Source organism: Streptomyces sp. RLA123, from assembly GCF_056270165.1.
Map to the genome: position 1 here is coordinate 7,430,709 of NZ_JBWDOR010000003.1, position 57,671 is coordinate 7,488,379.

38 protein-coding genes and 1 pseudogene (2 of these 39 cut by a window edge) are annotated in these 57,671 nt (G+C 69.6%); 21 read left to right on the forward strand and 18 right to left on the reverse strand.

The window, feature by feature from the left end:
* The 3 genes from RV983_RS34215 to RV983_RS34225 all read right to left on the reverse strand — a co-directional run.
* A protein-coding gene (locus tag RV983_RS34215; RefSeq protein ID WP_475989591.1) for a hypothetical protein crosses the window boundary here: on the reverse strand, positions 1-370 show its 5' portion. The gene continues 320 nt to the left of window position 1, outside the view; only the first 370 of its 690 coding nucleotides appear in the window; the start codon lies at positions 368-370; its stop codon lies beyond the left edge, outside the window.
* Entirely contained in the window at positions 370-678 is a 309-nt protein-coding gene (locus tag RV983_RS34220) for a DUF6112 family protein (protein ID WP_475989592.1), read from the reverse strand. The genes RV983_RS34215 and RV983_RS34220 overlap by 1 nt, the downstream gene beginning before the upstream one ends.
* A gap of 87 nt (positions 679-765) precedes the next feature.
* Complete coding sequence (locus tag RV983_RS34225) at positions 766-1,911, reverse strand: C40 family peptidase (RefSeq protein WP_475989593.1); 1,146 nt, start codon at positions 1,909-1,911, stop codon at positions 766-768.
* A gap of 567 nt (positions 1,912-2,478) precedes the next feature.
* On the opposite strand from RV983_RS34225, the gene RV983_RS34230 reads away from it, so the two are divergent.
* From RV983_RS34230 to RV983_RS34270, 9 genes and pseudogenes are all read left to right on the forward strand, one after another.
* The gene (locus tag RV983_RS34230; RefSeq protein ID WP_475989594.1) at positions 2,479-3,225 is read left to right on the forward strand and encodes a DNA-methyltransferase; all 747 of its coding nucleotides are present in this window, start codon (positions 2,479-2,481) and stop codon (positions 3,223-3,225) included.
* A 615-nt stretch (positions 3,226-3,840) separates the two neighbouring features.
* Entirely contained in the window at positions 3,841-5,868 is a 2,028-nt protein-coding gene (locus tag RV983_RS34235) for a hypothetical protein (RefSeq protein WP_475989595.1), read from the forward strand.
* Between the two features lie 104 nt (positions 5,869-5,972).
* Entirely contained in the window at positions 5,973-6,842 is an 870-nt protein-coding gene (locus tag RV983_RS34240) for a hypothetical protein (protein ID WP_475989596.1), read from the forward strand.
* Positions 6,839-12,307 (forward strand): DEAD/DEAH box helicase, encoded by a 5,469-nt coding sequence (locus tag RV983_RS34245; RefSeq protein WP_475989597.1) that lies wholly within the window; start codon positions 6,839-6,841, stop codon positions 12,305-12,307. The genes RV983_RS34240 and RV983_RS34245 overlap by 4 nt, the downstream gene beginning before the upstream one ends.
* Positions 12,308-12,660: 353 nt before the next feature.
* On the forward strand, positions 12,661-14,070 hold the full coding sequence (locus tag RV983_RS34250) for a hypothetical protein (protein WP_475989598.1): 1,410 nt from the start codon (positions 12,661-12,663) through the stop codon (positions 14,068-14,070).
* A gap of 286 nt (positions 14,071-14,356) precedes the next feature.
* Positions 14,357-15,301, forward strand: coding sequence for a hypothetical protein (locus tag RV983_RS34255; RefSeq protein ID WP_475989599.1), 945 nt, complete (start codon positions 14,357-14,359; stop codon positions 15,299-15,301).
* Positions 15,286-17,007 carry an Hsp70 family protein gene (locus RV983_RS34260; protein ID WP_475989600.1) on the forward strand — a complete coding sequence of 574 codons (1,722 nt, stop codon included), beginning with the start codon at positions 15,286-15,288 and terminating at the stop codon, positions 17,005-17,007. Before RV983_RS34255 ends, RV983_RS34260 begins: the two co-directional genes overlap by 16 nt.
* A gap of 236 nt (positions 17,008-17,243) precedes the next feature.
* On the forward strand, positions 17,244-18,476 hold the full coding sequence (locus RV983_RS34265; RefSeq protein WP_475989601.1) for an IS256 family transposase: 1,233 nt from the start codon (positions 17,244-17,246) through the stop codon (positions 18,474-18,476).
* A gap of 623 nt (positions 18,477-19,099) precedes the next feature.
* Positions 19,100-19,243: pseudogene (locus RV983_RS34270) on the forward strand (IS5/IS1182 family transposase); the annotation flags it as partial.
* A gap of 21 nt (positions 19,244-19,264) precedes the next feature.
* Here RV983_RS34270 and RV983_RS34275 read toward each other — a convergent pair.
* The 4 genes from RV983_RS34275 to RV983_RS34290 all read right to left on the reverse strand — a co-directional run bounded on the left by RV983_RS34275 (position 19,265) and on the right by RV983_RS34290 (position 26,136).
* A complete protein-coding gene (locus tag RV983_RS34275; RefSeq protein ID WP_475989602.1) occupies positions 19,265-22,255 on the reverse strand; it encodes a Z1 domain-containing protein in 2,991 nt (996 codons plus the stop codon).
* Between the two features lie 64 nt (positions 22,256-22,319).
* On the reverse strand, positions 22,320-23,864 hold the full coding sequence (locus tag RV983_RS34280; RefSeq protein ID WP_475989603.1) for an ATP-binding protein: 1,545 nt from the start codon (positions 23,862-23,864) through the stop codon (positions 22,320-22,322).
* Positions 23,865-23,990: 126 nt separating this feature from the next.
* The gene (locus tag RV983_RS34285; protein ID WP_475989604.1) at positions 23,991-24,629 is read right to left on the reverse strand and encodes a DUF6308 family protein; all 639 of its coding nucleotides are present in this window, start codon (positions 24,627-24,629) and stop codon (positions 23,991-23,993) included.
* Positions 24,630-24,945: 316 nt separating this feature from the next.
* The gene (locus RV983_RS34290; RefSeq protein WP_475989605.1) at positions 24,946-26,136 is read right to left on the reverse strand and encodes a restriction endonuclease; all 1,191 of its coding nucleotides are present in this window, start codon (positions 26,134-26,136) and stop codon (positions 24,946-24,948) included.
* Between the two features lie 584 nt (positions 26,137-26,720).
* Between RV983_RS34290 and dcm the strand changes: the two genes are divergently transcribed.
* On the forward strand, positions 26,721-27,992 hold the full coding sequence (gene dcm, locus RV983_RS34295) for a DNA (cytosine-5-)-methyltransferase (RefSeq protein WP_475989606.1): 1,272 nt from the start codon (positions 26,721-26,723) through the stop codon (positions 27,990-27,992).
* A gap of 52 nt (positions 27,993-28,044) precedes the next feature.
* Here the strand turns inward: dcm and RV983_RS34300 are convergent, their stop codons facing one another.
* Positions 28,045-28,536 carry a very short patch repair endonuclease gene (locus tag RV983_RS34300; RefSeq protein WP_475989607.1) on the reverse strand — a complete coding sequence of 164 codons (492 nt, stop codon included), beginning with the start codon at positions 28,534-28,536 and terminating at the stop codon, positions 28,045-28,047.
* A complete protein-coding gene (locus tag RV983_RS34305) occupies positions 28,533-29,486 on the reverse strand; it encodes a NaeI family type II restriction endonuclease (RefSeq protein ID WP_475989608.1) in 954 nt (317 codons plus the stop codon). The genes RV983_RS34300 and RV983_RS34305 overlap by 4 nt, the downstream gene beginning before the upstream one ends.
* 72 nt (positions 29,487-29,558) lie before the next feature.
* Here RV983_RS34305 and RV983_RS34310 point away from each other — a divergent pair, with 72 nt between their 5' ends.
* Entirely contained in the window at positions 29,559-29,747 is a 189-nt protein-coding gene (locus RV983_RS34310) for a hypothetical protein (RefSeq protein ID WP_475989609.1), read from the forward strand.
* 673 nt (positions 29,748-30,420) lie between these two features.
* Here RV983_RS34310 and RV983_RS34315 read toward each other — a convergent pair.
* The 3 genes from RV983_RS34315 to RV983_RS34325 all read right to left on the reverse strand — a co-directional run bounded on the left by RV983_RS34315 (position 30,421) and on the right by RV983_RS34325 (position 34,480).
* The gene (locus tag RV983_RS34315; RefSeq protein WP_475989610.1) at positions 30,421-32,295 is read right to left on the reverse strand and encodes a DEAD/DEAH box helicase; all 1,875 of its coding nucleotides are present in this window, start codon (positions 32,293-32,295) and stop codon (positions 30,421-30,423) included.
* The gene (locus tag RV983_RS34320; protein WP_475989611.1) at positions 32,292-33,707 is read right to left on the reverse strand and encodes a ParB N-terminal domain-containing protein; all 1,416 of its coding nucleotides are present in this window, start codon (positions 33,705-33,707) and stop codon (positions 32,292-32,294) included. Before RV983_RS34320 ends, RV983_RS34315 begins: the two co-directional genes overlap by 4 nt.
* Before the next feature lie 101 nt (positions 33,708-33,808).
* A complete protein-coding gene (locus tag RV983_RS34325) occupies positions 33,809-34,480 on the reverse strand; it encodes a hypothetical protein (protein WP_475989612.1) in 672 nt (223 codons plus the stop codon).
* Between the two features lie 277 nt (positions 34,481-34,757).
* Between RV983_RS34325 and RV983_RS34330 the strand changes: the two genes are divergently transcribed.
* Positions 34,758-35,489 carry a hypothetical protein gene (locus RV983_RS34330; RefSeq protein WP_475989613.1) on the forward strand — a complete coding sequence of 244 codons (732 nt, stop codon included), beginning with the start codon at positions 34,758-34,760 and terminating at the stop codon, positions 35,487-35,489.
* A 316-nt stretch (positions 35,490-35,805) separates the two neighbouring features.
* On the opposite strand, the gene RV983_RS34335 is transcribed toward RV983_RS34330, so the two are convergent.
* On the reverse strand, positions 35,806-36,786 hold the full coding sequence (locus tag RV983_RS34335) for a pirin family protein (RefSeq protein ID WP_475989614.1): 981 nt from the start codon (positions 36,784-36,786) through the stop codon (positions 35,806-35,808).
* Positions 36,787-36,877: 91 nt separating this feature from the next.
* On the opposite strand from RV983_RS34335, the gene RV983_RS34340 reads away from it, so the two are divergent.
* Positions 36,878-37,366: a carboxymuconolactone decarboxylase family protein gene (locus RV983_RS34340; protein WP_475989615.1), complete on the forward strand. Its 489-nt coding sequence runs from the start codon at positions 36,878-36,880 to the stop codon at positions 37,364-37,366.
* A gap of 55 nt (positions 37,367-37,421) precedes the next feature.
* Positions 37,422-38,045: a TetR/AcrR family transcriptional regulator gene (locus tag RV983_RS34345; protein ID WP_475989616.1), complete on the forward strand. Its 624-nt coding sequence runs from the start codon at positions 37,422-37,424 to the stop codon at positions 38,043-38,045.
* 37 nt (positions 38,046-38,082) lie between these two features.
* Here RV983_RS34345 and RV983_RS34350 read toward each other — a convergent pair whose 3' ends face one another.
* Positions 38,083-39,987: a hypothetical protein gene (locus RV983_RS34350; RefSeq protein WP_475989617.1), complete on the reverse strand. Its 1,905-nt coding sequence runs from the start codon at positions 39,985-39,987 to the stop codon at positions 38,083-38,085.
* A 390-nt stretch (positions 39,988-40,377) separates the two neighbouring features.
* Between RV983_RS34350 and RV983_RS34355 the strand changes: the two genes are divergently transcribed.
* Positions 40,378-40,839, forward strand: a complete 462-nt coding sequence (locus RV983_RS34355) for a GNAT family N-acetyltransferase (protein WP_475989618.1) — start codon at positions 40,378-40,380, stop codon at positions 40,837-40,839.
* A gap of 163 nt (positions 40,840-41,002) precedes the next feature.
* Here RV983_RS34355 and RV983_RS34360 read toward each other — a convergent pair whose 3' ends face one another.
* On the reverse strand, positions 41,003-44,770 hold the full coding sequence (locus tag RV983_RS34360; protein WP_475989619.1) for a S8 family serine peptidase: 3,768 nt from the start codon (positions 44,768-44,770) through the stop codon (positions 41,003-41,005).
* A gap of 676 nt (positions 44,771-45,446) precedes the next feature.
* On the opposite strand from RV983_RS34360, the gene RV983_RS34365 reads away from it, so the two are divergent.
* The gene (locus tag RV983_RS34365) at positions 45,447-46,112 is read left to right on the forward strand and encodes a maleylpyruvate isomerase family mycothiol-dependent enzyme (protein ID WP_475989620.1); all 666 of its coding nucleotides are present in this window, start codon (positions 45,447-45,449) and stop codon (positions 46,110-46,112) included.
* A gap of 42 nt (positions 46,113-46,154) precedes the next feature.
* Here the strand turns inward: RV983_RS34365 and RV983_RS34370 are convergent, their stop codons facing one another.
* A complete protein-coding gene (locus RV983_RS34370; protein WP_475989621.1) occupies positions 46,155-46,916 on the reverse strand; it encodes a polysaccharide lyase family 7 protein in 762 nt (253 codons plus the stop codon).
* A gap of 161 nt (positions 46,917-47,077) precedes the next feature.
* Between RV983_RS34370 and RV983_RS34375 the strand changes: the two genes are divergently transcribed.
* Both RV983_RS34375 and RV983_RS34380 read left to right on the forward strand, forming a co-directional pair.
* On the forward strand, positions 47,078-47,584 hold the full coding sequence (locus RV983_RS34375) for a molybdenum cofactor biosysynthesis protein (protein ID WP_475989622.1): 507 nt from the start codon (positions 47,078-47,080) through the stop codon (positions 47,582-47,584).
* Positions 47,585-47,669: 85 nt separating this feature from the next.
* A complete protein-coding gene (locus RV983_RS34380; RefSeq protein ID WP_475989623.1) occupies positions 47,670-48,698 on the forward strand; it encodes an LLM class flavin-dependent oxidoreductase in 1,029 nt (342 codons plus the stop codon).
* A 61-nt stretch (positions 48,699-48,759) separates the two neighbouring features.
* On the opposite strand, the gene RV983_RS34385 is transcribed toward RV983_RS34380, so the two are convergent.
* Positions 48,760-49,914, reverse strand: coding sequence for a lectin (locus RV983_RS34385; protein WP_475989624.1), 1,155 nt, complete (start codon positions 49,912-49,914; stop codon positions 48,760-48,762).
* A 254-nt stretch (positions 49,915-50,168) separates the two neighbouring features.
* Complete coding sequence (locus RV983_RS34390) at positions 50,169-54,131, reverse strand: S8 family serine peptidase (RefSeq protein WP_475989625.1); 3,963 nt, start codon at positions 54,129-54,131, stop codon at positions 50,169-50,171.
* Between the two features lie 239 nt (positions 54,132-54,370).
* On the opposite strand from RV983_RS34390, the gene RV983_RS34395 reads away from it, so the two are divergent.
* From RV983_RS34395 to RV983_RS34405, 3 genes are all read left to right on the forward strand, one after another.
* Positions 54,371-55,453, forward strand: coding sequence for a helix-turn-helix transcriptional regulator (locus RV983_RS34395; RefSeq protein ID WP_475989626.1), 1,083 nt, complete (start codon positions 54,371-54,373; stop codon positions 55,451-55,453).
* A gap of 124 nt (positions 55,454-55,577) precedes the next feature.
* Positions 55,578-56,642: a lipoate--protein ligase family protein gene (locus RV983_RS34400; RefSeq protein WP_475989627.1), complete on the forward strand. Its 1,065-nt coding sequence runs from the start codon at positions 55,578-55,580 to the stop codon at positions 56,640-56,642.
* A 140-nt stretch (positions 56,643-56,782) separates the two neighbouring features.
* Positions 56,783-57,671, forward strand: the 5' portion of a protein-coding gene (locus RV983_RS34405) for an ABC transporter ATP-binding protein (RefSeq protein WP_475989628.1). Its footprint extends 794 nt past the window's final position; the window shows 889 of its 1,683 coding nt (coding positions 1-889); it begins with the start codon at positions 56,783-56,785; its stop codon lies off the right edge, out of view.

The following is a 57,671-nucleotide window of genomic DNA, read 5'->3' on the forward strand; positions in this document are numbered from 1 at the left end:
TCGTCTCGCTGGTCATCCACCCGTGCAGGGCGACCATCCACTCGGGCTGGGAGTAGGCACGGGTGTCGTAGGACCACAGTGCTGCGGCCGCCGCCTTCCCGAAGGCGATCGGGTCGTGCGTCGACGGGGGACCGGGAAGGACGCCGCGGCTCCCGCGCGAGGGTGACGAAGCGGAGGCAGCAGCGGTCGGGGAGGAGGGATAAGCCGCGCTCGCCTGCGATGCTGTTGCCTTGGAGGCGGACCTGCTGTCGCGGGTGAGGTAGGCGGCCAGGCCGGCGAGGGTGACGAGCACCACCAGGACGGCGGTGCCGAGCAGCACCCGGCGGCGCACGCGGGATCCGCCGCCAGGGTTCGTGGAACGGGGCAACATCAGTGGACCTGGCTCCCCAGCGTGCTGAAGAATGCCACCACACCGTTCGCGGCACCCAGCAGAAGGGCCGCGCCAGCGCTGACCAGCACGCCCTTCTTGCCGTTGGCCTCGGCCTGGTGGCCGCCGGAGTGGTGGCCCCAGGCCCACACGCCCGCGCTGACGGCGAGCGCACCGACCACGGCGATGATCCCGAAGAGGTTGATCGAGCCCATCACCTGTTTGAGGACCGCGAGACCCGGCAGACCACCTTCGTTCGGCTTGATCCCGGGGTCGTAGGCGAGCTGGACGAGCTTGTCGGCCAAATACATGATTGTGAACTCCAGTTCGATTCAGTGCACGCCAAAGCCCGAGGAGGCGAAGCGTCAGTGCAGGAAGGGGGGGAGAGAAACGCCGGGTCAGACGACTCGGCGGGCCGCGAGAATCCGCGGCTTCCAGGACGCGAGCGTCGCCAGGCGAACCACGTCGCCGGTGTGCGGGGCGTTCACGATCAAGCCCTGGCCGACGACCATCCCGACATGTTCCGGGACTTCGGCAGTCCCCTCGGTGAAGACGAGGTCACCGGGTCGGAGAGCGCCGACCGGTACCGGCTTGCCGTCCTTGACCTGCGTGTACGTCGTCCGCGTGAGGGCGACCCTCGCGGCCTTGTACGACTGCTGCATCAGGGAAGAGCAGTCGCAGCGCCCCATGGGATCGAGCCCGTGGGAGTCGGTGCAGCTCCCGCCCCACTGGTACGGGGTGCCGAGCTGGCCGAGCGCCCAGCGGATCGCCGTCTGGACCTTTGGCGGAGCATCGGCCGGAATCTGGTATCCGGCCGGTACCGCACCGGGCGGGATGGCCCCGAAGCCGGTGCCGTCCCCGCCGGCCGTACAGCTGCCCGCGGGACTCGGCGGAGCACCGGCCGTGCTGCCCGAGCCGGACGGCGAGGAACTGGGCGACGTGCCGCCGGCCCTCGACAACAGCGGCTCAGTCGCCTGCTGCAGGGCGGTGGCCAGAGGCTCCCACTTCGCGTAACCGTCGGGGACCCCGGACTTCTGCACCGCCTGGGCGGCCTGGGCGACAGACAGGGACTGCCAGCCCGGGACCCTCTCCAGCGCCTCGTAGAACATCGTCGAGGCGTGCACCGGGTCGAGGATCTCGTTCGCGGTGCCCCATCCCTGCGACGGTCGCTGCTGGAACAAGCCCAATGAATCGCGGTCGCCGTAGGTCAGATTCCGCAGGCGGCTCTCCTGCAGGGCCGTCGCCAGAGCCACGATCTGGCCCCGGGCTGGGATGTTCATCGCGACGCCGGTGGCCTGGATGGTCTTGGCGTTGGGGATCTGCTCGGCTGGGTCGTCCAGGCCCGGCACAGAGACCGTGCCCTTGACGCCGCCGTCCAGGATCGCCTTCACCTGAGCGGCAACGGCTGAGGTAACCACAGCCTGTGGGCCGCCGGTCGAGCAGGAGGCCGAGGCACTCCCGGCCGCGATACCGAGGATCGGAACGGCCAGCAGCAGCGGACCGGAGGCGAAGAGACAGATGACCGCTCCGGTGACCTTCATCATCGCCACCGCCGTTCGCGGGGGCGGACAGCCCAGCCGGGCAACGGTGTTGGGTCAGGGCGTGGGCGTATTCGGGCGTGCTGCATCGCAGCGGCTCCTCGCGGTTCGTAGGAGGCGCGGTGCCGACTTCTCGTGCAAAGCCGCCGACACCGCGCCGATGTAAATCCGCCTCCCAGGGCGGGCCCGGGCCAGGGGAGTTGGTAGCTCCCGGACGCCGGGTTCAGGCCATGCGCGGCAGCCGACCGCGCTCGTAATCTCAGGCGGTGCACTGGGTCTCCTCACGGCTTCGGGAACGGGGGGTCAACGTGCCTGCCGGTCCAACTCTTTGGACGCGGGAGCACAGGTCAGCAGAGGTGGGGCCGGGCTCCGCCTCGGTGATGTGGCGAGACAGTAGACCGGGTATCCGGCCGCACCAAACGGCTGCCGAATCCGGGCCGAGCGCGACACGGGCTCGCTAGGTGCGGCCGGAAATCGCGGTTAACCTCCGGCGCAACCCAGCTCTGGCCGTCTGTTGTTGACCGCCGTCGGGAGCGGGCCCAGTCCCGTCGTGCCCTGAAAGAGGCCCCGCACATGAGTTACACGCTGTACCGAGGTGACGCCCTCACCGTGCTGAAGACCCTCCCGGACGAGAGCGTCAACGCCGTCATCACCGACCCGCCGTACAACTCCGGCGGACGCACCAGCTCGGACCGCACCGGCCGCACCGCCCGCGCCAAGTACGTAACGGCCGGATCAGCGCATGACCTGCAGAACTTCCCCGGCGAGAACCGCGACCAGAGGAGCTATCGAAGCTGGCTGACTGCCCTGCTCACCGAGGCCTACCGGGCCTCGACGGAGCACTCCGTCGCCATGGTCTTCTCCGACTGGCGCCAGGAACCGACCACGTCCGACGCCTTGCAGATGGCGGGCTGGACCTGGAGCGGCACGATCCCCTGGATCAAGCCCGCGAGCCGGCCCCGCAAGGGCGGGTTCAAGCAGTCGGCCGAGTTCATCATCTGGGGCGTTAAGGGCAGCCTCGACAAGGACCGGGACCTTTACCTGCCAGGCCACTTCACCGCCTCCCAGCCCCGCAAGGACAGGGTGCACATCACCCAGAAGCCGGTCGAGATCATGCAGCAGCTCGTGCGGATCTGCCCCGAAGGCGGCACTGTCCTCGACCCGTTCACGGGCAGTGGCTCCACGGGCGTCGCCGCACTACGCGAAGGCCGGCAGTTCGTGGGAGTCGAGTTGTCTTCCCACTATGCCGACGTCGCCGAGCAAAGGCTCCGATCGGTGTTCACCCAGGATGACTTCGGCCTCGCAGGACCGGAGGCGTGAGCGTGAGAGCGGCCAGGGCTGGGCCGACGGACCGCAGATGCAGAGGGCGGCTGGAGCATCGAGAAACCGATGTGCCAGCCGCCCTTCCTCTTGCGTCAGCCGCCTCGAACGCCTGCAGGATCAGCGGTCCCGTCTACTCCAAGTCGGGCGCCGGGGCGATCCGGAGCTCTGAGTCGCCCGTCCCGAGGTGGCCAATGTCGAACGTGTTTGTCACGGCTGGGTGAGTCGGCCGCAGCAGCACGACCGATCGTGATGTGGTCCGCGCCGTCCAGAGTTGGGCAGAGCCCCGCGGTGTCCATAGCCAGAGCTGACACTTCGCCATGTGTGTATTTTGTGAAAGTATGCAGGGCTTGCTCATGAGTCCCGGTGTCGCCCATCCGGGCGCTCCCGACCGGGGCTGGGTCAAGTGCCGATGGGGGTGAGCGTGCTACGTGAGCAAAGCAGCGGTAACAGCGGCTCCCAGCCGCTGTTATATCTGTCCTGACTTGCGGAACCATTCGCTGTCAGTGGTAGCTCGTACTGTGGCAGTGCCTGGCGTGCGCAAGCCGACCAGACGATAAGGCCGTTTGCGGTGGGGGGATGAGTACGGGTGGCTGGACGACAATGAGGCGGGGTGTGGACTTCACGGCATATGCTGACTGGCAGAAGGTTCTGGAGGGGGAGTTCTTCGGACCGGAGACGGACGGGCATCCTGTCGTCCTGTACGTCGACGACAAAGAGGCCGAAGTGCTACGGGGGCGCGCCGGGTTGGTGGTGCCGCTCCCTGACGCTGTGCGCAGCCTGCTTCTCCGGCACGAGGGTCGCCCCTATGCCGCCATCGAGGAGTACGCGACCGACCGCGCATCGGGCTGGGCGGTCCCTGCTCTCCTCCCGCTCCTTGCCTGCTCGGTTATCGCGGCTACCCGCATGGCGAACGACGGGTACCGCCGTGCGAACAATTACCACGACCACTTCTCCGAGCTGCTCACCGACCAGGCAGACGTCCTCAACTCGTCGCACTACAAGCCTGTCGCCGCGATGTGGCAGCAGCTGGCTACGTGGCAGCACGAGTCGGACACGTTCAAGGGCCTTTGCACGATTCCCTCTCCCGCCGATATACCGCACCATCAGGCACGCATCGGCTTCGCTCTCTCGCAGGCGGTCGTCCGTGGCACGGACCGACAGCTGCTGCCGCAGTACTTCGAGGTCATGCGCAACCGCAACCCCGCGGCGTGGCCCCTGCCCGGTGAAGTACTGGCGAACGGTGTCGAGCTCTGGGACCACGCGCGGCAGTTCTCCCCTGCCTTCCAGAAAGCACTGCACCACAGGGATCTGCGGCCCCTGGTCGCGCGCCTGCTGGGAGGACTCGCAAACGTATGGGACGGCTCGCCGGACTATGTGCCGAGTGGAACACCGCGGGGCCAGCTCCTTGTCCGCTACGAGAACCGCCGCCTGGGCTGGCTCGCGAAGTTCGGCCACCCGGGCGCTGCGCAGTACCGGCTGAGCTCTGGAGTTGTGTTGAGGCAGCTCGGCGACACCGAATACTACTCGGTGGACGGGCTGGAGCTTCCGTCCGACCGTGCGCTGCGCAGCGGTATCCAGATGCTGGGGGACGGCGTAGCCGTCAGCCGTGCAGCGTCGTCGCTTGTACTGCTGCGCCAGAACGAGTCCCTGGACTGCATGACGAGCGTGGACCGCTTCGTGCCCGGCGAGCAGCACATGATCTTCGCTGCTCCCGATGCTGTTGACGATGTGGAGAAGATCCTCCGCAAGGCTGCTTCGCCTGGAAGCAGCCGAGAGGCCGGACGGCTGACGTGGATGCCGCAGGGGTGGGCGCTCCACCGCAACGTCGTTTTCGATGACGCGATAACGCTGCGGCGGGCAATCCGTGATGTGCAGGGCGCGGTTCTCGCGGTGCAGCCGCCTCCTCAGTATCAGGCGTACTTGGAGGGCGGGCTGCGGCTGGCCCCCACGCTGTCGAAGAACCTCTACCTCGCTGGTGGCGGCGAGCCCGAACTTGTTCTTCCTGATGGTGCGTCCGGTCAAGCGGCGCTCGACGGAAAGCCTCAGGATCCGCCGTTCCGCCCCAGGGGCCTGCCCATTCCGCTCTGGCCGTGCGGCCTCGAGCACGGCGCGCATGTTCTGGAGGTGGAGGACCAGATCCTCACCTTCCGGACGTCCGACCGGGCACCCGACCTTCCCGAGGCGCAGGAGTCCTTCGGCTTCCCCACGGACGGCACGCGCGCTGAGGCCTTCGCGTCAGCGCCGACCTCCGGGGACCTGATTCGCGGAGCCGCGGCGGGCGGCGCAGGCGAACGTGCCGTGCCGCGGGTGCTGCTGTGCCGCAAGGGCGCGGAGGAGACGCTGTTCGTCTCGTCGGATGGGCGGGTGTGGCGTATCGAGGAGCCGGATACCCCGGCGTGGTGGCAGCGCCTGGAGCAGGCGCCGTCGGGATACCGCTTCGAAGTCGACCTGCGGGTCGGCGGCTGGCTCCTTCAGCTGCGGCAGGGCAAGTGGCAGGCGGAGGCGGCCCAGCCCGAGGCCCCGTCGTTCACGCCTGGGCCGCAGCACCGCAACTGGGCAGAAGCCGTCCTGGAAGCTGGTGGAGCCGGAAGTGGACCGCTTTGGGAGGCCTTCGTCGACAAGGCCAGGGAGGTCGCTTAGTGAACAGGATCGGGAACCTTCTGCTCCGCTGGGCCAGCGAGCTCGGCAGCGGGACAGTTGCGGACCTCCGGGCCGGCATCGTCCGGACGGCGCGGGTGCATGGCATGCGCCCGGCCGAAGGCGCAGACGGCCGGTGGCTGCGGGACGTCTCAGCCCTCGGCTACCTCGACGTCGACTGGCGAGCGGGGCGCTGGTCGGTGGCGCCGCCGGTCCTCACGCGCGTGCCCTTCTCCAACGGGCTCGCCGTCATCACAGGACGCCGTACAGCGGCCTTTGAGGAGGCTCTCGCAGCGGCGGTCGACGAGTGGGCCGAGCTGCACCGCACACGCAACGAGACGATGCCGCGGGACCTCGACGTCCCGGACACGCTCTACCTCGAGTACAACGAGGTCGAGGAGCTGCCCGAAGACGCGGAGCGGCTCGGCTGCACCTATGTGCCGTGCGCTGCACTGCAGTTGTTCTCCGTGCTGCCGGACATCGCGGAGGGAGCCCTCGCCGCGCCTCCCGCCCCGGGGAACATTCACACCGTGGAGCGCTATGACCCGGACATGCGGGAGTACATCCCTGTTGTGGACTACCGGGAGGACGGCCTTTACCGATGGCGCAGCGCTGACTGGGCGCGGCTCGTCCAAGTCCGCCGCGGCAGCAACTGGTTTAGAGTCGACCACGAATACGGTGTCTACCTGGAGCACGCCCGTCTCGGGGCGAGCGTGATGCGGTGGATGGCTGAGGGCGGGACGGGACGCGAACGGCTCGGCCGCCTGGCCGTCGATTGGGGCGCACCGCTCCCGCCGCTGCACGCACGCGCCGCGGTCCTGTGCACCGGCCTGCAGCCGCGTTTCAGCGAGGTGGCCGAGACCGCCCGCTACGACAATGTCCCGCTGGCCGCCGCGCAGCGGCTTGCGCAGTCCTTGAAGCAGGAACTTGGGATCGAGAAGCCCGCGGGGGCGGCTGGGGAGAAGACCGCACGATGACAGCGGGCACCAATGGCGAGACGGCCGCGCAGCGGGGAGCTGACATCCCCGGCACCTTCAAGGCGCTGCGCGAGACACTCATGCGCTATTACGACACGCCTTTCAGCGTCGACGACCGCTCCGTGATGCGTGAGCGCCGGAAGCTCCTCGACGCGGACGGCGGCGCCTGGCGCGAGCCTCTTCTCGAGCTCCGGCCGCAGTACCAGTCCTCGGGCCGGTCTCTTGCCGAGTCCTTCAAGGCCGCCGGTGCCCACAGGGATGCCGCGGAGTTCTCCACCTTCGTCCTCCCCGACGGTGTCGAGCAGCTTTACCGCCACCAGCACGAGGCACTGGTCACCGCCTGCGGCGAGCGGCGAGACTTTGTGGTGACTGCCGGCACCGGTTCCGGCAAGACCGAGGCGTTCATGCTGCCCATCATCGCCGACCTGGTTGCGGAGTCCGCGGAGTGGGTTGGGCAGGGCAGCGCCCAGGCGAAGTGGTGGCGGGGAAGCAGCGAGTACACGCCGAGTCGGCGCGGCGAGTCCGGGCACCCGGCCGCCATGAGGGCGCTGATCCTCTACCCGACCAACGCCCTTGCCGACGACCAGCTGGCGCGTCTGCGCCACGCCCTCGACAGCAACCGCGCCCGCCAGTGGTTCGACGCCCGCCGCAATGGCCACCGCTTCTACTTCGGCCGCTACACCGGCGCGACCCCGGTGCCCGGCAGCCAGGACTCCCGCCCTGCACTCGACCAGCTGCGCGAGTACATGAAGAGCTTGAGCGAGCGCGAGCAGCGGATGGGTGAGGACGTCCACGACTTCATCCCGCGGACTGGCGGGGCGGAGATGCACGCCCGCTGGGACATGCAGCACGCGGCGCCGGACATCCTCGTCACCAACTACTCGATGCTCAACATCATGCTCCTGCGCCAGCAGGAAAACGCGATCTTCGATGACACACGCCGATGGCTGCACGACACCCCAGGCGCGCGGTTCACCCTCGTCCTGGACGAACTTCACATGTACCGCGGCACCGCGGGCACCGAAGTGGCGTATCTTCTGCGCAAGCTGCGCCACCGGCTCGGGTTGGACAAGGCGCCGGAGAAGCTCCGCGTCCTCGCCGCCTCTGCCTCCCTCGATGCTGACCGGGATGCTGACTTCGTCGAGTCCTTCTTCGCGCTCCCGAAGGGTCGCCACAAGGTCATTCCGGGCTACCTGCAGCTTCCGGCGTCCCGTCCGACGGATCTGACGGCGCGTGCGGCGGACCTGGCCGCGTGGGCCGAGGGCGACCTGGACGCGGAGCAAGCCGACCGCTTGCTGAAGGACGGGGCGGCCGATGCCCTCGCCACCGCTCTTGCCCCCGGAGGAAATCCGCAGGCACTGAACCTCTCCGGGGCGGCAGAAAAGCTGTTCCCGGCGGTCGAGGAAGAAGAGGAGCGGAGCAAGGCGCTGCACGGGCTGCTCCGCGCCGTCTCTGCCTCAGACCTGGACGGGCTGCCGAAACTGCGCGCGCACCTCTTCTTCCGCAACATCGACGGCATCTGGGCCTGCTCCGACCCAGAGTGCCCCGATGTGCCGGACGCCGACCAGAAGGACCCCGACCGCCGCGTCGGACGGCTCTATGCCAACCCCACCCCCAGGTGCTCATGCGGTGCCCGGGTCCTCGAACTGCTCTACTGCCAGAACTGCGGCGACCTCATGCTGGGCGGCTACGCCAACCCCGAGGGCCTCGGAAGGAAGCTCTTCCGCGGCTCCCTGCACGCGGACTTCCCCGACTTCGATCTGCTGCCCGACGACGCCGACGGCGCCCCCAACGCCAATAACTACGTCGTGTACTGGCCGCGGCCATCGTCGCTGGGCACCGACAGCGCGCAGTGGACGGCGTCGGAGTCCGGGAAGGCCAGGGCCGTCTTCGAATTCCGGTCCAGCAAGTACCAGCCGGGAACCGGACGGCTTGCCAATGCCAAGGTCGGCTACACCGGCTGGTCCTTCCACGTCGTCCCCGACAAGGCGCCCGACGGCGGCAAGCCTGTGGATCTGCGCGGTCTGCGCGCTTTCCCGACGCGCTGTCCCGCGTGCGGCGACGACTGGGAGACCAAGCGGGCCCGCGATGCTAAGGGCGTATTCAAGCCCATCGGCCTGGAGAACCCGAAGCGCCTGCGCAGCGCACCCGTGCGGCGCATGCGCACCGGTTTCGACAAGCTCAACCAGGTCCTCACTACGGAGGCGCTGGGCCAGCTGCCCGATACCGAGCGCAAGATCATCGCGTTCTCCGACAGCCGTGACGATGCCGCGGAACTCGCCAGCGGCCTCTCACTGCGTCACTACCAGGACTTGCTCCGGCTCATGGCAGCCGACGTAGTGGAGGCACAGGGAAGCCCGTTCGCCGATCTCCAGCTGGTGAAGTCGTTCTACGCCAGGGAGCAGAATGTGGACAGGCAGGAGGCGCAGGCTGCGCACGCCCGCCTTCAGAGCCGCTATCCGCGTGATCTAGCCGACCTCAAGGCAATCCTCACCGACGATCTCGGCGCGGACCCGTCGAAGCAGCCTGAGCTCGAAGCAGTCCTGGGGCGGCTCCCGTCCCTGCAGGACCTCCGCTACGACCTCCGCGGCCGCCTCCTCGACCTCGGCGCCAACCCCGGTGGGCCCGCGGCGTCCCTCCAGGACAATGGCGCGGGCGCGCGGTGGACGAGTCTGTTCGACTGGGACGGGGACCGCGGCCGCAGGGCCGGCCTGACCGGCCAGCTGGAGGAGTTCCTCGGGAGGCTCGACGACAACCTGGGCCGCGAGTTCCTCGTGGGACTTTTCTCCGGCGCAGGGCGCGACTTTGAATCCCTTGGACTCGGCTGGCTGTGCCTCTCCGACGACCGCGACCCCGTCGAGCTGACCGCCGACTCGGCGAAGGCTGTCGCCCGCGGCAGCCTTCGCATCCTCGGACTGCTGCGCCGCTTCGCCGAGCACCGAGGCGGGCTCGTCAATCCGCCGGCCCTGCTCAAGCGCTACTGGGAGGAAGTCGCGTCCCGCACAGGAAGCGACTTCGGGGCCGTCAAGGACGACGTGCTGCAAATCTGGGGCAAGGCCGTCTCCGACTACACCATCGACCCTTCCAAGGTCTCCCTCCGGCAGGGCGGCGGCCAGGTGTGGATCTGCGGCGGCTGCCGCCGCCCGCATCTCCACCCCGGGGCCGGGATCTGCACCAAATGCCGCTCGGAACTCCCCACGGCGCCGCAGAAGTTCACCGGCACACTCAACGACGACTACTACGCATGGAAGGCGCAGACCCGCACCGGCGGCTTCCCCCTGCGCGCAGCCGAGCTGACCGGCCAGACCGACCGCATCGAGGCCCAGTCCCGCCAGGCGCGCTTCCAAGACGTTTTCCTCGGCGAAGACGACGTCGAGGCAACTGACAGCATCGACGTCCTCTCCGTGACGACGACCATGGAGGCCGGTGTCGACGTCGGCTCCCTCAACACCGTGATGCTGGCGAACATGCCGCCGACCCGCTTCAACTACCAGCAGCGCGTCGGCCGCGCCGGCCGCCGCGGCAGCCCCACGGCCATCGCCCTGACGGTGTGCCGAGGCCGCAGCCACGACGACCACTACTTCTCCCACCCCGAGGAGATCACCAACGCGCCCACCCCGAAGCCGTACCTCGCGCTTGGCATGCCCGGCATCTTCAAGCGGGTGCTGCTCGGCGAGGTACTGCGGCAGGCCTTCGCGTCGATCGACGTGGACAAGAAGGACGACCTGACGCGGAACGTCCACGGTCAGTTCGGACTCGCGCACGAGTGGGGCAGGTACAGCGCCAAAGTTCGGCACTGGGTCGCGAAGTACCCCGCCAAGATCATCTCCGCGGCCAGCGCCTTGCAGGCTGCCACTCCGGACGACGTGGCGAACATCGACGCCGTCGAATGCGTCAACGAACTCCTGGCGGACGTCGACCGTGTCGCAACCGCCGAGACCGGCCACACCGACCTGAGCCAACGGCTCGCCGAAGCCGGCCTCCTCCCCATGTTCGGATTCCCCACGCGCGTCCGCTACCTCTACACCGAGCGGCCCAAGCGGAACTACCCCTGGCCCCCGGCAGGCGCGATCGACCGCGACCTCGCCTTGGCCCTGAGCAAGTTCGCACCAGGCGCGGAGACGCCCCGAGACGGCCGCCTCTACCAGTCCATGGGCGTCGTTTCCTTCAAGCCCGGTGGCGGCCGCCCCGGCAGCCGACCGTGGGCTGAAGACAACCCCTTCGGTCCCGAGCAGTACGTCGTGATGTGCCGCCGCTGCGCCCACATCCAGCCCGTCAAGGGCGAGGACAACGGGGGCGGCACGTGCCCCGCCTGCGGTGCCGACGGCTTCACGCCTATCCCGATGCGCGAGCCGAAGGGCTTCCGTGCCGGAGAGCCGCGCGACTACGACGGCACGCGTGAGTGGGGGCAGGGCGGAGCCAGCGCACGCACCGCAGCCGACCTCGAAAAGGAGGCACCCCGAGTAGGGCGGGCTGCCGACGACTGGCTCATCGCCCACTGCGGTAGCGGCAACCGCTACTCGGTCAACAGCAACAACGGCCGCCTGCACCGATTCAAGAAGTCGCACAGCGACTGGGGAGGTTACTTCTGGGTCTCGAACCCGCGTGCTGAAGCGGACCTGGAGACAGCCCTGGGCGCCACCGAGCACACCGACATGCTCTTCATCGGAGCCAAGAAGGCCATCGACCCGAAGCGGGGCCTGCGCTTCGACCTGGCAGCCACTCCGCAGCTCGGCGGCTTTGCCGACACCTACCACGGCCGCCGCGCCGCCTGGTACTCCTTGTCGGCCCTCCTGCGGAAGGCCGCCGCACCATACCTGGACGTGCAGCCTGAGGAGCTCCTGTCAGGTATTCACGGCTCCTCGCTTGCGGCCTCGCCCGTCATGGCCTACCTGGCCGACAGCCTGGAGAACGGCGCGGGCTTCAGCACCCATCTCGGGGGCGCAGACCAAATCGACCACTTCCTGGACTACGTCGCCGGCTACCTGCCTGAACTCGACTCGCGCGAAGGTCACGCAGAGTTCTGCGCGGGCTCCTGCTACAAGTGCCTGCGCGACTACTCGAACATGCGGATCCACCCGCTGCTCGACTGGCGGCTCGCCGAAGACCTTCTCACTGTCCTGCAAGGCCACCCGCTCGGTGTCGACCTCGCCCGCCATGAGCGGCTGCTGCGCCGCTGGGCTGACGACAGCAGCGACCTCGACGCCAGCTACGTCGAGACCTCTGCTGGCCCCCTGGTCGTAGCGGAGTCGGAGTTTGAAGAAAAGCCCTTCGCCGTAATCGTCAAGCACCCCCTCGAATCGGCAGACGAGGATGCCATGGCGCCCCGCCTCCAGGAGTACGCGGACTGCGTGGAGAACGAAGGGATCGCGGACGGCATCGCCTTTGTCGACGCGTTCTGCCTCGACCGCACGCCTGCGGCGGTGACCGGCAGCCTCAAGCGCTTCGCTGAGGGGGATGAGTGACGACGGGAATGTCCTCACCCGCCCCGGGAAGCGCCGCAGGGCGGCCGTCCCGTGAAGAGCTCATCGCACGGGAACGGCAGCGCCGGATAGACCTGGCAGCCCAGCGGGCAGCCGAGAATCGCTCCCAGACGGGTGCTGGTCTGGCAGCCAGCCCGGCTGCGCGGATACCGGAAGGGGCGGTCCCGAAGCCCAGCGGCGCTCCCGCCGCGGTGCAGCACAGCGCCGTCCCCCAGGGCTTCGCCAGCGTGGAGTCTTGGAAGGCAGCTGCAGCTGCGGTTCAGGCGGTTGCTGAAGCCGCCGGCTGCCCTTCCCCTCAGCTCGAGCACCGGGTGGAGACCGTCAGTGCCGAGGAGATGACCAGGCAGGTCCTGTCCACCGTGCCCCTGCTGCCGCCCGTCACGGCTGTCGAGGCGCTCGTCACCGCCCGAGAGGTGCTGCCGGAGGTCCTGACCTCGCTGCTCGCCCAGCGAGCCCGCACCCTTCTCGACCGGCAGCCCTTCCTTCTGCCTGCGCGAGGCGTGGAAGAGGGTCACGGTGACTGGAGTGCCGCGGCCGACTCGACTTGGCAGCTCTACACCGACTACGAGCGGCTCAGTCAGCATGGCGCCCTCCCAGCCGAGGCGCAGGAGCAGCTCCTCGTCCGACTGCCCCTGCCGGTGGTCGACGACCTCATCGACACCGGAGGCATCACCAGCAAGGCCGTGCCGCACGACGGGCCGCGGTCCCTCTACCTCCAGGCTCGGCTGACGCCCGCCCGAGTGGACGACGCGGGACTGGACGCCCTGGGCTGGGACAGCGAGAAAGAGCGCAGGGCGTTCTGGCTGAGGCTCGCCCGAGGAGACATCGCGGTCCTTGACGAGCCGGGCTTCCGCGGTACGGACGAGCGCGCACTCGCTGCAGAGCTGCGCCAGATCGGTGCGTCAGGAGTGATCCCCGACGACTTTGCCGGGCGGGAGTGGCTGTGGTGTGCTTTGGAGAGGCTGGCCCCCCAGGCCCAAGTCGACCTTCGGCGCAGCAAGAGGTTCACGGGATGGTTCATGGTGCGGCGCCTCCACCGCACTCTGCTTGCTGCACACCGCGCTGAGCTCCAGCAGACCGGTAAGGCAGGCGCGCTCCTCCGGCGGGCTTGGGAAGAAGCCACTGCCCTCGAGCGCGTGTGGAGTGTGGCCAGCTGGGAAGCCAAGAATGTCCTGGCGTACCTCCTAGTGATCAACGGCGAAGGCGGCCCCCGCTACGACGAGGCCCTTGAAACGCTGAGTCCCGCGCACGTCCGGGGCGTGCGGGAGGATGCGCTCTCCAGCAGTGGCCGGGCTAACCTCGAGAGTAACCGTGCTGTCCTCCGGCAGCTCCAGCAGCGCTGGGAAGACGACCATGTCCTGAATCCGTACGTCGTTCTCGGTGTACGCGACCATGCGCCGGAAGCGGTGTGGAAGGGGCAGTGGCGGAAACTTAGAGCCGAGCTCGATGAGGACGGCGAGGCTGCGGTCAACCAGGCCAAGGACGCCATCCAGGCCCAGGAACGGGGCCATGCCGCCGTTCCCGTTTTCACGCTTGCTCTGATGCCGCAAAAATGGGCTGCGCCGGAGGCAGGTACCTCGCGCGGCATCCATGGTGCCGAACCGATGCCGCGGCACACCCAGTCGCCGACCCCGGACGAGCGGGACTTCGCGCGCACGGAGGCGGCCCGCGACATCGTCCGGGCGGCTTGCCGGGCTGCCGGTATCCCGATGGCTGCAGGAAGCAGCCCGCTCCCGTTCGACTAGCAAGTGAAGGAAGACGCATATGGGTTCCCCCAGCGGCAAAGGCGCGAGGGCGCGGGCATACGGCAAGGGCCAGGATGGTTCTCCCGGCGGTACGAACGGTAAGGCCAAAGGTCGTCGCGCACGCGAGAAGGCCAGATCTCAGGGCGCACGTCCCAACGAGTCGGCGCGGCCGCAAGGAGAGGGTGGCGCCCGACGATCTGGCGGGGTCGACCGTATCGGTGCCGGCCATCCGCGAGTGGGGCCAGGAACTTTCGACGCGGAGGCCCTCCTCTCCTCTGTCCTGGCCGTGGTTGAAGTGCGGCTTGAAGAGGGGTTCCGCGTACTGGAGGAGGCGCTGGCGGGCATCGGTGACCCTGCGTCAACGGCGGAGACTGCGCGGACGGCAGGACGCCAGATCGCTGATGCGGTGCGCGCCGGGGTCGTGGAAGGGATGAGGGTCCGTGACCGGCACCTTGCGCAGTTGGCTGTCATCGACCGCGCGGCAGCCCAGGCCGAGAACTTGAAGAACCTCCAGGGGCGGATCGGCAGCGAACTGGAGCTCGTCGGCCTCCGCCGCATCTCCGATCTTTCGGACCTGTCAGCATTCAATCTTGTGGAAGCGACCGGTTCGCAGGTTGCGGCGCTTCCGGAAGGCGATGCGTACGAACTAGTCAGCCCTGCCTATATGGATGCCCATACTGGACGGACCGTGGAACGCGGATGGATCCGTCGCTCCCCGCGGGGACAGACCGAGGAGCCTGGAGGAAAGCGCCACGGCAGGAGCTCGCGCCCGCACCGCGAGGGTAACGAGGCCCCGCTCGAGGATAGTTCGGGCCCGCTGCTCTCGCCCACTTCAGCCGATCGGGAGGCAGGGACGGCCCGGGCACTTGAGAGCCGCGAACAAGGTCTCGCGGAAGACAAGTCCCTTCCACTGGTACAGGACGAGGACGCGCCAGTAGCAGAGTCGCGCCACGGCAATCACTCTGGACCGCAGGTTTCGGACACCAGCGCATCCGACCCCAGGAGCCAGCACGTGGCGGAGAAAGGCGAAGCGAAGCCCGCATGCGCCGCAGCTTGGGACGAAGACCAAGAAAGCCGAGGAAGCGGGACAGGTCTCCACGGTGAAAGCCCACGTAGAGTGCGCGCACCAGGCGCCATCGGCGACGTGCGCCTATCGGGTGCCGCCTATTCCCGGAAGCTCCTTGCCAAACCGCAGGAAAAGAACGATGAGGCACCGTGGAGGACGAGTTGACGTTCGGTATTGACTTCGGCACCAGCAACTCCGTGGTCGCCTGGTCCGACGGCGAGCGCACGGAGACCGTGCCTGTGGACAGCGGCAACGTTCCCGCGCAGTGGCGCCAACCGGAGTTCGAAGAGCTCTTCCCCTCGGTGCTTTCCGTTCGGGAACCGCAGCGCACGCTGTGCTTCGGGTGGGAGGCCAAGACCACGCGGGGAGAGCCGGTCGATGCAGTCAAGCGCATGCTGGGGACCCGGTCGGCGGCCACGGAGCAGAGCATCGCCGGAGCCCCCGCACTCGAGGAGCACCATGTGTGGCTCGGCGGGGAGCCGTTCCGGAGCACCGCAGCCGCGTCATCCCTGTTCTCGCGCATGAAGGCGGCGGCGGAGCAGAGCTTCTTCGACCTCTCGGAAGCGGTAGTCACCGTGCCGGCCAACGCGACGGGCGGCGCGCGCTACCGGACGCGTGCCGCGGCGCGGCTGGCCGGTATCAAGGTCCGCGCCCTGCTCAACGAGCCGACCGCGGCTGCCATCTCGTACCTCGACACTGTCGCCATCGATACCGCGGGTAAGTTCCTGGTCTTCGACTGGGGCGGCGGCACCATCGACGTGACCGTCCTCAAGTACGAGGACGGGTACCTCGAGGAGCTCTCGTCCCGCGGCATCGCTGCCCTCGGCGGTCTGGAGTTCGACGAGGCCCTGGCCAGAATCGTCCTTGAGAAGCTCGGCCACATACCCGAGAAGTTGAGCGTCTGGGAGCGCAACCGCTGGCGCAGGGACGTCGAGCTCGCCAAGGTCGCCTTCTCCCGTACGGACATCACGTCGGTCCCCATCGATATCCCGTCGGCCGGAGCGTCCTTGACAGTGTCGCGCGAGGAGTACATCACTGCCGTGGCACCTCTGATCGAGAAGGCCATGGAGCCGCTGCAGCAGTGCCTCAAGGACGCCGGCATCAGCCCAGACGGCATCGACACCGTACTGATGATCGGCGGCACTTCACAGATTCCGGAGGCCAGGCAAGCCGTGGCAAGCATTCTGGGAGCCGACAAGATCATGCCTCCGGAGATCTGCCACCCGATGACTGCCGTCGCGCGCGGTGCCGCTATCTACTCGGCAGCCCTGGACGACCCCGAACGCCGGAATCACTTCAGCCTAGTGACCAACTACGACCTGGGGGCCGCGTTCGCCGCAGGGCCACGCAAGGGTTTCCAGCCCATCATCCGCCGAAACCGTACACTTATCGCAAAGGGGCAGAAGCGCTTCTCCCCATCCCGGCCGAACGCTGCATCAGTACAAGTCGAGATCATTGAAGGCGAGGCCGGCTACCCCGCGGACAGTGACCGCTCATTCCCACTCGGCCGTCTCGACGTCCGCCTTCCCAAGCCCGAACGGGACCCGGAGGACAACGCGGTACTCGTACAGTTCCGCTACGACCACAGCGGCATCCTCGCCGTGAAGGTCACCCACGAGGCTACGCAGAAACCCCTTGCAGAAGGCGAGATCGACTCCTTTGGCGCCGACGGCACACCCCTCCAATCCGGTCTCGACAGTGAACTCGCCCGCCTGATGGACCATATGGATTCACCCTTTACAGGCACGCCGCACGAGCCAGCGACCACTCATCCCACAGGCATTGTCCTGGGCATCGGGGCTGACACAGCCCTGGCGCCGGGGCCCGACGCTGATCTCTCGGTGAATGGGGTTGCGCAGCAGAGACTGTGACGACGCAGGACGCGCTGCCGTCGCGGAAGCCGATGGCGGTCTCTGCCAATCGGCGGCGCGGAAGCGCTAGGCGTCACGTGCCCCAGGGTGCCTCTGCCGGAGTCAAGCCGAGCAATGCTCAGGACTTGTGGATCAGCTCCTCTGGAGGACGCGCGAAGGGCATACCTTCCCGAGTGAGTGATCGTCAAGTCACCGAGTAGGCCCGCGCTGCGAACGCGGGTCGGGAGGGCACGCCCGTGCTCAGCGTAGTCAATGAAGACGGCACCACCGAGGCCGGTTCCCTGATCGACGAGATCGTCCGCGAGGGTGCTCGGCGGATGCTGGCCGCCGCTCTGGAGGCGGAGGTAGACCAGTACATAGCCGAGCTCGCCGGGCAGCGTGACGAGGCCGGTCGCCGCCTGGTGGTCCGCAACGGCCGGCACCGGCCGCGGACCGTTACCACGGCTGCTGGGCCGGTCGAGGTGGCCGCCCCGCGCGTGAACGACAAGCGGGTCGACGAGACGACGGGTGAACGTCAGCGGTTCTCCTCGAAGATCCTGGCGCCGTGGTGCCGGAAGTCCCCGAAGATCAGCGAGGTGCTGCCGCTGCTCTATCTCCACGGCCTGTCGTCGGGCGACTTCGTGCCCGCGATGGAACAGTTCCTGGGCTCCTCGGCCGGGCTGTCGCCGGCCACGGTGACCCGGCTGACGCAGCAGTGGACCGCCGACCACGCCGCCTTCCAGCGCCGTGACCTGGCCGAATCCGACTACGTCTACGTCTGGGCCGACGGCGTCCATCCCAAGATCCGCTTGTCCCAGACGCACTCCTGCCTCCTGGTCCTGATGGGCGTCCGCGTCGACGGCACCAAGGAACTCATCGCGATCACCGAGGGCCTGCGCGAGTCGGCCGAGTCCTGGGCGGACCTGCTGCGCGACTGCCGACGTCGCGGGATGCGCGACCCGATGCTCGTGGTCGGCGACGGCGCGATGGGATTGTGGAGGGCGCTGGCAGAAGTGTTTCCGCAGGCCAGGCACCAGAGGTGTTGGGTTCACAAAACAAGGAACGTCTCGAACGCGCTGCCGAAGTCCGCGCAGCCCGGCGCGAAGAAGGCTTTGCAGGAGATCTACAACGCCGAGGACCGTGCGCACGCCGAGAAGGCGTACGGCGCGAAGTTCCCCAAGGCCGTCAAGAAGATCACCGGCGAGGTCGACGAGCTGCTGGCGTTCTACGACTTCCCCGCCGAGCACTGGGTCCATCTCAGGACGACGAATCCGATCGAGTCGACCTTCTCCACCGTGAAGCTACGGACCAAGGTCACCCGCGGCGCCGGCAGCCCGGCCGCAGCCCTCGCGATGGTGTTCAAACTCGTTGAGTCCGCCCAGGCCCGCTGGCGAGCGGTCACCGCACCCCACCTCGTCGCCCTCGTCCGAGCCGGCGCCCGCTTCGAGAACGGTCACCTCGTCGAACGAGACGACACCCTCGCCGCGTGATCCACCTCAACTTACTCGAGTCAAGCCCCGGATTCCCGCTGCGAAGAAGGCGGGCTCCAGCAGGAACCCGAGCGCTGCTGCCTGCCCCAACTGTCTGTCTCCGGCCTGGCGTTCCCTGGATGTCTTGCACACCACGAAGACGACCGCCCGCCTGATCACCGGACCGCTGCGTCGGCACTACGCCTTGGTTTTCGCGGGGGAACCCAGCCGCTGGCCCGCGCCGCCTCCCAGGCCCGGCTGACCGGAAGGGACGCCGCATGGGCACACCGCGGATGAGGACGACCGCGGGCACCGCTGCACCGAACGCCCACGATCCGCACCCCACCCGCTGACGGCGAGCGTGGAGATCCGGCCGCTGGAGCGGCGCTTGGCCGGCTGTGAGGGGGCGGGAGGCCTCTTGGAGCGGTTGCCAGGTGCTGGGGCGCGGCAGACGCCCGAGCGGCGGCTGACCCACCGCGGCACGCCGAGGAAATGGCGCGGATCGCGGCCCGGGAGATGTGTTCGAACAGTGGGTGCAGGATACGCAACACCCGACAGCGTGCGCAGGCAGGGTTGGCAGCTGCTGCCAGATGTGTACCCCGAAGTCTATCTTCGGCACCTGGCGCACGGCGCGTACGGCACTTGCCCACGCGAAGATCCGGGCAATCGGCGAGCAGGCCACGGCCGCCCTCAAGTCCTGGCGCCTGCTTTGGAAGTTGCGCTGCTCCACCACCCGGATCACCGCACTCGTACAAGCCGTCCTCACACTCCCACTCGCCTCAGCCTGAAGTTGGAAAGAGCTCAATGTGTCACTGCGCAGGCGCCTCGACGATCGCGGCGTCGAGGTGGCTGGAGTCTTTCGCCTGGAAGCGGACGAGACGGCGGGACGAGTCGTTGGCTGCCTTCGGCGGGATCAATGTGAAGGCCATAACCAGCTTGGCCGGATCGGCCTTCTTGTCCCGCGAGACCGCGGCCTCGACGTCTGCGATGCCCATCCCTTCCACGACCGGGTAGAGCAGGACGACGCCGGTGTTCCGTCCGACAGGAGCCCCCGGAGCGGACATCGAGGCCGGACTGGCAGCCGCATCGATCAGCCATTGGGCTGCCGCGCGGTGCTCGAGGCCTGCGATCCGCCCGAAGGAGGGCTTGTCAGGCTGGCGACTCCGCCGTACGAGCGAGAGCGGCACCGAGTCCAGCACGTACGCCTCGACCCGGTCCTTGCCTGCAAGCTGCGGAGCGATCAGCAGCCAGTCGTCGACCTTCGCGAGGGTGCCGTCCAGCTGTGCCAGGTAGCTCAGGTGCGGCTGGAAGATGCCGTCCCGCTCCCACTCGAGCTGGCTGAGCACCGAGATCAGCTCGGGGTGGCCGACCCGGGCCGTCAGTGCCGAGAAGGCCGTGCCCGGTGCGCCGTCAGCCTTCGGCGGGCTGGTGAAGGAGGCAGGCTGCGCTGACAGGGCGCCGAGCAGAGGGCGCCACCGCTCAGTGTTCCGCCGCAGGGCCTCGGGGTCCATCGGGTAGGCGGCGGGCTCGATGGGCCTGCCCGGGGAGCGCACCTCGACGAGCTCTGCGTTGAACATCTTGTTCCGCGCGGAGGGCATGACCCAGGAGAGGTGCTGGGCGACCAGCGGCGGGACCTGGGCGGGCGTGAGCTGGGGCTTGCCGTCGACCGTCACCGCGTACTGTGCCAGCTGCTGCCGGAAGAGCTCCTCATCTCGGCAGACCGCCTCGAACGCCTCGTAGAGGTCAGCCGATGCCGTCTTCGTCAGCGGCTCCTCCCGCCCGATGTACAGGCGTACGAGATCGCGGTAGCCCGGCCGGAAGCCGAACCAGCGGCCCATTTGCATCAGGGTGTCCGCCTGGCGGGTCGTCCGGCGGTAGTAGGTGGTAGTCAGCCCCTCGACGGTGAATCCACGGGACAGCTTGGTACCGCCGACCAGGATCTTCCAGATGTTCGGCGTGCGGTCGAAGTCGAGGTCGAGCTGCTGGAAGTACTTGTCGGAGTCGCCATTGACGATGATGACGGGGTTGCCGCCCTTACCGATCAGCTGGCGGGCACGGCTGACGTACTGACGCAGTTCCTCATAGGAGGCGGGGTTGGGAAGGTCTGCGGCGCGGGCCTGGGAGACCGGGGCGAAGTCGGCGGCCCAGAGGGCAGCAAGGCGGTTGTGCCCGTCCGCGGAGGCGTAGCCGGCCTGGTGCCACATGGTGTTGATGCGCAGCGCAAGGGCGGCGTGGTCATCCATTTTCACGGACTCGTGGACCAGCATCGTGTGGTGGCGGAACGGCTTTTGGGATACCCCGCGGTCTGCACGGTAGAGCTTCAGGGCGCCGCTGAGCACGAAGGCGTCCATCGCCTCCTGCAGGCGATCACTGCTTCCGTTGGAGATGCCCCGCACATGCGCCTCCTCCTGCGAGTTGGCGACCGTGCGCTCCCCGGGCTCCAATGCGGAGTCAAGGTCGTGGAAGTCCTGGACTCCCATATAGCCCTCGGGGCGCGGTAGGGAGATGAGGAAGTCGCTTGGGAAGATGTCCTCGGCGTCCCCGGGGTCGACGAAGACGTTTGCGAACGGCGTCGCTGTGTAGCCGACGTACTGGGCGCGGGGGAGCAGACTCAGTAGCTGCGAGAGGAGGCCGTTGATGGCGGTGCGCTCCGTGGCGTCCTTCTCCCACTTCTTCGGGTCGGAGGTGTTCACGGAGGCCTGGTCGGACTCGTCGTCGATGATCAGGGCAGGCAGCTCGCCGAGGATGCCGTGGATCTGCTTGAGGTCCTTGACCAGCTTCGTCAGCACAGCCTTGTTCTTCTTCACAACCATCACGCGCGCCGCAGCCCAGTGCAGGTTAGCCGGGTCGTACAGCGGTAGCGTCGGGGTGCGCTTCTCGAACTCCAGCGCCTTGATGCCCTGTGCAAGGCTCATGTAATCCTTGTCGCGCGTAGTGAGCCGCTCGATGTCGAAGGCCTGCAGGGCCGAGGGGCGTCCTCCGTGGCACACGAACTCGTCCCAGTCCGCGTCATCGCCTACGTAGTCGATGCCGACGAGGGTGTCCGGATCAGCGGGGTCGGCGCCGCGCAGGATGTTCTCCTGGCCGATCAGCTCCATGTCGAGGCGGCGCTGCGTCTGGGTGCGCAGGAGGTTGAGCGTGCCGCCGAGGACGATGACCAGGCGGTAGCCAGCATCGAGTGCTTTTGCCGTGACGCCGGTGAAGTTCGCCGTCTTTCCGGACTGCACGTAACCGACGACCAGGCCTTTCGCCTGACGGCGGGCTGCCTGCTCGGGATCGGTGAGGCGCTCGACAACCGCGCGGCTGGCCTCGTGCAGGCTCGCGATGGCCGCCTCGGACCAGCCCTTGCTGCGGAGCTTGGCCTCGTAGGCCCGCCAGTAGAAGGAGCGGGCCGCCGCGCGCTCGGGGGTGTACCAAGGGATGTGCTCGCGGGCGATGACAGTGGCACCCGCCATCTTGGCGACCGGCACGGCCGTATCGAGGGCCTTGCGCACAGCGTCCCCGAACTGGAGGCGGTCGTAGACCGCGGCGCGGCGCTCATCGGTTCTCGCCCCTGTGTCCGTCGCCCAGTCGGCGTCCTCCACGAAGTCCCAGTTCGTGAGGGCCTTGGCCCAGGCTGCGGCCAGCGCTCCGCCTCCTGCCTCGCCCTCAGCAAGCCGGGAGCAGAACGCCTCCTCGCTGAGGTCGGCGTGGGGGAGGTCCTCATCGGCGAGGGCCGCGGCCAGCTTGTCGAAGGGCCGGGGTTTCACCTCCATGGCGGCCAATGCAGAGGTGTGGATTTCCAGAAGCGCGTCGCTCACTGCGGTTCTCTTCTCGGGGAGGGGTCGGCCTGCCCACGGGAGGGGGCGGCCGGATCGCGGTGTGTCAGGAGGAGTTGCGCAGGCGGCGCTCGCGCTGGGCGTGCACCGACGCCAGCAGGATGCTGTTCCAGTACTCGATACGGTCGGCCCGCTTCTTCTCCCAGCGGCCGAGTCCGAAGCAGTCCTGGAGCAGCAGGTACATCAGCGTCTTGGTGACGGGCGCATCGTTGGAGCCGCCGCGCCTGCCGTCGTTGAAGTCCTCCCTGAACGCCTTGTTGAGGAGGATTGCGTGGTTGTCCCGGTCAAGGTCGAAGAACTGGTCTTCGGGCAGCGCCGCCCACTCCATGCTGATGGGCTCCTCGCCGCCCTTGAGCGGGAGCTCCTCGGCTACCGACCGCTTGACCTTCGGGTCGAAGCCCTTGCCAGGGGCGATGACCGATGGCCGCTCGACGGCAGAGCGCGAGGCGCCCTCCCGGTATGCAGCCTCAGCGTCCGCGAGGTAGGTGCCGAATACGGTGCCTGCGGCATCGGCCGCCTTTTCCACGCCACGGGTGAAGGCCGGCGTGACCTGGACCCCGTCCTTCTTCACGGCGAGGCTGAAAACCTTGTCTCCGTCGGCGGGGAGGTCCACCGCGATGCGTGCCAGCGCCAGGTGCCCCTCGGGGCTCCTCAGGTTGTTCCAGCCGCCGGCCTGTACGAGCCGGTCGTTGTGGTAGAAGTAGAAGCCCTGCCGCTCGTTGAGCGGCCCGATCTGGCGGAAGCCGGCCTGCTTCGACTTGGCGGGCCAGATGTGCGCCTCCAGCCGGACGTCGCCCGCGCCTTCGACTGGCGCGGTGAACGTCTTCGGGTAGCCGGCCTTGCCCGGCACCTTGTAGCCGAACGGGTCCAGTGGATCCACGCTGATGTGGTCCGTCTCCTCGCCGGTCTCCACGTCCCATACAGCGATGTCCAGCCTGAGCCCGCTGCTGAGGAATCGGTGCAGATAGAGGCCGAGGTGGATCTCCAGCCGGGATATCGCCTCCGACAGGAACTGCTCGCTCTGGCCGGTGGCGACAGTCTCGAAGGCACGGACCCGGTCCCAGCGCACGATCGTGCCGTGCCATTCGATCAGCCCGTCGTACACGTCGATCTGCTGCTGTGCGAACTCGGGGTCGACTGTGTCGCAGCGGAAGCTGTCCTCGATGCCTTCCGCGGTGAGTTTGCGACCCGCTGCAGGGCTGCGCTTGGTGCGGCTGATGACTGTGAGGGAGCGGGCGTGCGACAGGGAGGCGGCCTTGAGCCCGGTGCCGTACATCCCTAGTGCACGGCCTCCGTAGTTGCGGCGGCGGCCGACGGTCATCGCGCTGTCGAGGCCTGCGTGGTCCATGCCCTGGCCGTTGTCGAGCACCAGCAGCGAGACGATGCGGTCGGCGTCGCGCAGGAAGTGCACCACGACTGAATCAGCGCCGGCATCGATCGAATTGTCGACGAGGTCCGCTACGGCGGTCTCGAAGCTATACCCCTGGTTCGTCAGAGCCTTGGCGTATCCGGCATCCGGTGGGAGGCGGGTGCTGTCGGTGGTGGGCACGTCGTACTGCCAGCTGGCAGTGAGTGAGGCAGAGTGGGACATGAGTGAGCGGGTCCTCGTTCGAGCATAGAAGTGCTGTTGATCGGATAGCCCTGAGCCGCCGGAGCCTCTGCCGCCGCCGCGTCGCGTGGCCGAGGCAGAGGCTTCAGCGGACCGTGCAGGGGCTGGCTATTGCTTCCGGCCGAGGTTCCACGCAACGACATCGAGGATGCGCAGCAGCGGGACGCTGTCCGGGGCCTCGGTGCGCAAGGCCTGCCACACATCCAGCTGGCCATCGAGGTCGGCGGCGATGCATGCGGCGAGCGAGGAGAAGAACTCCGCGTCAGGCCGCGTGGGGTCGGGCTGCATCGGGAAGTGGTCGTCGGTGCTCCAGTAGCAGGCCTTGACCTGGCTGTCGAAGAGCGGGATGAACAGCGGCCGCTTCCGATGGAGGACCTTGGTCAGCATGGTCAGCTGCACGCCGGGGACCTTGCCAGGGGCGTCCAGGACTGCGATCAGCGGCTCGAGCAGCTTCTTGTGGCTGTCGTCCGCTACTGCCTCTTGGAGGGTGAGCCCGAGCGGGATGGCTGCGAGGCCGTCCTGGAGGGCGGCCCTGACGGCTTGAAGCGAGAACACCCCGCGAATCGAGGGGCCTGCGTTCAGGAGGAGAGGGGCGAGGAGGTCGCCATCGTTCAGCTCGTTCGGGCCGCTGCCCGTTGCCATCTGGTCGTACACCGGGTAGGCGTACGGCTTGTTCCTCGTCGCAGACGGGTCCCGGTTCGCGGCCTCGTCGAAGTACGAGCGTATCCACCCTGCGGCCGTGTCCAACCCGACACTGCGACCGCCTACGCTCAGTTTGCTGGTCAAAGCCCCCCCTGTCCGTCCCGCCCGGAAGGGGGGATCGGTGCGACTTCAAAGTCAACTCAGTGTTCTGGGAGATTGGTCAAACGAGTTTCCCTGGTGGCCAATTATGCAGCGTGGCCAGACGCCGAGCGCCGTTAACTCCGGATTTCTCTCACTACTTTTCACCCCTCACAGGTACAGGGGACGCGAGTACCCAGAGGGTAGGAGAGGCCGTGGACGTCAGCCGGTGGCCACAGCGCCTGCTGATTGGCCATGCCATGCGCGCGGGTGCCGCAGCCTCTCAGCTGAACGACGCCTGGAGCCACGACCGCACCGATTCGGGTGAGGCGTATCCCCGAGACCGGAGCAGGGCCACGATGTCCTTCCCGCACATCAGCACCACAGGGTGCCGGTCCTCGCGTACCTCCTGGTAGACCTGCCGATTGAAGAACGAAGTGGTGACGAAGACCCCGAACTGGCGGTTCTTCAGCCTGGAGATCAGGCGGGACATCTCCCGCACCCCTACGGAGTTGCCCGGGCCATAACACTTTGCTTCCAGGGCGAATTCAACGGCCACTGGGTCGGACTGGGGTCCCAGAAGGTATTCGCCTACGGCATCCCGGCCGCCGTCGCGGCTGGGGGGCGTGAGCTCCGTGTGTCCTGTCGCCGGCGCCTGCATGCGCCATAGCTCCAGGGCGCAGGCCTCGAAATCGTGGTAGCGCCCGTTGAAGAAGCCGGTGACCTCCTGCAGGATTGCCTGGCCCGCGGCGTCTGGCGCCTGCTCCGCCGGAGTGCGGATGATGGTGGTGGCTGGAGCCGCAAGCGCGGTATACCTGCGGCCCGCAACCCAGTCCTGCCAGGGCTGCGGCGCCCCGGCGCCAGCGGGCTCGCCCTTGAGCAGCCCGTTGATCCAGTCGCGCTTTATGGTCCCGATGTCAAGGACGGTGAAGACGGCCCGGTAGTTCTGGAACCGGTGGCCCCCGGTGCTCCGCCAGATTGCCACCAGGTCCTCGTCTGCGGCGACGCCTTCGGCGCCCGGGGCCAGGAGGCCTCGGAAGCGCACATCGCGGCCCCTGGGACCGTCCTTCTCGAAAAGCAGGAACGGAGGGACAGCGGCGCGGTCCTCGGCAGTCCCGTGGGCCGACGCAAAAACGTCCCGCAGCAGCTGATTGCCGCGACGGCTCGTGTCGTGGAGCTCGTGCCCGGGTCGGCGGTTGTCTCCGTAGTAGACGAACCGCCCCGTCTGGATGTCCAGCTCGTCCGGCCAGTCGGGGTTCGTGCCTGTCGTGTAAAGGATCGCCAGTCTCACCGCGCGCTGCTGCGGCGACCCGGCGTACCGGAAGCCGCCCTGGTTGCCCACCCCCTGGAAGATCTTGCTGATGGGATCGTCGGCGGTGTTCCCCGCTGATCCGCCGGCGTACACGGCATCGACTGTCAGGTCGGCATCGGCCAGTGCAGAGAACGACACAGCGGCCGAGGAGGGTTCGATCACGCCCGGAGGATAAGCGGTGGGTATGACAACAGCGGCGGGTGGCTTCGCCCGGAGGCCCGGCTGGAGGCGGAGCCGAGGCTCCGCAAAGGCCGCCGTCGGCCACGAGGGCAGGCGAGGCCCCGCCCGCGGCGGTTCTGTCGTGGGCGGCAGCGAGTGTGTTGCCGTTCTGCCGGAGATCCTTTGCGAGCTGGTCTGGCGCTGGGTGCGGGAAGGCCGGCGCGGGTGCGGCAGGCTCCCCCGGAAGCGGGGCACCCTGCCCGACCGGTAGGCGCCCTGCGGGGAGCGCGGCGGCTTCATTGCAGGTCGGAGCGGCTGAGAAGCGCCCTCCCCTGTGCCGCACACCGCCGCGATAGACGCTTCTTCCCCAGCTGCACCTCCACCTGCAATTACACTGGCGTCCCGGAGTCCGCGTTCGCGGTGAGCTGTACTTCGCCGACTCGCTGGACTGTCCGGAGAGAAGCTGGGAATGTTCGTCCGCAAAGAAGGGGTCGCTAGCGCGTTCGAATAAAGTCGGATGCGCGGAGTGAGCGCGAGGGGCCGAACGCGGCCTGGCGGCCCAGCGGTGTGCACGTGATGGAGGGCGAATGTCGGAGCTTCGTGTGGTCGAGATCTGTGCTGGAGCGGGAGGACAGGCCCTAGGCCTGGAGCGCGCGGGCTTCGAGCACGAGCTGGCGGTGGAACTCGACCCCAATGCGGTGGCCACGCTGCAGCACAACCGGAAGGACTGGCGGGTCGAGCTAGGCGACGTAGCCAGCCGGGATGTCTGGCGCCCCGAGGAGCACAAGGGCATCGACCTGCTGGCAGGCGGAGTGCCCTGCCCGCCCTTTACCATCGCCGGCAAGCAACTGGGGGCCACTGACGAGCGCGACCTGTTCGCCTGGGCCGTCCGCCTAGTGGAGACCGTTCAGCCGAAGGCCCTCATGCTGGAGAACGTGCGCGGCCTCAGCGCCAACCGCTTCGCGGCGTACCGCCAGCATGTGCTCGACGAGCTGCGGCGCCACGGCTACGTCGCCACGTGGCGGCTGCTCCACGCCGCAGACTTCGGCGTCCCGCAGCTGCGGCCCCGCTTCGTCCTGGTCGCACTGCAACGTGAGTTCGCCGAGTACTTCACCTGGCCGGAGCCGCTCGAAGGGCCCGCGCCGACCGTGGGCGAGACCCTGGCGGGCCTCATGGGCTCCAATGGCTGGGAGGGTGCGGAGGCCTGGGCCAAGGGCGCCGACACCATCGCCCCCACGATCGTCGGAGGCTCAAAGAAGCATGGTGGCGCCGACCTCGGCCCCACCAGGGCGAAAACCGCCTGGGCGAAACTTGGCGTGGACGCCATGGGCGTAGACAACGCACCGCCCGAGGCGGGTTGGACGGTACCGCACGGCAAGCCGGGTCCGAAGCTGACCTGCGAGATGGTCGCCCGCATCCAGGGTTGGAAGGAGGGGGACTGGGTCTTTACCGGGGGCAAGACCACCCGGTACCGGCAGATCGGCAACGCCTTTCCGCCCCCTGTGGCCGAGGCAGTGGGCCGGTCGATCCATCGCGCTCTCAAGCAGCAGGGCGGGCGGGTCGAGCTGGTGGAGGCCACTGAGGTGATCCAAGACCCGGTCTACAAGCTCCTGCGCGGCGCCACCCGCCCGGTCGGCATGGAGCAGATCATCACCAAGCTCCAGAAGGACGGGGTGCAGCTGACCGAGCCAGAGGTGGAGCGACACCTGGCCCATCTCGAACGGGACTTCGTGATCGAGCGGGCGAAGCGGTCGGGTGGCGCCTACGCCTACACCCTCGGCGAGTTCAAGGCATTCGTCGGGCAAGCAGGCCACGAGCGGCACGAGCTGTTCGCGGTGAACAAGGCCAAGATCAGTTAGGCGGTGCCGGGCTGGGGCGCAGGCGAAACGCCGCCCCTGGCCCGGACGCCGCTTACGAAGGGCTCCGATACATGCGCGCCGCTTTCCGCCCCCTCACCGCCGCGACGACGGCCTCCGCACACTCGCCGACCGGCTGGTGCTCCCAGAAGCGCAGTACCAGCCACCCGGCGTCCGCCAGGCGGGCATCCGTCTCACGGTCACGGCGCATGTTGCCGGCGATCTTCTCCCGCCAGTAGTCGGGATTGGTCTTCGGAGGAACGAAGTGCTGATCGCAGCCATGCCAGAAACACCCGTCGACGAACACTGCCACCCGTACCGGCCGGAAGACCATGTCGGCTGTCCTGCGCATGCCCGGAATCGGCTTGGCCGCGACCCGGTAGCGCAGGCCGGCCGCGTGGACCATCGAGCGGAGCGCCAGTTCCGGGGCGGTGTCCCGCGCCCGGTTTCCCAACATGCTGCGCCGGTTTGCGGCCGACGAAGCCCATGAACCCTCGGGCGCTTTCCACGTCTCGGGAGAATCGGCATCCTGGGAGTTTTTACTCATATTTCGGGCAGTTTCGGAACGGTCTCTTCAGGGTCCGATGGCAGGGCGACAGTCCAATGCTCTCCGCTCAATTCAAGGTACGGCGCGTTGCCGTGGTGCGGCTGCAGACGGGCGAGCCGCACACTCACCGAGTCGCCTGACTGCGGAACGGGCAGATCGAGCATGCGAGCTATGCGCGCATGGCTCGCATAATGGCCGAGGATGACGATGCCGCGGGGCTGGAGCCGCGAGCGCGAGCCGCCGTTATAGCGGACCCGCTTCATATAATCCTCCTGCATGGCCACGGTGGCGACCACGGTCCGGCTGACCCGCTGAGCCTGGGCGCGCAGGAAGAGCTCGTCGACGCGGCGCTGGCCGGACTTGTGGGCGAAGACCGCTGCCACGTCCTCCGGCGAGAGCCGGAGCAGCATGTTCTCCTTCAGGGGGGCGTCGTAGAAGAGCCAGCGGATGGCGGCCCGGCCAGCGCTGCTCAGGGTCTTCTTTGCGTCACGGTTGCCGCCGCTGTTCAGCAGATCGGGGCGGGCGCGCACCAAGCCCGCGCACCATACCGAGCCGGCGTCACTGGCCCAGACGACGAGAAGCAGGTGGCCGAGGGCCTCCGGGGGGATCATCCAGGCGCCGCGGGTCTGGGAGAACTTGCAGTCCACATCGATGCCTGCAATGCGGTAGTCCATCTTCAGACCGTCATCGAAGCCGAACTCGCGCTGCAAGTTGATCTCGATCAGCGTCCCCGCGTGGGCCTTCTCGGTCTTGTACAGCTGATCCCAGCGGAAGCGGCCGGTGTGCTGGCCGTCGAGGAGCATGTCGATGCTCCTCCGGATAGCACCCGCGAAGCGCGCTCCGTCCGGGTCCTGCCCCAGGATGGCTGCAGTTACGGCCTCCAGATCCTCATCTCGCACCGGCTGCTGCCCCCAGAGGGGTGCCTGTACCGCCTCAACACCTTCATCCACGGACGGGACCCTATCCGTCTAGTAGGCCGCTGGGGGAGCGGGAATCACGGCCGGCGTGGAAGACTCGGTGCCATGATCCGCGAACCCGCCGAGACGGCCATCGACGCAGACGGCCGAGTCGCCTTGCCCTTGGGCCTGCTGGCCGAAGCGGGCCTCGACACAGGGACCAGGGTCCTCGCCTTCAGCGACGGCGATGGCCGTATCGTGCTTCAGCGCGAGGCTGACGCGCTGGAGCGGCTCCTCCGAGAGGGCATGCTCTGATCTCCAGTCCCGGCAGGGGATCAGCTGTCCCTGCCCGTCACTCCTCGCGCGCGGCGGAGGGATACCTGAAGGTAGGCGGTGTCCATACTGGCGGCGATGGCTCGTTTCCCTTCCGGATGCGGCGCGTCGTCCTGCAGCACCTGCCCGAGCGTGAAGCGTCGATATGCGGTGCGCGGGTCCCCGGAGGCCCGGTTGCGGGCTCCAGGGGTGCCGCCCGCTGCCTCAGGACCGTCGATGCACCGGCGCAGCCGCTGCCTGTCAGTGTCCTCTGGCACCCTGGCATGTATGCGCGCCCCCAGAATCCCGTGCCCGACTTGCGGCCGCACCGTAGCGCTCGTCCCGACGCGCCGAGTCGGCTACGGCGTCGTCCACGACCACAAGAAGAACCGGCGCTCACTCAGCCTGTGCGAAGGGAGCATGCTGCAGAGGGCACTGTCCGAAGCGTTCGCCTGGCAGGACGCACTGCCTGGAGTGATTGAGCCCGCAGAGGCTGCTGCAACCCTGTTCTGAGGTACGAGTGGCCGAGACGAATTGGTTCAGCCGTAGGCGGTGCCGTTTCATCTCGGCCCCGACGCAAACCGCCACCGCCGCAGCCCGGGGCACCGGCCCAAGGCCTCATGGGGAGACGCGGTCTCCCGTTCTCCCCAGGAGCCGACTGGCACCGGAGGCGCCGTCACGGCCGCGGGTCTTGGGCCCCGCCCCGTGGGTGCTCGTCGAGCGGGGCCGGGGACTCGAGGTGGCGCAGGAATTCGCGGATGTCTGACAGGTCCAGGCCTGCGCTGCTGACGGGCTCCTCGACAAGGTCGGCGAGCTGGCGCACCTCCGGGTCGTCCAGGATGCTGCCCATAAACTCCAGCTTCGCTTCGAGACGCAGCTGGACCACCTCGTCGAGGGTGCCTTCCGCGACGAGGACGGTGACCCTGGTCTCCGTTCCGGGGGCGAGGCCCAAGCGGTGGATACGGTCGAGGCTTTGCAGGAATCGGCCAGCCATGAAGTCGCGGTCGACGTAGACCGCGTCGTGGCAGACCTGGTGCAGGCTGATGCCCTCGCCGAGGGTAGCCGGGTTGGATAGGAGCACCATGCAGTCGGAGTCCTCCCGGAACCGTCGGATCTCCTCGTCCCGGTCGGCCGTGCCGCCGTGGACGACGGCCGGGGAGTAGGGGGAGAGGAACTCGGCCAGGGTGGTGATGTTGCGTACGAAGGTCGTCCACACGATCGTCTTGCGGCCCGCTGCCGCGTTGGCGGCGACGATCCGGACGGCCTCCTGGAACTTGGGGGAGAGCTCGTAGCGGGGCAGGTCGCGCAGCAGCTCGTAGAGAGATCCGCCCGGGTCGGCCTCTAGCGGCGGCACCCGGTAGGCGAGCGGCTCGTACCGGCTGCTGCCCTCGACCAGGAGCGCCGGGCTTGTTGCGGCCATGAGCAGGCGCAGTGCTGCCCGCCCGAGGACTTCGATGTCGCCGCGGGACGCCTCGGCCCGTGCGGAGAAGTTGCCCTTGAGGGCCTCATACACCTCCCGGTGGATCGGCGGAAGGCTGACGTACCGGACCTTCGGCTCGAACGGGGGCAGGCCCAGTTCGCGCTTGGTGGTGCGGGTGAACAGCGGCCGCAGCACGGTGCTGGCGTAGGCGAGGTCGCCGCCGCGTACGGCGTCGGAGACGACGCGCTTGCCGCGACCGGGCCAGACGAAGGACAGCAGGTTCTCCAGGTCCCGAGCCCCGTTGGGGGCCGGAGTGCCGGTGAGGATGAGCCGCCGGGCGGCAGTAGGCCCGAGTGCGAGACAGGCGGAGCCGTAGGTCCCGTTGGCGCCGAGCTTCATGCGGTGGGCCTCGTCGAGCACCAGCATCGACGGGGCGGCGCCGAGCCAGGACGTGAGCCCGGGTACGGCCCGCGACAGGCGCTCGTAGTTGACCAGCAGGACCTCGGCGCCGTAGTCGGGGGCGCGGCCCATGACGGCGGTGCGCGGCGGCGTGCGGAAGCAGAGCTGACTTTCGGTCAGCCAGGCCTCGTAGGCGGACTTGGGCCCGACAACTAGGAGCCGCTTGGCCAGGCCCTGTGCGCGCATGGCGGCGTAGACGGCTAGTGAGACCCGGGTCTTGCCGGCCCCGGGCACACTGAAGTTCGCGCCGTGCCCGAGCGACAGCAGCTGTGCGGCGTCGCGGAGCTGGAACGGGGTGAGTTCCCCAGTCCAGCCGTCGCCGAGGAGACCCAGAACGTCGTCCGGCGAGACCGCGTCCTGGCCGACGTCCGCGCCGCTGCGGAGGGTCTGCTCAGCCCGTTCGGCGTCGTCGAGGACGCCGGTGACAAGCCGGACGAGCGCGTCCTCCCACTCGACGCCGTCATGGCGCCATGAGCCGAGCTCGATCAGGCGGTCGAGAAAGTCATCAAGATCGAACTCCCCTACCAGCGGGCCGCGTTGGCCGCCTGGACCGATGCGCGCGGCGAGGTCCGCGAAGTCCTGCTCGAATCCGGGGGTGGTGCGCAGGACCACGCGGGTCCGCGAGACGTCGAATGCGATCCGTAGCGACGATCCAGCCTGGGCCTGTGTCACTGCTGCCTTCCCACAGCACTGTTGAGCCAGACCTGGCCCGCGCCCGGGAGCGGGACGCTCTTGTCGGCCTCGACGGCAACGCGCTCCATGATGGTGCGCAGCTGCAGCAGGGCGTCGTCGAACGCCCCTTCGTCCAGGCTCCCGTTACCGCGGGCGATGACGAGGTCGGTGACGCACTGCTCCAGGTCCTTACAGGCGTCGGCGACGCGGTCGGGGGCGGCGAGGCGCTTCTTGCGGTACCGGAAGTCCTTGCCGGCGAACTCCAACGCTTCATTGAAGGCATCGCGGGTGCGGTCGAAGACCGCTGCTGCCGCTGTCTGTTCCTCGGGGGTTGCGGCGGCATCGGCCGCCTTGACGGCCTTGGCCTGCAGGAGGGAATCTGTGAGCGCCTTGGCGGCGGCGACGCTCGCGCCGGCAGCCTGGACGGTGCGGCCGAGGCCGGGGATGGCCACCGACGGGGCTGGCTGGGCGGGGGCGGCCCTGAGGTCTGCGGGCAACCGCTGGTCCAGGAAGCGCTCCTGGAAGTCGGGCTGGATGAACCGGACGTCCGTCTTGGCGAAATCGAGCACGATAGCCGCGAGTCGGCCCTCCTTCAGCAGGTCCGCACGCTCCCGGTTGCGCGCAGACTCCGTGTTGTAGGCGCGGTAGAGCTCGAAGAACCGCTCTTTGGCCTCTTCGAAGTCCATGAGCCGCAGTGAGGCGGTTCCGGTGGCGCTACGGCTGATGAGGTCCCGAAGCTGGGCCAGGATCCACAGGTCGCGGTCGCAGGCCGGCGTCGTGGTGTGGAAGTTCCGGGCGATCTCCGCCAGCGGCTTGCCGAGCGCCACCTGCTCCTCTAGGGCGAGCAGGTGGTTGATGTAGGAGTAGTCTCGCCGAGTGTCCGGGCGCAGCTGGAGGGAGAGTTCGACGGCGTGGACATCGCTCCACTCGCAGCTCTCGGGCAGGACGCCGACCCGCATGCTGGTCCGCCCGAGCTCCTTGAGGGCGGCACGGCGGGTGTTGCCGTTGACGAGGATGCCCTCGCGGGTGATCAGCCCGGGTTCGTTCTGCTGGTACTCACGCAGGTTTTCCGTCAGGTCCTCGAAGGCCTTGTCGGTCCTGGAGGGGTCGGCCGGCAGTGCCTTCAGCAGGTGGTGGAGGTAGTCCTGGCTCTCCGAGCTCCAGGGGTCCTCGGCCAGAGCCTGGTCCCGTGCCGGATCGTAGGCGCGCTGGGCGCGGATGCGGTGCGTGCCGGGGTTGTAGCGCAGGACCTCGACTGGCATGTCGATGACCTCGACGTGGGCGGGCTTTCCGCGCCACTCGATTGTCAGCGTCTCCGGGACCCCGCTCCCGTTGCGCAGTTCCTTCAGCCGGTGAGCCACGAGCTCGCGGTTGCCGGCGGCCTCGCGGGGCTGGCCGAAGTCGATCGGCATGTGTGTGCTCCTTCGTATGAGTGAAAGCGGTGGAGAAACTGCTAGGGCCGCGGCGGGGTCGGCGCAGGGGTTCCGGCGCCGACCCCGCCACGGGGAGTGGACTACAGGAGCAAGTCGCGGACCTCGGCGCGCGCCGCCGCCGGCAGGGTGCGGTAGACACCCCAGAGCTTGTCGACCTCGTTGAAGCCGCGGGCGTCCTGCTCCATCCAGGCGGACAGCATCTTGCGCTCGTAGGCCGACAGCTGTGCCAGCGCTGACGCGAAGGCGCCCAGATCGACGCCGGCATCGCGCCCGCCGACGCGGCACCGGTTGCACTCGGTCACCAGCTGCACCTCGATGCCGCCGCCGGGCAGGGTGACCGGGCGCCGCGCGATGTCCAGGTGGGAGGTGGCGCCGTGGCCGTCGGCGTACGCCTCGCCGTTGCCGATGCCGCAGGTACGGCACAAGTAGTTGTCCTTCAGGAGCACGGCGCGGCGCTGTACCGCCCCCACGGACTCAGTAGCCTTGCGGCTTGCCATGCCGGGCTCCCACACCGGTACGCCCTGCCGCACGAACCGGTGCTCGCTGGGGTCGAGGGCCGGGTCCTCCCGGTTGGTGTCGATCTGCCACTCGTGGTCGCGCAGTTCCCGCATGCGGCGGTCGACCTGGCTGACCCCCTCGAACGCGGTCCGCAGCTGTTCCTTGGTGAACACGCTGCCGGTTCCGACCTCCTGCACCAGCCACAGCGCAACGCGCTTCTTGGTGCCGAGTCCCTCGTCCGTCCAGGACGGCATTGCCACCATTCTCCTCGGATCCCCTCTCGTGAACAGCGCAGTGACGGCCCCTGTGGGCCGTCAGCGGGCCGGTTCCGCCTGCTCCTCAAGCCAAGCGCACGCCCCAGAGGCACGGGAAGGCTTCTCTGTCCCTCGGTGTCCCTCCTCGCCCCGGTGTCCCGGAGTGTCCCTACCGCGCCACAGGACCGCCTCAACTGTCACAGGTATCCGCCAAGATGAGATGACACCGCGTCAATCACTTACCTCTGGGGAGTTTCCTTTGCCTCCACGCGGGCAGATGAAGGCCCTTCCGCCCTCCCTTCCCCCGACACAGCGCGCACTCGCCCAGGCGGTACGCACTCTGCTGCACGCGACGGGCGGGTCGCTGCGCAGCGTCGCATGTCAGATCCACAGCTCCCGATCCGTCCTCAACCGCCTCGCGGCGGGGGAGTTTCTGTTCCCCGACGCGGAGACGGTTTTCAAGCTCCACCGACTTGCGGAGCACAAGGCCCGCACCGGGGTAGTGGCCATCGGAGACCTGCAGAGCCTCCTGCAGCGGCTCTCGGCCGAGCGTGAGTCCGCTGCCGCCGACAACGGCAGCGCCGAAGCTGCCGGGCCGGCCGCGGACATCGTTGCGAGCACGCGCGGTGGGGCACCGGCGCCCCTGGTGGACGGGACCGGCGTGTCGTCCGCTGCGCCGGTCACGCGTACCGAGGGGGACCGGCGCAACGGCTCGGTCGCGGACCTGCAATGGCCGGTGGACGAGTTGGCGCTACACCTGGACAGCGGCCGGTACGAGCACGCTGTAGGCATGCTGGCCTACGCCGGCGACGAGGCGCCTGCGGTGGAGTCCGCCGCCGCGATTCAGGCGTGCCGCAGCCGGGGCCTCACGGAGGCTGCGGACGCCCTCCTCCGGAAGGTTGGGAGCCGGCCCAAGGGGGTCGTCCTCGCAGTGGTCGGCCACCTAATGGACGCCGACAACCTCGCGGATGCCCGGGCACTGATCAGCTGCAGCGCCCTGTCGGCGTAAGCGCCCCCGGTCGTACCCGCTTCGCTGCTCGCCGTCCTGGAGTTGGTGCGCGGCCCTTTTCACCGACGGTCGGCAAGTCAACTGATCAAGAAAAGATTTACTGACATTGCATCAGGACAGTCAGCAAAAGGTCAGCATCGATCCGATCGGACCCTGACACACACGTCCGAACAATGAGACTCAGCGAGACGTCGCGGGCCGCTCTCCAGATGGCCGACGTGACCATGAACCGCCCCCGTCCAAGGAGCGGGACAGGGCATCCAAACGATCCGGATCAGTGATGACGCGCGCGCCTCTCACGGGACGTTTTCACAGGTCAGCGCGCCCGTCCGCGGGGCTTCAGAGGGACTGAGGGGAGCTCCGGGGCGGGGAGGCGGTCTCCGTCGTACCCGTGCACCTGACCGAATCGCGAGGAGCCTTTCTCCCAGTCTTCTCGCGCCTGTACGATCTCCTCACTGGATCGGCCGATGAAGTTCCACCACATCACGATCTGCTCCTCGAACGGCGTCCCGCCGAGCAGGACCGTCCGGGCGGGGGTGTCGCCGGTGTTGGCGAGCGTGAGCGTCGCGTGCCCGGGCTCGAGGTAGCCGAGTTCGGCCGGGCGCAGCGCCGTCCCGGCCATTCGCACCTCGCCGTGGTCCACGAGCACCCCGTGCTCGAAGGCGGGGTCGACGGCGAGGGTGACGGTCGTGTGCGGCCGGAGCGTGAGTTCGGCGCCGAGCAGCGGGGTGTGGGTGGGAACGGGCGAGGTGTCGCCGGCCAGGGAGCCGAGGAAGACCCTCACCTCGCCGCCGTCGAGGGCGACGGGACGCGGGACGTGGTGCTGGAAGGCGCTGGGTGCGTTCCGGTGGGCCTCGGGCAGCGCCACCCACAGCTGGACGCCGTGCAGGACGGTGGTCCCCGGCGTGGAGACCTCGGAGTGGCAGATCCCGTACCCGCCGGTCATCAGATTGAGCTCGCCCGGGCGCACGTAAGCGAGCGTGCCCAGGCTGTCCCGGTGCTCGATCTCGCCGCTGAAGAGCCAGCTCACCGTCTGCAGACCAGTGTGGGGGTGCGGTGCCACGTCCATGCCGCCGCTGTCGGCGACGTTGTCGGGACCGTAGTGGTCGGCGAAGCACCAGGCGCCGATCAGCGACCGGGCCCGCTGCGGAAGCGTCCGGCGCACGGTCATCGCGCGCGGGCCGCCGAGGGGGACGTCCCTGGGGGTGAAGACGTCGACCGGCGAGGCGGGCCGGCCGTTCCCCTCCGCGCCGGGCTCACCGTGCGGCGCGCTGGGGTCGACCTCGGTGGTGCTCATCGTGTGACGCCCCTCTCAGCGTTAAGTTCCGCGTTCAACTATCATCCTCGATCGTAGGGGACAACGCACACGGCGCGCCGAAGGAGCCCAGGTGAGCGAGGTGACGCAGGCCACGACGAGCCGGCGGATATTCATCGACAAGCAGACACCGCGGTCCTACCGCGCCATACGTGACGCCGCCGACACGATCCGGGAGGCCGCGGCGGACGCCGGGCTCGAGCGCGCTCTCGTGGAATTGGTCAATCTGCGCGTCTCCCAGATCAACGCCTGCGCCTACTGCCTGCACGTCCACACCAGGGCCGCACTGCGCGCCGGCGAGGACCCGCAGCGGCTGGGCGTGCTGCCCGCCTGGCGGGACACGGAGGTCTTCACCCCCCGCGAGCGCGCCGCGCTCGCGCTGGCCGAGGCGACCACCACCCCTGCGGACACCGCCGTCGCGGACGAGGCCTACGCCGGCGCCCGCGAGGTACTGACCGACGACGAGATCTCCGCGGTGATCTGGGTGGCCATCACCATCAACGCGTTCAACCGCGTGTCCATCATGAGCAAGCACCCGGTCAGGGCCCTGCCCGCGCAGTGAACCCCGGCCGAGGATTGGACTGGCGTGTCCAAAAACCCGGGCGGAGAATGACGCCATGACGTCACGACTCACGGCCAAGGGCGCCGCCACCCGGCAGCGGATCATCGAGGGTGCGGCAACGGTGATCCGCGAGCGGGGCCTCGGCGACACGACCCTCGACGACATCCGGGGCCGCACCGCCACGAGCAAGAGCCAGCTCTTCCACTACTTCCCCGGCGGCAGGGAGGACCTGCTGCTCGCGGTGGCCTCCCACGAGGCGGCGCGGGTGCTGTCCGACCAGCAGCCGCACCTGGGCGACCTCGGTTCGTGGCAGGCCTGGCAGCGGTGGCGTGACGCCGTCGTCGAGCGCTACCGCGAGCAGGGTCCGCGCTGCCCGCTGGGAGTGCTCACGTCCGAACTGAGCCGCACCACGCCGGGCGCCCAGGCCGTGACCCGCGAACTGCTCGCGGCCTGGCAGGCCGACATCACCGCCGGCATCCGGAGCATGCAGGACCAGGGCGAGATCCCGGCCTCGCTGGATGCCGACAGGGCGGGCGCGGCCCTGCTCGCCGGCGTCCAGGGCGGGGTCGCCATCCTCATGGCGACCGGTTCGCTCACGCACCTGGAGGCCGCGCTCGACATGGGCATCGCGCAGCTCCGGACGGCACCGTCGGCGTCCCCTGTCCCGTGCGGGACGTGATACCTCGCGGTTCTTGAGCAGCCCTCGTTGCGGTGCCCTACGGGGCGGGATAGTCCGTCACGTACACCGGCGAACCGATCCTCGTCGTGTCCGCCGGACCGCCCACGCCGTTGACGACGTGGTCGAGCGTTCCGGCGGCGAGGTTGACGGTCATGATGTGGTGCAGCCTGACCCCCGGCTTCTGGGGGACCTCGAAGCCGTTCTCGGTGTGGATGGCCGGGTTGTTCTGGTTGAAGACGTAGGCGCCGCCGCCGTACAGGCGGTGCGTCGTCACGCCGTCGTCGACCTTGTAGGCCGCCCAGCCCTCGACAGGGCCGTTCATCCAGTCGGCCTGCGTCGGCGGGTCGTACGGCAACTCGTTCTGGTAGAGGATCGTCGTACCGTCGTTGCCGTTCCAGACCGTGTTGTACTGCTGGAAGTGCTCGACGAACAGGCCCGTCGCGGTCACGTGGTCACCGTTGACGACGACGCCGTTGCGGCCGGTATTGGTGTTCCAGCGTTCGGTGTCGGTCAGGCCGTCCACTCCGTGGTCCGCCCGCCACACCCAGGTGTGGTCGATGATCACGTCGTCGCTGTTGACCTGGAGCGCGACGTCGGCCTTGCCGACGTGCGGTCCGCCGACGCGGAAGTACACGTCGGACAGGGTCGTGGGGTCGTCCGGCGAGCTCTTGTGGTTGTTGCCGGGCTTCTTGCCCACCTGGAGGAGAACCGGCGACTCCTTCGGGCCCGCGTCGATCGTGAGACCGGCGATGACGGTTCCGGGGACGTCGGAGACCTCGATCGGGGTCGAGCCGTTGACGGCGGTGAGCGTCGCGTGCCCGATACCGAGGACCACCGTGTCGGCGCGCTTGATCCTGATGGTCGAGGCGATGTCGTACACGCCGGGTGTGAGCAGCAGGTTCCTGCCCTGCGACAGCGCCTTGTTCATGTCGTGCACCGAGTCCGACGGGGTCGCGACGAAGAAGTCGCCGATCGGTATGGTGCGGCCCGGTGTGATGCCGTCGGCCCACGAGACGCCCCGGCTGTTCCGCTGGGCGGACGGCACGCGGACGTTGTACGTCCCGTCCGTCCCGACGAACAGGTACGGCTTCTCGCGGCTCACCGGAGTGGTGTCGAGCGTGGTGTAGGGCGGGTTCGGGAACCCGGTTTCGGCCGGGGCGCCGACGACACCCGAGAAGACCTGGTTCCACACGCCGTTGGACCAGCCGGCGACCTCGGAGTTGCGGGTGAGCCACTGCTGCTGCGATCCGCTGGTGACGGAGGGCAGCTTGGAATCTGCGATGAAGCCGCCGCTGGCGTACTGCGGACCGGCGCTGCAGTAGTCCATCAGCGAGAGGTTGCCACCGCTGATGTCCAGACGGCGCATGGACACGGCCTGGGAGACCGCCCAGAAGTCGGCCGATGCCTGGCAGCCGCCCTGGCCGGCCGCGTTGATCTTGATCGACAGATTGGACAGGGTCCGCCAGAAGTTCACCAGCGCGAGGCAGTTGCTCGTCCCGCCGCCCTCCAGGCAGCGGTTGTAGACCTCGACCTTGCCGTTGATGACCACATCGGTGGGTGAGGCACCCAGGCCGGCGATCTCGGTGTAGTAGCCGACCTTGACCTGGAGCGGGTGCTGCGCGGTGCCGTACGTGCCGGGTTTGAAGAGGTACGCGTGGCGCGTCGTGCCCATCTCGTTGTCGACCTGCGCCGCGTTCGCGGCGTCGAGGGTCGCCTGGATGTCGCCAACGGGCATGCTCGGATCGAAGACGGTGACGTTCGCCCCGAGGGCCGTGGCGCCGGCGTCCGCCGCGCCGGGGCCCGGCGGGTCGGCACTGGCGGCCGTTCCCGTCGTCATCACGCACGTGGCCAGTACGGCGGCGAGCGCGAGAACCCGGCCGAAACGTCGGCGGGCCGGGCGCTGGTACGGGTGACCCGCTCTGCCAGGAGGCAGGGTCGTCATGGAGTTCGTCCTTTCCGTTGGGCGCGGAGCGAGGTGGTAGGAACGGACGGCCGATATGGGGCCGTTGGTGCACGGGGCGTGCCTCCCGGGATGCGAGAGCGCTCTCTTGGCGGGGACGACTGACCCCCTGTCATCGCGATCCGCCTCCTCGTGGGAGCCCGACCGGACACCGCGGGCCCGGGGACCCCGGACCGCCCCGCTTGCGGCAAGCCAAGCGTGCTTGAAGTTTCTACTGGGCGAATCGGTCCTCGCGCTACGTTCGTGCAGCCCAAGGTTCGTACCAATTACGGGCGTTCGGCAGTCGCCGGCAACGCCGCGCCGCGTGACGCGCCCCCAGGGGGAGGGGGTGGCCAGGATGACGTCACGACCGGTGCGTGCCACCCTCGTCGTGTGGAAGGTGTCCTGATCCGCCCCGCCCGGCCGGCGGAACTGCCGCTCCGCGACGCGCTGGTCCTGCGGTCGAAGGCGCACTGGACGGGCGGCCGTGCGGAGGACGTTCCGGCCCTGACGCCGAAGCTCACGGTGGCCGACATCACGACCCGGCACGCCACGGTCGCCGAGAGGGGCGGCGACCCCGTCGGCTTCTACACCCTAAACGAGCACGCGGACTACCTCGGGATCGGCCTGTTCTTCGTCGACCGGCCCTTCATCGGCACCGGTGTCGGGCGCCTGCTCTGGGGCGACCTGGTCCGGCGGGCCGCCGCGCAGGGCGCACGCGTGCTCGGCGTCGGCGCGGAGCCCCGCGCCGAGGGCTTCTACCAGCGGATGGGCATGGTCGCCCGGCACGGGTTCGAGCACAACGGCGAGCGCCTGATCTGGATGACGGCCGATGTCGCCGCGATCGTGCACTGACCGGCACGCCGCCGCGCGACGTGACGCGTTCGTCGACACGCCGCGGAGGCGGACCGGCGCGCCCGTGACGGTCCCGCCCCGCTGCCGGGAACGGAAGCGGGGCGGGACCGCTGGATGCGGCCCCACCCCGGGATCGGTCAGCCAGGGCTGATCCGATGCGGACTCACCTCAGGCCGAAGGCCCGGCTGATCCGCTGCGTGACGGTGTCGCCCTTGCTGTCGGCGGCGCTGGTGCGCAGGGTCACGAACTGCGCCTTGGCGGGAGCGTTGAGGTGCGTGCTCCAGCCGGCCGAGGTGCGGGTGAGAGCTGCGTGCTTCCAGGTGGCGCCGTCGTCGTAGGAGATGTCGAGGCGGACCGTTTTGATGGTGTCGGAGCGGGGACCGCCCGCCAGGTGCGAGGGAGTGACGGTGACGGCGGCGCGGCGGTCCGTCCTGCCGGCGCTGTTCATGCCCTTGACCGTGTAGTCGAGCTGGATCAGCGGCAGAACGGCATAGGTGCCGGCGGCGGGCTGCCCGGAGATGAAGCCCCACTCGGTCCTGGTCGTGACCGAGTAGTCGTTCTCCCAGAAGGCGCGGGCGTTCTCCGAGACCAGGCGGTACGGCAGCTTCTCGGAACTGTCCAGGGTGAGGGGGTACCGCGGGCTGCCGAGGGTGTCGGTGGTGGAGTCCCTGAGCAGCAGCGGATCGCCGTCGGGGAGCATCTGGTACATCTTCACGCTGTTGCGGACACCGGTGTTGTTCAGGGTCCTGCCGACGTGCCCCGGTTCGGAGTCGGCCCAGCCCGGGATGACCGCCAGCACCTGGTTGCCCACCCGGACCGGCACGAAGTTGCTGTTCGACCGGGGACGCTGGATCGGCCCGAAGTAGGCCAGGTGCGAGGTCGTGCCGCTCGGGTACCGCTTCACGGAGTCGCTGCTGATCTGCAACTGCTGGTTGATCTGGGCCTCTTCCACCCAGTCCGTGTTGCGCGACACCCAGTCGGTGCGCTCGGCCTGGGCGGGGGTGGGCAGCGGGTTCGATCCGTAGAACGTCTGCCACACCGCGGAACGGGTTTCCAGGGCCCGCGCGGGCCGGTTGCTGCGGAAGGAGACCTGCACCCGGTTGAGGTCACTGATCCGCGGCCGGTAGGTCGGGTCCGCCGGGATCGCGGCCCAGTGCCTGGAGATGTCGTAGAGGTAGTCCGTGGTCGGGCGCGAGGTCACCTTGAGCGCCGTGCTCCGGCTCTTCTTGATCTTGGCGATCAGTTCATTGCCCTCGTCCGCGGTGAGCGAGGCCACCGTCAGGGGAGGCGGGTTCCCGGCCTCGGTGTACGGGTTGTCGAGGTCGTTGTCCCACGGGTTCAGCCGGCCGTCACGGTCGTTGACGATCAGCAGCAGCTTCGCACCGGCCTTGGCGGCGTACTTGGCCTGCTTGGCGGGCCCGACGGCATCGCTGCGCCGGACCACGACGACCTTGCCCGCGGCCTTGAGTCCGACGTATGCGGGGGCGTCGCCCTGCCCGGCGTTGACGGCCGTGTACTGGCCCGTCCCCTTCTTGAGCGGGGTCCGTCCGCGCATGACGATCAGATCGTCGAAGCCGCGCGTGCCGGACGCGACCTTCAGGGCCGGCGCCGTCAGGCGCCAGTCGCCGCCGAACCCGAACGTGCCCGTGGTGACCGGCTTGGTGGGCAGGGCCCAGATGCTGTCGTACTCACTGGCGGGCCAGCGCTGCATCAGAAGCCAGTTCCCGTTGTCGAACCCGCGGTACAGGTCGGTGCGGAGGTCGGCAAGGGTGCTCTCCTGCGGCGTCCGAACGGAGACCGGCTTGGCCTTGGACGCGTCCAGGGACACCGTGGTGTTCTTGCCGACGACGACCTCCGGAGCGGCCAGCATCGCCTTGCCCTTGGAGTGCGACCCGTGAGTGCCCCGGACATCGCTCTCCAGGTTCACGAGGTACTTGCCGGCAGGCACGTCGACCGTGCCGGTGCCCGAGGCGTCCAGGAGCAGCGGGCCCATGGAGACCTTGTCGCTCATCAGGAACACCTCGCCGCCCATCGGGTGCCCGCTGCGGTCCTTGCCCTTGATCGTGAGGGTGAAGCGCGGGGCCTGCACGTAGGCGCCGATCACGGTGTGGGCCAGCGGCGTGCCGGACGCGTCGGAGGCGACGATCCGGCCCGGGGTCGTGGTGTCGGGCTTCACCAGGTCGAAGTTCGTGGTGAGAGTGACCTTGCTGCTGCCGTGAGCGGGGACGGTCACCTGCTGCGCGGAGAGCGAGAAGGCGCCTACTGGGGCACCGGGGACCTGGACGGCCAGGTCGAGGGTGACCGGGGCATCGGCGGTGTTGGTGTAGGTGACCTCCTTCTCGGTCTTTCCGCCGGCCGGCGCCGAGGAGGCGCGGTAGCCGCCGAACACGGTGCCGGTGGCGAACACGGTGCCCTTGACGGCGGCGGCGACGTCGAGCCGGCCGCTGCCGCCCTCGTACGGGGTGTACTGGGGAGTTGCCTTGGTGCTGCTGACCAGGCCGTCCTTGAGCTGCTGACCGGTCCAGTCCGGGTGCACCTGAGCGAGCAGCGCGGCGGCGCCGGCGACGTGCGGCGTGGCCATCGAGGTCCCGCTCAGCGTCTGGTAGTAGCCGCTGCCGTCCTCGGCGTACTGCGAGCGGGCCGCCAGTACATCGACGCCGGGCGCCGTCAGTTCCGGCTTCAGACCGGCATCGCCCTGACGGGGGCCGGTGCTGGAGAACTCGGCGAGGGTGTCCGAGGTGTCGACCGCGCCGACGGACAGCGCGGCGTCCGCGACGCTGGGCGTCGAGACGGTGTGCGGGCCGTCGTTGCCGGCCGCGATGGTGAACAGGGCACCGGTCTCGGCGCTGAGCTCGTCGACGGCCTCACTCAGCGGGTCGTGCCCGTCGGTGGGCCCGGCGCCGAGGCTCATGCTGATGACCTTGGCGTGCTCGTCGCGGGCGGCCCACTCCATACCGGCCAGAACCCAGGAGTCCTGGCCGCTGCCCTCGTTGTCCAGCACCTTGCCGATGTGGAGGCGCGCGCCCGGAGCGACGCCCTTCTCCTTGCCGTCGGAGGCGGCGCCCGTGCCTGCGATGGTCGAGGCGACGTGGGTGCCGTGGCCGTTGCGGTCCTCGACGTCTTGGTCGGGTACGAAGCTCGTGCTCGCGGCCACCTGACCGACCAGGTCGGGGTGCTGTGTGTCGACGCCGGTGTCCAGCACGGCCACATCCACACCCTGGCCGGTGTCACCGCCCGCCCACACCTGCGGCGCGCCGATCTGCGCGGTGGTGTCGGCCAGAGCGGCCTTGACCTTTCCGTCGAGCCAGACCTTCGCGATACCGCCGCGTAGTTGGGGCTTGGCGGCGGAGCTGCGACCGCTCGCCGCCGTGGTGCCACCGGTGAGCGCCTGCCAGAAGTCGCCGGCCTTCGACCGCGACTGGGAGAGCGCCGCCCCCTGGATGCTGCTCAGGGTGAGGGTCTTGGCGGCGCCGGCCGGTACCGCCTGGGTCCGCGCACGGACGGCGGCGTCGGTGTAGGTGACGATCAGGGGCAGGCTGCTGCGCTGGTCGTCGCCGTAACCGTCCGCCAGGAGCCTGGTGACATTGAACAGTTCACGGTCCAGCTTTCCGGCGGCGACGTAACCAAGGGCCGCGTCCGGGTACATGTAGATGTCGTTGCCGACCTTGAAGGTCGTGGCGCCGGTGAGCCGGCCGTCCGCGCCCTGTACGGAACGGGTCACCCTGCCGTGGGCATCGGTGGTCACCGTCACCTTGTCACCGGTGATCAGGGTGACGGTCTGCGAGCCCGGCTGATGTGCCGCGCGGGCAGGCAGCCGCGGAGCGGCCTGGCCGGCGGGTGTCACGGCGGTGGCCGGTATGACCCCCAACGTCAGGGCGGCGATGGCGGCGAGTGCGACGGGGCCCGGTCTGGGTATGGGAATCCTGGGCACAGCTACTCCTCATGGGTACTGAAGAATCAGGCACCTGATGATCGGCCAGGCCGGGTTCGAGATGGCGGTTCCGGGTTGTCACTTCATGGCCATGGCACCTTTGCGCCAGCGTCCGCGGTTCGCAAAGCAGACATCTCCGCGAGGTGCGGGATTCACCGGAGGCTCCGGGCCCGCCGCGGTCACGGCGAGCACCGCCGAGGTCCGGGGCCCGGCCCTGACCGTGCGACGGTGACGACCCCCGGCGTGGTGAAGGCCCCGGCGGCCCGGGATTCACCGGCCGCCGGGATGGTCGACGGGCGGCGCCCGGCGCGGAGACGGCCTCGGCGGGTACCCCGCCCCGGCGTCAAGGCGCAGCGCGATCGCCCGTCGCCTCCCGGCTCCGGGCCAGGGTGTGGGCGCCCGGTTCACGGTTCACAGCTTCGCCGGCGCCGTCAACGCGTGGCTCGACGACCCCTCGCTTCGAGAGGGACGGCCTGGTCGACGTGGCCGCGGCATCCGCCCTGCGGGGTGGCCACCCGGCTACCGGCCTGCCCCCCGACCGGGGGCGTCCGGTCTCGCGGCGTGTCGTGCCCCGCGGCGCGATGAGTTCGCCGGGTGCCGGCGGTCCTCCTCTCGTACGGTGTCCGGCGTCCGGCCGGTCACGGCAAGCGGCCGCCCGACGGGAGACCTTCACGCGATGACCGGCAAGGACGCGATCGTGGACCGGGCCGGGGGCGCCGGGCTGTGGCCTCTGGTCGAGGCCGAACGCGCGGCACTGGCCGCCGATCTGGCGGGACTGGACGACGTGGGGTGGGCGACGTCGTCCCTGTGCGAGGGGCTGTCAGTGCGCGAGGTGCTGGCGCACCTCACCGCGTCCGCGCGTCTCACGCCGGCCCGCTGGATGGCCGGGGTGATCCGCTGCCGCTTCGACTTCGACCGGATGGTCGCCATGCGACTCGCGGAGCAGTTGGGCGCGACCCCGACGGAGACGCTGGAGCGGTTCCGGAGGGCGGTGCCGAGCAGGATCAAGCCCCCGGTGCCCGTGGTGGCCCTGCTCGGTGAGGTGATCGTGCACGGGGAGGACATCCGGCGCCCCCTGGGGCTGCGTCGCGAGCATCCGATCGGGACGCTCACCCACGTCGCCGGCTACTACCAGGGCTCGGACCTGGTGGTGCTCGCCAAGGGGCGTATCGGCGGCCTGCGGCTCGTCGCCGACGACGGCCCCTTCACCAGCGGTTCCGGGGCGCTGGTCTCCGGCCCGACGGTCTCCCTCGTGATGGCCATGACCGGGCGCGCGGCGTACTGCGACGACCTCGCCGGCGACGGGGTCGCGGTCCTGCGCGAGCGCTGCCCGCAGGGGTGAGCGTCCCGCCGCGGGCGTGCGGCCCGCGGCGGGAGCGGGAGTTCAGCTGTGGGAGACGGTGAGGCCGTAGAAGGCGACGCGCGCGCCCCTGGTGGTGCTGTCGGAGGACGACTGGTTGTACGAGCCGGCCTTGAAGTACTGCTTGTACGGGTTGAACGACGACGGGATCGCGTAGTGCGTCGTGCTGCCGTTGACCGTCAGGTCGATGGTGTGGCCGCCCGAGACGCCGATGGTGTACGTCCACGTCTTGCCGACGGACACATGGCCGACGGGGTGCGGCGTCTGGCCGCCCGAGGGCGAGTTCTCCGTGCCGAGCACGATGTCGCCACTGGAGCGGTAGTACAGCTCCAGCAGCGGCTTGGTGGACGAGCCCCCCGAGCCGAGGTGGATCTGACCGACGCAGACGTTGGAGGTCACCGAGACCACGCGCAGGGTCGCGCTCATGCGGTGGGTGCCGCTGAGCGGCCAGTCTGCGGCGCTGCCGCTGCGGTTCATCTCGCGCAGCTCGGAGCGGGCGTAGTCGGAGTTGGGCGTGGTGACGCCCTTCTCCGGCGCCCAGAAGGTCATCGCACCGTCGCGGGTGTCGGTGGAGAAGTACGCGTCCTGGTAGCCGTTCGCCCCCTGGAGCCGGGACGAGGAGATGGTGGTCGGCGAGCCCGGGGAGCCGACCGGCTCCTGGAGCTGCCACACCGAGAGGTCGAAGTTGCCGCCGGGGGCGACCTTGGGGTCGGCGGCGAAGGCAGGGCCGGTGCCGAGGACGACGGTCGCGACGGTCAGGGAGGCGAACAGCGTACGCACGCGCATGGGGGACCTCCTGTCGGATCCGATCGTTCACTTACATGAACGACGTATGTGGACGTGAACGCTTGGCACGTCGAGACGGTAGGGCCGTGGCGTGGCCGCGTCAAGGCCTGTACCCATCGCCGTACCGTCCGGGCCCGGACGGCCGTAGGCTGGTGGCCATCATGTCCGCGGTCGAAGTCGTCCAGCTCCTGGTCTCGCCCGTGCACCGGTACATGGGGCGGCCGTCCGACGGGCCGTCCCCGGCGCACGACGGCGAACTCGTCGTCCGCGCCGAGGTCCGGGCGAACCTCGGCCTCGTGGGGGACCGCTACTACGGCCGTCCCGCCCACCACGACGCCGCGGTCACACTCATGGCCGCGGAGAACCTCCCCGTGGACATCGACCCGGCGATCGATCTCCGCCGGCTGCGCCGCAACGTCCTGCTGCGGGGCGTCGACATCGACGCGCTCGTGGGCGCGACGGTGTCGCTCGACACCGGCGCCGGACCGGTCCTGCTGGCCGTCCGGCGCCCCGCCCGGCCGTGCGCGTGGATGGATGCCGTCATCGGCCCGGGCGCGCAACGCGCCCTGCGCGGCAAGGGCGGTGTGCGGTGCACGCCGCTGACCGACGGCGTGCTCGGCGTCGGGTCCGCCGAGTTCGAGATCGTGGCGCCGTCCGCACCGGGGTGACCGTCCGCGTGCGCCGGGCGGCTGGGACAATCGGAGGGCCGCGGGCACGGGTGCCGCGGACGCCGCCTACGAGGGAGGAAACGCCGTGCCGCCGACGTCGAGGCCGCTGCGCAAGCTGGGCTTCCTGACCATCGGGCTGTTCGACGAGGCGGATCCCCGCCGCGGGCACCAGTCCACACTGGAGATCATCGAACTGGGGGAGCGGCTGGGATTCGACAGCGCCTGGGTACGCCACCGCCACCTCCAGTACGGCATCTCCTCGCCCGTCGCGGTCCTCGCGGCGGCCTCCCAGCGGACCAGCCGCATCGAACTCGGCACCGCTGTCATCCCGCTGGGCTGGGAGAACCCCCTGCGGCTGGCCGAGGACCTGGCCACGGTGGACCTGCTGTCCGGCGGCCGGCTCAACCCGGGTGTGAGCGTGGGCCCGCCGATGCACTACGACGAGGTCAAGCACGCGCTGTACCCCGACACCGCCGACCAGGAGGACTTCGGCTACACCCGCGTGGAACGCCTGCTGGACTTCGTCCGCGGCAAGCCGGCCACCGACTTCAGTGGTGTCGAGGGCATCGAAGTCTTCTCGGACCGGGTCCAGCCGCACTCCCCGGGGCTCGGCCGCCGCATGTGGTACGGCGGCGGGAGCCTGCGGTCGGCCCGGTGGGCCGGTGAGCACGGCATGAACTTCCTGACCAGCAGCGTCGTGAAGGCCGAGGAGCCGGGGCAGGCCGGCGACTTCGCCGCGGTCCAGCTCTCGCACATCCGCGCCTACCGGGACCACCACCCCGACGGTGAGGCTGCCCGCGTCTCGCAGGGGCTGGTCGTCATCCCCACCGACAGTGCCACGGCGGAGCAGCGCGCCAGATACGCGGCCTATGCCGCGGCGCGACTGCCGCGCACGGCCACGCCGCAGGGTCCGGCGGGCCTGATGTTCGCACCGGACCTCGTGGGCAGCGCGGAGGAGATCGCCGAGCGGCTGACGGCGCACGCCGCCTTCCGCGAGGTCGACGAGGTGGCGTTCGCGCTGCCGTTCAGCTTCGGGCACGAGGACTACGTCCAGATCCTCACCGACATCGCCACCCGTCTGGGGCCGGCGCTGGGCCGTCCTTCCGTCGCATGACTTTGCCCGTGGGCGGCCCGGTCCCACCGGGCCGCCCACGGGCGGAAGGGCGCGGCGCCGGTCAGCAGTAGAGGTTGCTGCCCGGGCTGACCCCGAGGATCCCCGTGAACTGCTGGTAGGCGCTCACCCGGCTCTGGACCTGCGCGGGGTTGCGGCCGTCGCATTCCAGGGAGCCGTTGATGGAGCGGATCGTCTGGCCGAAGCCGGCCTGGTTCACCATCGCGTTGTGCGGCGTCATGCTGCCGGGACCGTTCTGGGTGTTCCAGTACCACAGGCCGGTCTTCCAGGCGACGGCCGAGTCCTGCTCGACGCGCCAGGGGTTGCCCAGCAGGTCGATGCCCAGCGCGTCGCCGGCGGCCTTGTAGTTGAAGTTCCAGCTGAGCTGGATCGGGCCGCGGCCGTAGTACGCGGACTGTCCCGCCGGGCAGCCGTAAGGCTGGCCCCAGTCGCAGTAGTGCGAGTAGTTGGCGGTGTTCTGCTCCACCACGTAGACCAGGCCGCCGGTCTCGTGGTTGACATTGGCGAGGAAGGCCGCGGCCTCCTGCTTCTTCACGGTGTCGCTGCCGCTGTTGGCGAAGCCGGGGTACGCCGAGAGGGCCGCGACCAGGCCGCTGTAGGTGTAGAAGGAGTTCCGGCCCGGGAACATCTGGTTGAACTGGGCCTCGCTGACCACGAATCCGGACGGGTTCGTGCCGCCACCGCCGCTCGCGGGGGCGTTCCACTTCTGGTTGGCCCCGCCGGTGCAGGTCCAGATCTGCAGCCGGGTGCCGTTGGCGGAGTTGTTCTCACGGACGTCCAGGCACTTGTTGGCCGCCGGGTTGACGATGTCGTGGGCCGCGGTGACCACCCACTGCTGGTTGGCGCCGCCGGCGCAGTCCCACAACTGGACAGCCGCGCCGTCGGCGGTGCTGCGGTCCACGACGTCCAGGCACTTGCCGAGCGCCCGCAGGGTGCCGTCGCCGGAGTTCGACCAGCGCTGCGCATTGGTCCCGTTGCAGTCGTAGAGCTGCACCGCGGTGCCGTTGGCACTGTTCGCGGCGGCCACGTCGACGCACTTGCCGGCCAGTCCCGAGATCTGGCCGTCGGCCGCGTGGGCGGGCGGCGCGGCCACGAACAGCGCCGAGAGGATCGCGGTGAGAACGGCCGTGACCAGGGAACGTCCCACGGCGGTCCGTCGGAAGGAGAAGCGTCTGGCAAGTCTGGTGGACCAGGACATGGAGGCATCGCTCCTTACACGGCTCGCGGCCGTGACGGTGGGGGAGGGAGCTTGCGGGGGAGGGCGCCGCGGCCGGGCAGGGTCCGGTTACGACGCCCTATCAGGTCTAGACCATGACAGGGTGACGGGGCCACGTCAACCACACGAACGGCGCGGAGTGCACGGGCAGTCGGGCGGCGCCGTAACGCCGAGGGGCGGGCCGGCAGCCCTGTGGCTGCCGGCCCGCCCCTCGGCGGGATCCTTCCGGTCCTGGTCTAGTAGGTGAACCGCTCCAGGCCGTTCGCCCAGGGATTCACGAGGTACGCCGTGCGGTGGGCCGGGTCGAGGAACAGGCCCCGGCGGCCGGTGAAGTCGAAGTTGGACGTGGAGATCGTGGAGCTGACGAGATTGGCGACAGGGTGCCGGGCGAGAACCTTCCCGGTGTCCGGGTCCAGGACGGTGACCTCGCTCAGGGCGTTGTTGTCGTCCGTGGTGGCCTCCTCGTAGAGGTGCGCCACGAGGGCGACTCCGTGCTCGGCGTCGAGGGTCGGCCACATGACGCCCCTCGTACCGAGGTCCGCGGGCGCCGAAGTGGCCAGGGTGGACTGGGAGGCGGAGCGCCAGGTGCTGGTCGGGAACTCGCCGGTGCTGTAGTTGGGCGTGACGGGCCCGGCGGCGACGTACACCTTGTCACCCTTGCCGTCCGGCAGCAGCCCGGCGACGCAGGCGGGCAGCGTGGCCAGGGGCGACACCGTGCGCGCGGTGAGGTCGACCGAGACCGCGTAGTACGGGACGCGCCCGGACAGGCAGGGCCCCATGGTGCCGGAGGTGGCCACGAAGAAGATGCCCGTCGAGGAGTCCACCGAGACATTGCCCAATGCCCGACCCGGCTGGGAGGCGTTGAGCGGCAGCGGGTCGGAGACGCGGCCGGTGGTCATGTCGACCGTCCAGAGGCTGTCGACCCCGGACACCCCGTCGTACGTCACCACGGCCGCCCGGTGCCGGGCCGTGTCGACGGCCCCGCCCATGAAGGAGATCGACGTGGAGTCGCCCTCCGGGTCCAGAACGGTCGTCCGCACCTCGGCGCCGGTGGAGGTGTCCCGCAGGGCGACCTCCGGGATCGTGCCGCCGTCGAAGGGCTGGAAGGCGATCAGGGTGTGGCCCGTCGCACGGTCGGCCCCCACGACCTCGGACATCATGCCCTTGCCGGTGTCGTGTGCCACGACGGTCCCGAGGGTGCCGTCGGTCAGGGAGTACGCGGTCGTGTCCGAGCCGCGCAGGTGGATCCAGCCGTCGTCGCCGTCCGCGAAGTCGTCGGTGGACAGCAGCGCGGTGTCGCCGCTGACCTCGAAGTTCTCCAGGGTGCCCGAGATCGTCTCGCCGTCGAGGTACTGGACGAACGAGGTGGGCGAGGCCTGGCCGACGGGCTCGCCGGCGTGGGTGGCGATGATCCGGACCGGGTACTGCAGCCCGGTCGGCAGGCCGAGCGCCTTCAGGTCCAGCACCGTCTTGCCCTTCACCGAGGGCAGGGGGCGGAACAGCGTGGACGCGTGGTCGACGCCGTTGTCGTCCCGGCCGCTGCCGTTCTGGTTCGTGGCGGTGTTGAGCGCGCCGTACAGGGTCGGCGCCGGGGTCAGGAACTCGATCGCCGCGCCGTCGGCGCCGTCGGTCGAGGAGGCGTCCCAGTGCACGGTCAGCTTGGCGTCGGAACGGGTCAGGTCGGCCGCGTGCGCCTTCTCCGTCGTCCCATGGGTCAGCAGGGGCGCCTCCGGCCGCTGATCGGCGCCGGGGCCGACGCGCAGCGCCCGGAAGTCACCGAAGACCTGGCCGTCGTAGAGCGTGATCCCGACGCCGTACAGACCCGCGCCGCCCGCCGCGAAGGCGGAGGCCGGGATCGTCACCGAACCCTTCGTGCCGGTGAGCGGGGTGCGCCACTGGGCACGCCACTTGTCGCTGGCGGTGAACGGCGTCCAGTGACCGACCGAGGACAGCACCAGCTCCGGGTCCGTGGTGTCGCGCAGACCCGTCAGGTCGTAATGCACGGTGACCGGCTTCCCGAGCGGGCTCGCGCCGGGTGCGGTGGGCGCCTGCGGCTGCAGGTGGGTACCGTCGGTCGCGCTCAGGGTGAGCTTGCGGGAGGCCGAGGCGACGACCTTTGCGCCGTCGAGGGCCTCGAACGTCACCTGGAGACTGCGTGCCTCGGACGACACGAGCGGCAGGCCCGCGGCGCCCAGCAGCTCACGCGGCAGGACCCGCAGGCTCGGACCGGAGGAGGGGATCACCCCGTGCTCGCCGACACGCAGACGGTACGTCAGATCCTTCTGCGCGCCGGTGAGGTCAAGCCCGAAGGTGAGCGGGGCGAACGCGTTCTCGCCGGTCGGCACGTCGCCCCAGCCGCCGGCCGGCCCGGCCAGATCGATGGCGGACGGGTTGGTGGCCTCGACGAACGAGACGCTGGGCGTGACCGACATGACCTGGCGCTGCGCGACGGACAGGCGCACCGCCGACGGGGCGAGATCGTGGCGCTTGGAGAGCACCTTCTCCACGGCGGCGGTGACGTCCAGCTGCGTGCCCATGTGCAGTTCCTGGTCGGCCTGCGGGGGCTGGGCGATCGGGCGTCCGGTGGCGACCAGCAGGTCGCGCACCTTGCCAGGAGTGAGCTTCTGCCCGGTCGCCTCGGCCGCCGCCAGGACGTCGGCCGCCGCGGCGGCGATCATCGGCGCCGACGCCGAGGTGCCGCCGTTGAGCACCACCTGCGGGCCGTCCGAAGTGTGGAACAGCGAGGGCAGGTTGTCGCCCGGTGCGGCCAGGTCGATCCGGGTGCCGAAGCCCGACGAGTAGCCGGCCGAGCCGTTGTAGCGGGTCGTCGGGTAGACGGCGGTGCGGACGTCGTCCGAGCTGAGGGTGTCGTCGACGGTGGTGCCGCCCGCGCCGATCACCCCGGTGTCACGCACCAGCGACGGGGTCGTGGTCGGGGCGACGTCGTCGATGCTGGTCTGCGCGTGCGTGCTCGACGTCAGGTCGGTCGGCGTGCTGCCGCCGTCCGGGCCGACCGACACCGGCAGGCCGAGCCGCGTGCCGTCGTTGGAGGAGACGACCACCACGATGCCCGAGTCCACGATGGAACGCAGTGTGTCCCGGATCGCCGGGTCGTCCTCCAGCCACCGCGACGGGAAGCCGATCGACCCGTCCGTGCCGAAGCCGAGGCTGGCGGTGATCACGGTCGGTCGCGGCTTCTGCGCGGCGGCGGCGCGCAGTGCCGTCGCGATGCCCTCCGCGGAGGGCTCCTCGGGCACGACGAGCCGGTACTGCGCCCCGGGGGCGATGCCCAGGAGGTCGGTGGCGCCGCTCCCGGTGGCCTCCGGGCGCTGCCGGTCGTGGGGCAGCGGCGCCATCATCGAGAAGTCGAGCAGCACTTCGCCGAGGTTGGGGTCCTGGCCCTCGATGGACCCGGTCGGGTCGAGCCGGCCCGCGTTGTCGCTGGTGTACGTCGGGATGAGCGGCAGCGAGGGGTAGTCCAGGTAGCGCTGGCCGTCCTTGACCACGGTGGTGGGACCGTAGCCGGCCACGTAGTCGTCGCCGGCGTCGGCCATGGACTGGTCGGTCAGGTCGCCCAGCGAGACGTTGGTGACGATCTGGCCCGCGCCGGGGAGCGCGTGCAGGAGGTCCGCGGAGTCCTGGAAGGCCCCGACGACGTTCACGCCACCGGAGTTGAGGTAGGACTGGAAGGACGTCGTCAGGCCCTCGTTGGCGGGCAGACTCCCGGCGGCCGCGGGTGCCGCCGCGCGGGCACCGCGGCCGGAGCCGAGGCCGTCGATCGAGGCGAGGACGGTGTCCGGAAGCGTGACGGCACCGGAGTTCATGGTCTGCGGCCGGACCGCCGAGCGGGCTCCCCCGGAGGCGGCCCCCAGGGTGTAGGGCGTCAACGCGGCGGTGTCCGCACGGCGCTGGAGGATCGCGGCGGACGGGGCGAGCCGCTCGCCGAGCCCGGTGCGGCCCCGGGGCTGCGGCACGGGGAAGGCCCGGGTGGTGCCGTCCTTCCGGGTCAGGGTGCCCGTCCCGTCGTCGGACCAGTGCACCACCGATCCGTCGGCGAGGGTGAGGGAGTGCGCGGCCGGGGCTGCATCCCGCGGGGGTACCGGGGTGTCGGGGGCGGCGTGGGCGAGCGGCGTCGCGGTGAGGGTGAGGAGGACGGCGGCGAGCGTCGTCAACCGCGTACGTCTGAGGCGTGAGGACATGCAACGCCCTTCTGGGTGTCTGCAGGGCCAGCTGCGTCTTCGGGACTGGCGGGGTGGTGATCACCTTGACGGTGGCCCGTCAGCGCGGACAAGCTTCCGCGGGCGCGGGTTCGTGCAGTTGCGCAGATGCGCGCCGTGGCGAACCGCAGGCGACGGGCGGGCGACGTGCGGACGATCAGTGGACAAGGGCGGGGCGTACGATCAACCTGCGTTTCCCGATCAGCAGATGGGCAGGCCAGATGGATGTCACCTCAGGCGGCCCGTGGACCGGGACCGGCCTGGACCCGCTCAGCGGCCGCGTCCTGGAGTTCCTGGTGGGCCACCCCGCGGCCGGCGCCGACGCGGTGGCGGAGGCCACCGGCGTACCGGCCGAGGACGCCGAACGCGCCCTGCGGACGCTGGAGGACGAGCTGCTGGCCATCCGCGTCGCCGGCCGCCCGACGCGCTGGCGGGCCGGCCCGCCGCGTTCGTCCCTGGGGTCGCTGCTCGCCCGCAGGCGCAGCGAACTCGCTCAGGCGGAGCTGTACATGGAGCAGCTCCACGAGGTCTACCGATCCGTCTCGGGCCCGCACGCACCGCACCTCGTCGAGGTCCTGGAGCGCGCAGAGGAGGTCGCCGCACGCTACGCCCATCTCCTCAAGGCCAGCCGCCGCGAGGTGCTGCACCTGGCGAAGCCGCCCTATGTGACCGGTACGGAGACCGCCTACGGGGAAGGCCGCGAACGGGCCGCGGGGGAGGCCGCCGTCCACGACGGGGTGCGGATGAGATCCGTCTACGACACCGAGGGCTTCACCGACGAGATGTCCCTGGAGACCGCGCTGCGGGGCACGGCGGGCGGTGGCGAACTCCGGCTCAGCTCCGGCCTCCCCGTCAAACTCGTGGTCTTCGACCGCACCACCGCCCTGCTGCCGGTCGACAGCGACCACCCCTCGGCCGGATCGCTGGTGATCCACGCCCCGGCCATGGTCGCCGTGCTCGTCGCGCTGTTCGAGCGCCTGTGGGAGCGGGCCGTGCCCATGTCGTTGGAGAGCCGCCAGGACTGGCCGGTCCCGCGCCAGGCGCGTGAGGCGGACATCGACGAGCGCACCCGCGAGATCCTGCACCTCATGGCCACCGGAATGAAGGACGACGCCATCGCGCGGGTGCTCGGCGTCAGCCGCCGCACCGTCCAGAAGCACGTGAGCGAGGCCGGTACCGCTCTCGGTGCGCGGACCCGCTTCCAGATCGCCCTGCTGGCCGCGGAGCGCGGCTGGCTGGACCGGCCCCCGGGCCCGCCGGGCGCGGGGGCGGGCCCCGGCGTGGCACCTGCCACGCGGTCCTGAGGCCCCGGCGGCCTCCGGCGGGGCAGGAATCCGTCCGGCGCCGGAAGCGTTTCCGGTCAGGAGGGGGGCGGTCCGCCTTGGCGGTACCGTGAGAGCGGACTACGGATGATCAAGGCGGAATGTCATGCACGGCGAGTACAAAGTGCCCGGTGGCAAGCTGGTGGTGGTCGACCTCGAAGAGCGGGACGGAGTCCTGAGGGACGTCCGGGTCGCGGGGGACTTCTTCCTGGAGCCGGACGAGGCGATCCTCGCGATCGACCGGGCTCTGGAGGGGACGCCCGTGAGCACCGACGCCGCCGGGCTCGCCGCGCGCGTCGAGGCCGCGCTTCCCGAGGGCACCGTGATGTACGGCCTTACGGCCGAGGGCATCGCCGTCGCGGTACGCCGGGCGGTCGCGCAGGCGACGGACTGGACCGACTACGACTGGCAGCTGATCCGCGAGGCCCCGCAGTCGCCGGAGCTCCACATGGCGCTGGACGAGGTCATCACCGCCGAGGTCGCCGCCGGCAGGCGTCCGCCGACCCTGCGCGTCTGGGAGTGGGGAGCCCCGGCGGTCATCATCGGCAGCTTCCAGTCGCTGCGCAACGAGGTCGACCCCGAGGGCGCGGAGCGGCACGGCATCACCGTGGTGAGGCGCATCTCGGGCGGCGGCGCCATGTTCGTGGAGCCCGGCAACACCATCACGTACTCCCTGTCGGTGCCCGCGTCACTGGTGTCGGGACTGTCCTTCGCCGACTCCTACGCCTACCTGGACGACTGGGTGCTGGAGGCGCTCGGCGACATGGGCATCAAGGCGTGGTACCAGCCGCTGAACGACATCGCCACGGACGCCGGGAAGATCGCCGGCGCCGCGCAGAAGCGTGTGGTGGGACCCGAGGGCGGCGCCGGCGCGGTGCTGCACCACGTGACGATGTCCTACGACATCGACGCGGACAAGATGCTCGAAGTACTGCGCATCGGCCGCGAGAAGCTCTCCGACAAGGGCATCGGCAGCGCGAAGAAGCGCGTCGACCCGCTGCGCCGGCAGACCGGCCTGGCCCGCGAGACCGTCATCGACCGCATGGTCGACTCCTTCCGCGCCCGCTACGGTCTCACCGCCGGTCAGGTCACCGCGGAGGAACTCGCCCGCGCCGAGGGGCTCGCCGCGACGAAGTTCGGTACGCCTGAGTGGACCGCGCGCGTGCCGTAGCAGCCCCGCGTCCCTCCCGGATCCGCGGGGGAGGCGTCTCTCACGCTTGACCTGAGCCCTCTTAGTTAGACTAGCCTTACCTAAATTGTTGGGTGGGTGGCCGGTCGGGGACCGGCCGGGTTTCCGGAGGGGTACACGCAGTGGGATCGAAGGTGCCACCGGGGCGTGACGTCCTGCTGCGGACCGTCAGGAGCCGCGGACGGGACGTCGCCACCGGCGCCGTGCTCGGGGCCGGGCACCAGTTCGGGGAGGCACTGGTACCCGTCCTGATCGGCCTCGTCATCGACCGGGCCGTCGCCGGGGGCGACGGCGGGGCGTTGCTGCTCTGGCTCGCGGTGCTGGCCGTGGTGTACGTCGGGCTCTCCTTCAGTTTCCGCTTCGGCGCCCGCGCCGGGGAGCGCGCCGCCGAACAGGCCGCGCACGAGCTCCGGATCGCCCTCGTACGGCGGGTCCTCGACCCCGGCGGCGGTGCCGAGCAGGGCCGGCTGCCCGGTGAACTCGCGAACATCGCGACCGAGGACGCCAAGCGGGTCGGCGCCGTCAACATGGCGGTGATGACCGGCATTTCCGCGCTCACCGGACTCCTCGTGAGCGCCGTGGCGCTGCTGCGCATCTCCGTCCCGCTCGGCCTGGTCGTGCTCCTCGGCACACCGCTGCTGCTATGGCTCGGGCACCTGCTCGGCAAGCCCCTGGAGCGGCGCAGCGAAGCCGAACAGGAACAGGCAGCGCACGCCTCCGGGGTCGCCGCCGACATGGTCGCGGGACTGCGGGTGCTCAAGGGGATCGGGGCCCAGGCCGCCGCGGTCGAACGGTACCGGCGCACCAGCCGTGCGTCGCTGGGCGCGACAGTACGCGCGACACGCGCGGAGGCGTGGCAGAACGGGGTGGTGCTCACCCTCACCGGCGTCTTCATCGCGGTGGTCGCGCTGATCGGCGGACGGCTCGCCATCTCCGGCGACATCACTCTCGGTCAGCTCGTCTCCGCCGTCGGGCTGGCGCTCTTCCTCCTCGGGCCGCTGGAGGTGTTCG

Bases quoted from the DNA above. Each gene is read 5' to 3' on its own strand.
- RV983_RS34400 (WP_475989627.1), top strand. From the start codon at position 55,578: ATGCACGGCGAGTACAAAGTGCCCGGTGGCAAGCTGGTGGTGGTCGAC.
- RV983_RS34325 (WP_475989612.1), bottom strand. From the start codon at position 34,480: ATGCCGTCCTGGACGGACGAGGGACTCGGCACCAAGAAGCGCGTTGCG.
- RV983_RS34370 (WP_475989621.1), bottom strand. From the start codon at position 46,916: ATGCGCGTGCGTACGCTGTTCGCCTCCCTGACCGTCGCGACCGTCGTC.
- RV983_RS34375 (WP_475989622.1), top strand. From the start codon at position 47,078: ATGTCCGCGGTCGAAGTCGTCCAGCTCCTGGTCTCGCCCGTGCACCGG.
- dcm (WP_475989606.1), top strand. From the start codon at position 26,721: ATGTCGGAGCTTCGTGTGGTCGAGATCTGTGCTGGAGCGGGAGGACAG.
- RV983_RS34335 (WP_475989614.1), bottom strand. From the start codon at position 36,786: ATGAGCACCACCGAGGTCGACCCCAGCGCGCCGCACGGTGAGCCCGGC.
- RV983_RS34250 (WP_475989598.1), top strand. From the start codon at position 12,661: ATGACCAGGCAGGTCCTGTCCACCGTGCCCCTGCTGCCGCCCGTCACG.
- RV983_RS34345 (WP_475989616.1), top strand. From the start codon at position 37,422: ATGACGTCACGACTCACGGCCAAGGGCGCCGCCACCCGGCAGCGGATC.
- RV983_RS34240 (WP_475989596.1), top strand. From the start codon at position 5,973: ATGCGCCCGGCCGAAGGCGCAGACGGCCGGTGGCTGCGGGACGTCTCA.
- RV983_RS34395 (WP_475989626.1), top strand. From the start codon at position 54,371: ATGGATGTCACCTCAGGCGGCCCGTGGACCGGGACCGGCCTGGACCCG.
- RV983_RS34300 (WP_475989607.1), bottom strand. From the start codon at position 28,536: ATGAGTAAAAACTCCCAGGATGCCGATTCTCCCGAGACGTGGAAAGCG.
- RV983_RS34225 (WP_475989593.1), bottom strand. From the start codon at position 1,911: ATGATGAAGGTCACCGGAGCGGTCATCTGTCTCTTCGCCTCCGGTCCG.
- RV983_RS34220 (WP_475989592.1), bottom strand. From the start codon at position 678: ATGTATTTGGCCGACAAGCTCGTCCAGCTCGCCTACGACCCCGGGATC.
- RV983_RS34245 (WP_475989597.1), top strand. From the start codon at position 6,839: ATGACAGCGGGCACCAATGGCGAGACGGCCGCGCAGCGGGGAGCTGAC.
- RV983_RS34320 (WP_475989611.1), bottom strand. From the start codon at position 33,707: ATGCCGATCGACTTCGGCCAGCCCCGCGAGGCCGCCGGCAACCGCGAG.
- RV983_RS34310 (WP_475989609.1), top strand. From the start codon at position 29,559: ATGATCCGCGAACCCGCCGAGACGGCCATCGACGCAGACGGCCGAGTC.
- RV983_RS34230 (WP_475989594.1), top strand. From the start codon at position 2,479: ATGAGTTACACGCTGTACCGAGGTGACGCCCTCACCGTGCTGAAGACC.
- RV983_RS34330 (WP_475989613.1), top strand. From the start codon at position 34,758: ATGAAGGCCCTTCCGCCCTCCCTTCCCCCGACACAGCGCGCACTCGCC.
- RV983_RS34280 (WP_475989603.1), bottom strand. From the start codon at position 23,864: ATGTCCCACTCTGCCTCACTCACTGCCAGCTGGCAGTACGACGTGCCC.
- RV983_RS34385 (WP_475989624.1), bottom strand. From the start codon at position 49,914: ATGTCCTGGTCCACCAGACTTGCCAGACGCTTCTCCTTCCGACGGACC.
- RV983_RS34365 (WP_475989620.1), top strand. From the start codon at position 45,447: ATGACCGGCAAGGACGCGATCGTGGACCGGGCCGGGGGCGCCGGGCTG.
- RV983_RS34390 (WP_475989625.1), bottom strand. From the start codon at position 54,131: ATGTCCTCACGCCTCAGACGTACGCGGTTGACGACGCTCGCCGCCGTC.
- RV983_RS34350 (WP_475989617.1), bottom strand. From the start codon at position 39,987: ATGACGACCCTGCCTCCTGGCAGAGCGGGTCACCCGTACCAGCGCCCG.